This is a genomic window from Aeromonas simiae (assembly GCF_000820125.1).
GTDB classification, from domain to species: domain Bacteria; phylum Pseudomonadota; class Gammaproteobacteria; order Enterobacterales; family Aeromonadaceae; genus Aeromonas; species Aeromonas simiae.
This window is the reverse complement of record NZ_CDBY01000087.1, coordinates 1-46,979: the sequence shown is the minus strand read 5'-3', so window position 1 is coordinate 46,979 and position 46,979 is coordinate 1. Positions and strand designations below refer to the sequence as shown.

Here is a 46,979-nt window from a genome sequence, read left to right as displayed (position 1 = left end):
CCCCCACCCCCATCTCCCGCTCGGCGGTGGAGATCCACCCCGAGAGCGAGTGGGAGCTGTTCATCTATCAGCTTGGTGCGGACAAGTGGTGCATCGGCTCACCCCTGCGCGATCTGCACATGCCCAAAGGCACCCGCATCAGTGCCCTGTTTCGTGGTGAAACCTTGCTGCACCCCTCCGGCAGTACCGTGCTGGAAGCGGGCGACATCCTCTGTGTGATTGCCCATGAGGTGGATCTACCGGCCCTCGGTGAGCTGTTTAGCCAGGCGCCGGAAGAGCAGTCACCGCAGCGCTTCTTCGGTGACTTCCAACTCGATGGTGCGGTGCGCCTGTCCGCGCTCGCCCCCATCTACGGCCTGACGCTGGATGGGGTGGACGATCAGAGCCTGGGGGACTACCTGAGCCAGGAGCTTGGCGATAAGCTGGTGGTCGGTGACCAACTCGACTGGCAGGGGATCCGCTGGACCGTGGCCGACATGGAAGATCATGAGGTACGCCGGGTGGGTGTCCGCCTGCTGGGTGAACTTGAGGAAGAGTAAACGGAGGCCATATGCCCTACGGCACACTGCTTGCGGGGGGGCTCACCCCTGATCCGGCCCTCGGGCTCATAGAGGGATTTTTCGGCAAGGGCTGGAGCTTTGCGGAGCGCCGCCGCTACGCCCAGTGGCTGCCCCGCCATGGCTATGGCTTTTACCTCTACGCCCCCAAAGAAGATGGCTGCCTGCGCAAACACTGGGCCGAACCATGGCCAGAGGCCACCTTGCAAGCGCTCAAGCTGCTGGCCGCCGAATGCCGGGCTAACGGGCTTGCCTTCGGGGTGGGCTTGAGCCCGATGGGCGCCCATCACGACTATGCCGGCAAGCGGGCCGCGCTCGAGGCCAAGGTGCGCCTCATCGACGCCGAACTCGCCCCCGATCTGCTGGCGGTGCTGTTTGATGACATGAAGGGGGACACCCCGGATCTGGCTGCCCGCCAGCTCACCATCGCCCACGACATCGCCGCGTGGAGCCAGGCGCCGCGGCTACTGTTCTGCCCCAGTTACTACTCGACCGATCCCATTCTCGAGAAGGTGTTCGGCCCCATGCCGACCGGTTACCTGACCGAACTAGGCCGGCAGCTCGACCCGCGTTTTGCCATCTTCTGGACCGGCCCTAAGGTGCTCTCCAAGCGCTACCCGAGCGATCACCTGGCTCAGGTCAGCGACTGGCTCGGGCGCAAGCCGTTTTTGTGGGACAACTACCCGGTCAACGATGGCAGCAAGTCGAGCCACTTCCTCCATCTGGATGCGTTTCGTGAACGCCCCGCCCGTCTGGCCCAAGAGCTAAGCGGTCATGCGGTCAACCCGATGAAACAGGCTGCCCTGTCGACCATTCCACTGGCCTCGCTGCCGCTGAGCTACCGCCTCGGCGATCGCTATAACCCGGAGCAAGCCTTTCACGCCTCGGTACAGGCCGCCTGTGGCCCCCAGCTTGGCCCGTGCATCGAAGAAGATCTGCCGCTGATGCAGGAGGTGGGGCTGGCCCAGCTCACCGCCCAGCAGCAGGATTATCTCTCCCGCCGCTACCGCCCCTTCCGCGGCCAGCCCTGCGCCGACGAGATCCTCGGCTGGCTGGCTGGGGATTACGCCTTCGATCCGGACTGCCTCACCGACTGAGCCATCCCCTCATGCGAGAGCGGGGCCTGCTGGCCCCGCTTTTTTTCTTCCTGTTCACCCCAGCGCCAGCCAGACGCCGACCCCCATCATCAGCGAGCCGGCGATGCGGTTCATCAGCCGCACGTTGCCACTTTTGGCGAGAAAGTGGCGCAGGGTGCGTCCGCCGCTGGCGTAGAGCACCAGACAGCTGAACTCGATGATCAGAATGAGGCCGACCAAGGCGGCGATCTGCGGCCCCATCGGACGGCTGGTGCTGATGAAGGGGGGCAGCAGCGAGATCATGAAGGCCCATCCCTTGGGATTGGCGATGGCGGTGATAAACCCCTGCATGGCCAGGGTCAGCGCGCCGCTTTGGGTCGCGCCCTCCCCCACCTCGCTGATGGCCATCTTGCCGCGCGAGCGCCACATCTGGATCCCGAGCCAGATGAGGTAGGCGCCCCCTACATACTTAAACAGGCTGAACAGGCCGGGATAGTTGAGCATCACGGCCGCCACCCCGACCACCGAGAGCACCGAAACCAGACCGACGCCGATCAGCTCGCCCCACATCATGTGCAGGGTGCGGCGCACACCGATGCTCATCCCCAGCGTCATGGAGAGGGTCATGCACATGCCGGGCGTGACCGAGACAAAGAAGAAGGTGGGGATAAACAGGGCCAGGATGGCGGGATCGATATAGGCGGACACGTAATACTCCTTTTAACGGGTCAGAGAGAGATAATGCCCTGCTAACCGAGGCGGCAGCAAGCCGTAAAGGGGGAGGAAAAGATGACTTTTTCCTGTCGTAGCAGGCTGTTTTAAACAGTTTTTTTCACGCTCTCATCAAGCTCGGGTATGGGCGGGCGCACCAATTTTGGATAAGGTATGGTCACCTCGTGTGCCAAAGAAGACCCCCATGAACGCCAAATTCGAGAAACCCGCCTTTATTCTGCTCGGCGCCATCGCGCTGGCTTCCGCCCTCTGGCTCGATTTCTACCTGCCGGAGAAACAGATCACCACCATCACCGGTGTCGAGGTCAAGCGTACCGACAAGGACGGCCCCATCAGCAAGAACAACCCGGCTGACGGCCCCACCACGGACGTCTACTACATCTACACCGAGAAGTCGGGTGAGAAGGTGCGGGTGTTCCGCAACGAGGATACCGGCTGGGGCTGGCCCTTCTACTTCAAGTTCAACGCCGCCGACGTGCAGGCCAAGGCCAAATCGATGGAGTTCGACAAGCGCCAGGCGCTCATCACCTCCTACGGCTGGCGCATCAACATGCTCTCCATGTTCCCCAACGTCACCAAGGTGCAGGATGCCGCCGAAGATACCTCGACCTGGAGCTTCTTCCGCTGGTTCTGGTTCGGTGTCTGGGCGCTGGTGATGGGGCGTGCCGCCCTGTGGCTGTGGCGCGCGTTCGCCAAGGCGGAGTGAGCCATGAGCGAGCCCATCAGTAAGACCCGCACCAGCTTCTTTCGCCGCCTCTATGTGGCGCACCTCATCAGCCAGGGCACCGACAGTGTGCCCTCCCTGATGGAGGCGACCGGCATGCCGCGACGCACCGCCCAGGATACCCTGAACGCCTTGGCCGAACTCGATATCGAGTGCCTCTTCGAGCAGGCCGAAGGGGGGCGCAACAATCAGGGGCACTACGTCATCCGCAGCTGGGGCCCCATCAATGCCCAGTGGGTGGCCGACGAGGCCGAGCGGCTGGCCAGGGAGCTGGGCTACCGCTGATCCCGGCACGCCTCGCAGCCACAAAAACGCTGCAGGGCGTCGGCCAGCATCTGGCGGGAGATGGGCTTGTGCAGCAGCCCCTGCATCCCCGCCGCAACGCAGCGCTCATCCAGCCCGGGCGTCATGTCGGCGGTGAGCGCCAGCATGCAGTCGGGGCGCCCCGGGCCGGCCACCAGCTGACGGGCGGCCGAGATGCCATCCATACCGGACATGTGCACATCCATCAGCACCAGCTGATAGTGGCGCGACTGGCATGCCAGCAGCGCCTCCTCCCCCGAGCAGGCCAGATCGGCCTTCCATCCCATCCGCTCGAGCATCAGCGCCGCCACGGTGCGATTCACGCCGTTATCATCCACCACCAGCACCCGCCGCTGCTGGCCATGGCGCAAGGCCACCACCCGAGCAACTTCCTGCAACAGCCGCCGCTTGTCGACCGGCTTGGCCAGATAACCGTCCATGCCGGCGGCGCGATAGCGCTCGTCCGCCTGCCCGAGGGCATCCGCCGTCACCGCTATGATGGGAACATCGGCCCACGGCGCGGCGGCCTGACGGATCCGGGTGGTCGCCGCCACCCCGTCCAGCACCGGCATCTGGGCATCCATCAGCACCAGATCGAACGGCTGCTGCGCCAGCAGCACCAACGCCTCTTCCCCCTGCCTCGCCTCCTCGACCTGATGGCCGGCACTGCGCAGCATGGCCGCCATCACCTTGCGATTGGTGGCATTGTCATCGACCACCAGCAGTTGCAGCGCCGCGTGCTCCGCCTCCGGTGGCGGCTCACTCACCACCGGCTGCGCCACGGCCACCGGCCAGCTCAGGGTAAAGCAGCTGCCCTGCCCCGGTTCGCTCTCGACCTGGATCTCGCCGCCCATCAGGTGGGCCAGACTGCGGGAGATCTCGAGCCCCAGCCCCGAGCCGCCATATTCACGGGTGATGGAGATGTCAGCCTGGGCGAAGCGCTGGAACAGCATCCCGATCTGCTCGGCGCCGATGCCAATGCCGGTATCGCGCACCGCAATGACGATACGCGCCCGCGCCGCCTCCAGCGGCTCGCTCGACACCGTGAGCTGCACGCTCCCCTGCGGGGTGAACTTGATGGCATTGGAGAGCAGGTTGAGCAGGATCTGGCGCAGCCGCAGGCTGTCGGCTTGGATCCAGGCCGGCGTGTCCGACGCGATGACATAATCGAGCCGCAGCGCCTTCTTCTCACCGCTCGGGCGCAGTAACTCGAACAGATCGTGCACCAGACTGGGAAGGTGGCAGGGGGCCAGATCGAGACGGATCTTCCCCTCCTCCAGCTTGGAGACGTCGAGGATGTCGTTGAGCAGCCCGAGCAGGTGCTCGGCCGACTCGCGGGCCGTCGCCAGGTAGCGGCGCTGGCGCTCACCGAGCGGTTCGTCATCGAGCAGCGAGAGCATGCCGAGCACCCCGTTCATGGGGGTGCGGATCTCGTGGCTCATGTTGGCCAGGAAGCTGCTTTTCGCCCGATTGCCCGCCTCGGCGGCGTGGTTGGCCGCGATCAGGCTCTCGTTGAGCTGGCGCAGCTCTTCATGCTGCTCACCGGTGCGGCGCTGCTGACGCCACGCCAGGATGGCAAACAGCATCACCAAGGCAAATTGCAGCGAGGCGATGAGGGTGGTGGTGATGATCTGGCGGCGCACCGCCTCGCGCCGCGCCATGTCGAACTGGGCGGTGCGGCGATTGACCTCCAGCATCAAGGGCTGCAACCGGTCGAGCACGCTCGGCAGGGCGGTTTGCATGGTCTTGATCGCCTCGGCATCGAGCGGCGCCTGCGGCTGGGGGCCGAGCCAGACATCGGCCATCGCCACATAGCCGCGCACCACGTCGACCACCTCGCCAAACAGGGGCGCATCGCTGAGCAGACGGCGATCGCGCCCGGTAAAGGCGAGATCGACCCGGCTGGCGAAGATGTCATAGCGCAGTTGCAGCCGCTCGGACGCCCCCGGATGCCACAGCAGCAGGCTGTTTTGAAAACGCAGCGCCTCGTTGTAGAGCTGGGAGTAGTTCCACATGATGCTGTCGTCGCCCTGATTGGCGTTGGTCTGCAAATCGATAAACTGGCGATACTGCACCGAGCCGATCCCGAGCAGGGCGCTCACCAACACCAGCACTATGATGACCAAAAAGCGCCGGCTGGGGCTCATGACCCAGGTCAGCATGGGTTACTCCACCCGGATCCGGTCGATCTGCCACGCCGACCAGCCGTAATAGAGCTTGGTCTGAAGCGCCGGGTTCTGATCGAACGGGAAGACAATGAAGAAGGGCCCCTTCTCGCGCACCGTCAGGGGGTGGCCATCCTTGCTGTGTGCCAGAATCGCCCCTTGGGTGATGAGCACCTCGATGGGAATGGTGACCAAGTAGTCATTGAGGGCATGCACCACCAACTGCGTCCCCTGCGCCTTGACCAGCGCCAGCAGATCGGCAAGGCGAGGGCCGCGAAAGACGTGGGCGTCGTCATACCAGGGGGTGCGGGTACGGATGTCGTGTTGTGGCAACGCCATCAGCATGGGCAGATCCAGTTCGGCCAACGCGCCATGGTTGCGCGCGTGCAGCGCCCCCTCTAGCGTCAGCACCACCTCACCGCGTGGCGCCGGCAATCCCCAGGCCAACGCGCTCCAGCAGCAGAGACAAAACCACACGATGCGCATCCTGTGACCTCCTTACAACGATCTGCGCCCTCTTGGCGTTGCATATTGCACACCTTGGCAGCCCGGTGCAAACCGAAACAACACTTTGTTTGCAACTGACTAACAAAAACAGCGCCGCCCCAGCGACGAAGGCAAGGCACGCTCAGCCACCCCGCCCCCCTACTGCGCCGCTTTTCCCATGAGAATGCCCATCTTAGCGGGTGGCGGGCCGCATCGGGCTGGCGGCCGAGCAGACGCCAACACGGCGCCCATTTGCCGGTCTGCCGCTTTGCTGGCACACTCAAAACAGGTCTCTCTCGTCGTGAGCATCATGTCCACAGCCTCCTCTGCCGACCCCGTCCTGCGCCTGCTGTTGGTGGACGAACAGCGTTCGTTCCACATCATGATGAAGGCTATGCTGCTCAATGTGGGGATCAACCGCATCTCTTATGCCTATTCCGCCGAAGAGGCGCGCCGCCTGTGTCAGAAAGAGAGCTTCGATATCTACCTCATCGACTACGATCTCGGCGCCGGCGAGAACGGCCGCCAGCTGCTTGAGAGCCTGCGCGAGCGACGCCTCATCCCGCCACGCGCCGTGGTGATGATCGTCAGCGGCGACGCCAGCCGAGCCATGGTGCTGAGCGCCATCGAGTCCGAGCCCGATGAATACCTGATGAAGCCCTTCTCCCAGGAGCAGTTCAAGCAACGGCTCAAGCGTGCCGTGACGCGCCGCCGGGCACTGCAACCCCTGTTCGAGGCCCTCTCGCGCCAGGATGACACGGCCCTGCTGGCCGCCTGCGAGCGCGCGGCGCAAGAGCACCCGCGCTACAGCAACTTCTGCCGCTGCCTGCAAGCTGACACCCTGATGCGGCGCGGCGAGCCCCAGGAGGCGCGCAGCCTGCTGCGCCAACTGCTCGCCGCCCAGGACAACAGTTGGGCGCGCCTTGCGCTCGGCAAGGCATGCCACCAGTTGGGGTTGCACGAGGAGGCGGTGAGCCACCTGCACGCCTGTCTGCGCCTTACCCCCCTGATGGTCGATGCCTATCGCGCCCTGGCCGAGAGTTACCAAGCCCAGGGCAAGACCGAGGAGGCGCAGGCCCAGCTCAAGCAGGCGGTCTCTCTCTCGCCCCAGTCGGTTCTGCTGTCACGCCAGCTGGCCGAGGTGAGCCTACAGCGCGGCGACTATGCCTGCGCCAAGGATGTGCTGCTAAACCTCATCGACATGACGCGCAACTCGATTCACCGCACCCCCCACTATCTGGGGGCCTACATCCAGACCCTGACGCTGTACGCCCTCAACAGCAACGACAGCTATCACATCGCCAACTTGCAAAAGCAGGTGAATAGCGCCCTCTCACGCCTGCGCGACGGCCTGATCAGCGCCGATTTCAACTACCCGGCCTTCGAGCAGCTGTGTCAGGCGCGGGTCCAGATCGCCTGTGGCGAGCTGCTCAAGGGTAAGAAGATGCTCTATCGCGCCAACCAGAACTGGCTCGATAAGCCCGAGAGCATGCCCCCCGCCCTGCTCGGAGAGACAGTGCTCGGCCTCTATCAGCTCGGTGAGTTCGAGTATGCCGAGAGCCTGCAGGCGCTGCTGTCAGAGGACGAAGATCACCTGCTTACCACCTGCATCAGCGCCACCCGCACTGACAAGACGGTGCAGGAGCGGCGCCAGCGCTACCAGCAGCTCAACGAGCTCGGCATCAAGGCCTATCAGGCCGGCGAGCTGGAGCAGGCGCTCGGCCACTTTCGCGAGGCGCTGCGGCGCACCCCGGCCAACACCGGCTCGGCCCTCAACAAGATCCAGGTGCTGCTGCAACTGCTGGCCAAGGAGCGCAAAAACAGCGAATACCTCGACGAGTGCCGCACCACCCTGAGCCTGCTTGAGGGGATCCCGCTCAACCCGGCCCAGCAGGAGCGCTTTCGCAAGCTGCGCCAGGAGTTCGCCCAATACCAGTAAGGGGGCCTATCCTCTAGGCGGTTTTCCCGCGCGAGGTCTTCCCCATGTCCCACTGCCACTACCTGGTGAGCGACGGCCGCCAGTGCCGCGAGCCCGCCGGCCCCAATGGCCTGTGCCACTGGCACGATCCCAAAAGCGACAAGCAGAGCGAAGAGACGGCGCACGCCCTGGAGCAGTTTGTGCGCCGCGGCGGCCTGTGCCACGGCCTGCAACTGGCCCGCGCCAATCTCAAGGGGCTCAACCTGGTCAACCAGGGATCGCCGGATGGGTTCTTGCTGGAAAAATGCGACCTCTACCGGGCCAACTTGCAAGGCGCCCACCTCTACCGGCTACGCATGCGCGGTGGCAGCCTGATGAAGGCCGATCTCACCGACACCAACCTGCACTGCGCCCACATGCACGACGTCAACCTGCTCGGGATCCGCTGGGGCAACACCCGCATCGACAGCCTCGACACCGGCCCCAGAGTGCTGCAAGAGAGCCGTGGCCGGCGTGAGCGGGATCGCCGGCGCGCCGACATCCTGTTCAAGGAGGCCGAAGAGATCTACCGGGATCTGCGCAAGGCGGCCGAACACCAGGGGATCTTCACCCTCTCCGGACGCTACATCCAGCAAGAGCTCACCATGCGCCGGTTGCAGATGCCGTTCTGGTCGCTGCGCCGTTTTCTCTCCTGGATTGTCGATCTGTTCTGCGGCTACGGAGAGGACCCGCTGCGGGTCGTGCTCTTCTCCCTCATCATGATCGCCTGCAGCGCCGTCTTCTATTTCTTCTTCGGCCTGAGCTTTGCAGGCGAGCACCTGATCTACCGGCCTGACGCTTCGCTGCACGACAACCTCATCTTCCTGCTCGAGTGTCTCTACTACAGCGTGGTCACCTTCACCACCCTGGGGTATGGGGATTTCACCCCGGTCGGGATCTCACGGCTGTTTGCGGCGCTGGAGGCCTTCACCGGCAGTTTCACCCTGGCCCTGTTTGTGGTGGTGTTCGTCAAGAAGATGACCCGCTGATGCCTTGCATCGGCGGCCGATTCCTAGTCCAATACCCGAAAACAACGACATGAGCATCCGGACAATGAAGATCGTCTCTTTCAATATCAATGGCCTGCGTGCCCGCCTTCACCAGTTGCAAGCCATCATCGACAAGCATCAGCCGGACGTCATCGGCCTGCAGGAGATCAAGGTGCACGACGAGGCCTTCCCGCGCGAAGAGGTGGAGGCGATGGGCTACCATGTCGCCTTCCACGGCCAGAAGGCCCACTACGGGGTCGCCATCTTGAGCAAGCAGGCGCCGCTCTCGGTGGAAAAAGGCTTTCCCGGTGATGACGAAGAGGCCCAGCGCCGCATGATCATGGCCAGCTTCCAGCGCGCCGACGGCGCCATCATCAAGGTGATGAACGGCTACTTCCCGCAAGGGGAGAACCAGGCCCATGAGACCAAGTTCCCGGCCAAAACCAAGTTCTATGCCGATCTGCAAGCCTACCTCGAGACCCACCATAACCCGGGCGAGCAGCTGGTGATCATCGGCGACATGAACATCTCCCCCACCGATCGCGACATCGGCATCGGCGAGGCCAACCGCAAGCGCTGGCTGAAAGAGGGCAAATGCTCCTTCCTGCCCATCGAGCGTGAATGGCTGGCCCGCCTGCTCGGCTGGGGACTGACCGACACCTTCCGCGCCGCCCACCCCGACGAGAGTGAGCGCTTCTCCTGGTTCGACTACCGCTCGCGCGGCTTTGACGACAACCGGGGCCTGCGCATCGATCTGATCCTCGCCTCCGACGCGTTGAAGGACGCGGTGACCGAGGTAGGGATCGACTACGAGCTGCGCGGCATCGAAAAACCCTCCGATCACGCGCCGATCTGGGCCACCTTCGCCTGAGCCCCCTGACATATCGGCTCATCTTGCCGCTCTCTTCGGGCCTTATTGAGCCGATATGTCCATCCTCTCCCTTCACGACGCCCTATACTGGCCGCACATCGTCACCGGAAGGAGAAGACCATGAAACCAACCCTGCTCACCCTCTCTCTGCTCGCCACCCTGCCCGTCTCGGCCCTAGAGCTCACCAGCCCCGACCTCAGCGAAGGCAGCCCCATGGCCGACACCTTCGTCTACAACGGCTTTGGCTGTCGTGGCGACAACCGCTCCCCCGCCCTGCACTGGCGTGATTTACCGGCCGGCACTCAGCGCCTTGCCATCACCGCCTATGATCCGGACGCCCCCACCGGCAGTGGCTAGTGGCACTGGATCGTGGTCAATCTGCCCGTCAGCGAAAGCGGCCTGGCTCGCGGCGCCTCGGGGCAGCTCAAGGCCGGTCTCGAGACCCGCACCGATTACGGCGTCACAGGCTATGGCGGCCCCTGCCCGCCCAAGGGACACGGCATGCACCGCTACCGCTTCACCCTCTGGGCCCTGCCCGGCCCGCTCTCGGTGAAGGCCGATACGCCGGCCGCCATGATTGGTTTTCAGCTCAACCAGAGCGCCCTGGCCAGCGCCAGCCTGACCGCCACCTACACGAGCCGCTAACGATGACACCACCCGCCCGGCTGACCCGCTACCAGGCCCGCTTGCCGCAGGGGCTGCGCAATGTCTTCCTGCCGGCCGCCACCCTGATCCGCATCGACAAGGGGGAAAAACGCCTCTGGTGGCAAGAGCAAGCGCTGGTGCTGACGGGCGATCACTGGCTGGCGGTGCCCGCCGGCAGCCGCCTCACCTTTCTCAATCAGCCGGGCGGTGACGGCTTTGCCTCTCGGGCGTTGAGCCTGCACCTGCCCCCTCCACAGGCGTGGTGCTCTGATGGCCCCACGCCCGCGGCTCGCCCCTGCCTCACGACCACCCCGGCCCTCACCTGGTGTTTCGAGCGGGTCGCCGAGATGAGCGAGGTTTCCCTGTGCCAAGAGAGCGCCGAGGCGCAGGTCACCTCCCCCTATGCCGAGCTGCGCGCCATGGGGGCGCTCTCCCTGCTCTTTCCCGGTAGCGCCATGGCGCTCTCACAGCGACTGGCCGATCTGATGGCTCAGGAGCCCGGCGCCGAGCACACCCTGGCGGCCCTGGCCCCCCATCTGGCCATGAGCCGAGCCACCCTGACCCGCCACTTGGCCGCCGAAGGGGTGACCTTTGCCGAGCTGTTGGCCCGGGTACGCATGAGCCATGCCCTGACGCTGCTACAACAACAGCTGCCTCCCCGCGAGGTGGCGCTCGCCTGCGGCTACCGCTCGGTGCGCCGCTTCGCCGAGCGCTTTCGCGGCCACTTCGGGCTGACGCCGCAGGAGTACCTCCACACCTGCCCGCAATAACAAAGGGACCCGTAGGTCCCTTCTCGTGTCACCACCGCTTTTTGCGGCTGCCAGCCTTAGCCAAGCCGCCTCTCGCGCGCCAGCGCCTCGATCACGACCCGGGCCGCGGCCGAGCAGCGCGCCAGATCATCCACCCCGAGCCAGGCCAGCTCGGCAATCTCGGCGGCCGGTTGCAAGGTGCCGTCATAATCGGCCTCATAACAGGTGAGGCGCACCACCACCCCATCGGCCTTGCCATCGGCCTGAGCCTCAAAGCAGCCTGCGGGGCGGAGGGTGCCATCCACCAGGCTCACGGTTAACTCCTCTTGCACCTCGCGGCGCAGCGCCGCCTCGTCACTCTCGCCCGGCTCGCGCTTGCCGCCGGGAAGGTAGTAGAGGTGCTTGCCGTGGGAGCGGGCACACAGCACTCGCCCCTTTTCAATACGCAACCAGGCCAGTTTGTCGATCAACACCTTGTTCTCCTTCTCTCAGGGGGTCGCCATCATGCCGGCGACGACTTCAGGCAGCTCCGATTGAAAATCCATGCAACAAAGCAGGTTTTTTTGATCGCAACAGCCCCTGTTCAACTTTGCGCAATACCATAATTCATCCTGCCCTGAAGGGCAGGATGACAACGATAACAATCAGCAGACCAGGGTGAGGACTGCCATTCAAAGGGGAGCGACATGATCCGTTCTACAACGAGAGAGTTCAACTATCTGACCAGGGGAACCCTCGCCGCCGTGCTTGGTGGTCTGCTTGGCGCCTGTGGCGGGGAGAAGGGCGATGCCGCCCAGAGCCTGCCGCCAATGCCCGTGGTGGTGGAAACCGCCCAGGCCGGCGACGTGCCGCTGACCACCGAGATGGTCGGCGAGACCGCCGGCTATCGCGAGATCGAGGTGCGTTCACGGGTGGGCGGCATCTTGCTCAAGCGCACCTATGTGGAGGGGCAACCGGTCAGCGCAGGGCAGGAGCTGTTTCTCATCGATCCCGAACCCTACAAGGTGGCGCTGGAGCAGGCCAAAGGGGTATTGGCCCAGGAGATGGCCCGCCTCAACAAGGCCCGTGCCGACCGGGATCGCATCATCCCCCTGTTCAAAAAGCAGGTGGTGAGCCGCAAGGATTATGACGACGCCATTGCCAACTACGAGGCCGCCGTGGCCAGCCACCAGTCGGCCCAGGCCAAGGTGAAAGAGGCCGAGCTCAACTTGAGCTACACCGAGGTGACCGCCCCCATCGACGGCATGGCCAGCAAGAGCTCCCAATCCGAGGGGAGCCTCATCTCCACCAGCGGTGACAGCAGCCTGCTCACCACCATCACCCAGTACAACCCCCTCTACGTCAACTTCTCCTACTCAGAGCAAGACCGCCTCAACTTTGAAAAATCGGTCAAAAGCGGCCGGCTAGAGGCGATGGATGCCACCAACTGGCGCACCCATATTCGCCTTGCCGACGGCTCCCTCTATCCGGAGGCGGGCAAGCTCAACTTCTCCGATAACCGGGTCGATCCCCAGACCGGCACCATCCGCGCCCGCGCCATCTTCGACAATAAAGACGGCAGCCTGCTGCCGGGCCAGTTCGTGCGCATGACCATCGATCTCGGGATGCGCAAAAACGCCATCCTGGTGCCCCAGCGCGCCGTGGTGCAATCCCAGGCCGATCGCATGGTGATGGTGGTGGATGCCGACAACAAGGTGGTGCCGCGCCCAGTCAAGCTCGGCGCTGTGATCGACAAGGGGGTGCTGATCGACAGCGGGCTGAAGCCGGGCGATCGCTACATCGTCGAGGGGCTGATGAAGGCCCGCCCCGGCGCCGTGGTCAAGCCGGTCAGCGCCGAGCAGATGCAGGCCATCAGTGCCCAGGTGGTCAAGGGCGCAGCTGGTCAATAAGGAGCCGCCATGTTTTCCAAGTTCTTCATCGAGCGCCCCATCTTCGCCAGCGTGATTTCGATCATCATCGTGCTGGGCGGTTTTGCGGCCATGCGCTCGCTCCCCATCGAGCAGTATCCCCAGATCACCCCGCCCGTGGTGTCGGTGACCGCCTTCTATCCCGGCGCGACCCCAGAGGTGATCTCCCAGACCGTGGCGGCGCCGCTCGAGCAGCAGATCAACGGCGTGGAGCGGATGCTCTACATGCAGTCGGGGTCGGCCTCCAACGGTCAGATGAACCTCAACGTCTACTTCGAGATAGGCACAGATCCGGATCAGGCCACCATCAACGTCAACAACCGTGTCTCGGCCGCCATGGCCCAGCTGCCGGAAGAGGTGAAAATGCAGGGGGTGACGGTCAAGAAGAAATCGACCGCCATCTTGCAGGTGGTGACCCTGCAATCGCCCGGCGGATCGTTTGATACCACCTATCTGTCGAACTACGCCCTGCTCAACATCATCGACGAGCTCAAGCGCATCCCCGGCATCGGGGATACCAACCTGTTCGGCGGTACCGACTACGCCATGCGCGTCTGGCTGCGGCCGGATCGGCTGGCCCAGCTGCAACTCACCCCAAGCGACGTGATTGGCGCCATCCGCGAGCAGAACACCCAGTTTGCGGCGGGCAAGATCGGCGCCCAGCCCACCTCGGCCCCGGTGGACTTTACCTATACGGTGCAGACCAAGGGGCGCCTCGAGGAGGTCAAAGAGTTCGAAAACATCATAGTGCGCGCCATGCATGACGGCGCCAAGATCCGGGTACGCGACGTGGCGCGGGTCGAACTCGGTGGCAAAGACTATGACGTCATCGCCAGGGCCAACGGCAAGCCTGCCATCGGGATCGCCACCTACCTGCAACCAGGGGCCAACGCCGTGGCGGTGGCCGAGGCGGTGCACGCCACCATGGAGCGCCTCAAGGAGCGCTTCCCGCAAGACATCGAGTACCAGATCCCCTACGACACCACCGAGTTTGTGAAGATCTCCATCGAGGAGGTGGTGCACACCCTGTTCGAGGCGATCGTGCTGGTGTTCATCGTGGTCTACCTCTTCTTGCAGAACTTGCGGGCCACCCTGATCCCCTGCATCGCGGTGCCGGTGTCCCTCATCGGCACCTTCGCCGGCATGTTGATGCTGGGCTTCTCCATCAACCTGCTGACCCTGTTTGGCATGGTGCTCGCCATCGGTATCGTGGTCGATGACGCCATCGTGGTGCTGGAGAACGTCGAGCGGATCATGAGCGAGAAGAAGTGCTCGCCCAAGGAGGCCGCCATTCTCGCCATGCAGGAGGTCTCCGGCCCCGTGGTGGCCATCGTGCTGGTGCTGTGCGCCGTGTTCCTGCCGGTCGCCTTCATGGGCGGCATGACAGGGGTGATGTACAAGCAGTTCGCCATCACGGTCGCCGTGTCGGTGGCCATCTCGGGCCTGGTGGCCCTGACCCTGTCACCGGCCCTGTGCGCCGTGCTGCTGAAAGAGGGCCATCAGCAACCGGCCCGCTTCTTCGTCTGGTTCAACCATCTCTTCGATCGGCTCACCCGCCGCTACGTGCGCGGGGTGGCCTTCCTCAACCGCCGGGTCGCGGTGGCGTTTGCCATCATCGCCGTCATCGTCCTCTCCATCTACGGCCTGCTGCTGAAGGTGCCGGGGGAGCTGGTGCCGAACGAAGATCAGGGCTACCTCATCTCGGCGGTGATGCTGCCCGATGCGGCCGCCCTCACCCGCACCCAGGCGGTGGCGGATCAGTTCGACAAGATGGTGATGGCCAACCCCAACGTGCAGGACGTCATCACCTTCTCGGGCTTTGACATCCTCTCGAGCGCCGTCATCAGCAACAGCGGCCTCACCTTCATCACCCTCAAGGACTGGAAGCAGCGCCAGCAGCAGGGGGCCGACTCCTTCTCCCTGGCCAAAACCCTGCAAGGCTACAGCCTGATGGGGCTGGCCGATGGCTTTGTCGCCTCCTTCAACCCGCCCCCCATCCAGGGGATGTCGACCACCGGCGGCCTCGAGGGCTATCTGCAAAACCGTGGCAACGGCGATGCTCACGCCTTTGCCGGCGAGGTGCAGCGCCTGCTCGACGCCACCAAGCAGCGCCCCGAGCTGGCCAGCGTCACCAGCACCTACCGCGCCAACGTGCCGCAGGTCTATCTCGATCTCGACCGGGAGAAGGCCAAGGCGCTGGGGCTGCCCATCAGCGCGGTGTTCGACACCATGCAGGCCACCTTCGGCCAGGTCTACGTCAACGACTTCAACCAGTTCGGCCGCACCTACCGGGTGCAGCTGCAATCCGAAGCCGACTACCGGGCCAGAAAGAGCGACATCCGCAACATCTACGTGCGCTCCAATAGCGGTGAGATGATCCCACTGAGCAGTCTGGTGACGGTGCGTGATGCCAGCGGCCCCGAGCTGGTCGAGCGTTTCAACATCTTCCCGGCGGCCAAGATCATGGCCCAACCGGCAGCGGGCTACAGCTCGGGTCAGGCAATTGCCGCCCTCGAGGCGATCGCCGCCGAAACCCTCGGCAACGACGCCAAGCTCGAATGGACCGGCGCCGCCTATCAGGAGAAGGCCGCCGCCGGCAGCGCAGGCACCGCATTTGGCTTTGGCATCGTGATGATCTTCCTCATCCTGGCCGCCCAGTACGAACGCTGGACCCTGCCGTTTGCGGTGATCACCGCCGTGCCGTTCGCCCTGTTTGGCGCCCTGCTCGCCACCTGGGCGGTGGGGCTTAGCAACAACGTCTACTTCCAGATAGGACTGGTGACCCTGGTGGGGCTTGCGGCCAAGAACGCCATCCTCATCGTGGAGTTCGCGGTAATGAAGCACGAAGAGGGGATGAGCCTCATCGAGTCAGCCCTGGAGGCAGCGCGCCTGCGTTTTCGCCCCATCGTCATGACCTCGCTGGCGTTCATCCTCGGCTGTGTGCCACTGGTCACCTCAAGCGGTGCGGGCGCGGCGAGCCGCCATGCCCTCGGCTGGCCGGTCATCGGCGGCATGCTGGCGGCGACCTTCATCGCCATCTTCTTCATTCCGCTCTTCTTTCGCCTCATCATGCGCGGCTCGGAGCAGCGGAAAAAAGCGCAGCAGCGCCACCAGGCGTGAGAGTAAAACGGCGGCCCAAGGGTCGCCGTTTTTTTTCCCTCTTGCTACCTGAGCCAAACTCATCGCCCATCAACAAGAGGGGCGCCCGAAGGCGCCCCTGTTTTCACTGCTGTTTCGGCTCCTCGGCCACCGGCGGCCCGAGGGTGTGCTTGACCTCTTCATACCAGAGATCGTGGTGCTCCTTGGCCCAGGTCTCGTCCACCTCGCCGGTCACCATCCCCTCCAGCGCCCCTTCCAGCTGGAACAGGCCCATGTAGATATGGAAGATGAAACCGCAGATGAGGATGAGAGCCCCGACGATGTGGATGAAGCTGGCCCACTCCATCTGGCGGCGCAGTTGGCCGAAGATGGGGAAGTCCAGAAACAGCCCGGTCGCCACGACGATGCCACCAAACCAGATCAGCAGCCAGAAGATCGCCTTCTCACCGCCGTTGGAGAAGCCCGCCGAGGGGTGGCTCCCCTTGTGCTTGCCCAGCATGCCGCCCGCCTTCAGGAACCACTGCACATCCACCATGTTGACGATGTTGTGGCGGAACCACTTGATGAGCACGCCGAGCAGGCAGAGGAAGAACAGCGGCCCCACGTAGTTGTGGAACACCTTGGCAAACCAGATCCAGTGCTTCCACACCTCGACGCTCACCACCGGCTTGATGAAGTACTTGCCGTAGATGATGGCCAGCCCTGACCCCGCCAGGGTCAGGAACATGGTGGCCGTGGTCCAGTGCAGCGCCCTGTCCACCCGGCTCCAGCGCTTGAGCTTGCGCCCGGTGCGCGGTTTGGAGAGCTTGGTCTGCCCCACCAGCAGGTAGAAGATCCCGCACATGCCCAGTGAGCCAAAGATCGCCATGGCCCCCAGTGGAGAGACCCACTTGGTCTTGACCTCGAACCACACCTGGCCCGGCACCGAGATCAGCACCTCATGCTCGGGCGAACGGGAGGTGGTGGTCCCCGCCTCCCCGCCCTTCACCGCCCGCCAGTAGTCGGCGCCGGCAAAACCGACCGCCTCCTGCTTGGCATCGGCAAAGACAGGCGCACTCACCAGCAACAAGGCGGTCAGCAGCGCCTTCAGCCAGCTTTTCATTGCGCCTCTCCCTGCTTGCCAAGCCGCAGCTGCTTGCCCTTGCCCGCTTCGTGGAACAGCTCGTCCTCACCGGCCCAGCCGGCATGGGGCGCACCGCGCCAAGCCACCCGCTCACGGTAGATGTCGGAGATCATGGCCGCGTCGCCGGCCAGCAGCGCCTTGGTGGAGCACAGCTCGGCACACATGGGCAGCTTGCCTTCGGCAATGCGGTTGGCGCCGTACTTCTTGCGCTCCGCCTCGCTGTGATCTTCCTCCGGGCCGCCGGCGCAGAAGGTGCACTTGTCCATCTTGCCACGCTCGCCAAACGCCCCGTGCTTGGGAAACTGGGGGGCGCCAAACGGGCAGGCAAACAGGCAGTAGCCACAACCGATGCAGAGATCCTTGTTGTGCAGCACGATGCCGTCGTCGGTCTGGTAGAAGCAGTCGGCCGGACAGACCGCCATGCAGGGGGCGTCGGTGCAGTGCATGCACGCCACCGAGATGGAGGTCTCGCCGGGCTTGCCGTCGTTGAGGGTCACCACCCGGCGGCGCTGGATGCCCCACTCGAGGGCATCGTCGTTTTCGTTCTTGCAGGCGGTCACGCAGCCGTTGCACTCGATGCAGCGCTTGGTGTCACACAGAAATTTCATCTTGGCCATGGTTTCAGGCTCCTACTTTGCGAAAACGGCACAGGGTGACCTTGGTCTCCTGCATCTGGGTCACCGGGTCATAGCCGTAGGTGGTCACAATGTTGACCGACTCGCCCAGCACATAAGGGTCAGCCCCTTCCGGGTACTTGGATCGCAGATCCTGCCCCGAGAAGTGCCCACCGAAGTGGAACGGCATGAAGGCAAGCCCAGGTTTGACCCGCGGGGTCACCAGCGCTTTCACCTTGACCCGTCCCCCTTCCGGCCCCTCGACCCAGACGTCCTGCCCATCCTTGACCCCGACGTCGTTGGCATCGGCCGGGTTCATCTCGACAAACATCTCCTGCTGCAACTCGGCCAGCCAGGGGTTGGAGCGGGTCTCGTCACCGCCCCCCTCGTACTCGACCAGACGGCCGGAGGTGAGGACGATGGGGAACTCCTTGCTGACATCTTTTGCCTGCACCGAGGCGTACTGGGTCGGCAGGCGCCACAGGCTCTTGGCATCGGGCCAGGTGGCGTAATCTGCCAGCAAGTCGCGGCGCGGGGTGTAGAGCGGCTCGCGGTGCTTGGGCACCTGATCCGGGAAGGTCCACACCACGCAGCGCGCCTTGGCGTTGCCATAGGGCACGAAGCCGTGCTTGATGGCCACCCGCTGGATGCCGCCGGAGAGATCGGTCTTCCAGTTGCGCCCCTCGGCCTCCTGCTTCTCGGCCTCGGTCAGCTCATCCCACCAGCCCAGCTGTTTGAGCAGATCGGCGGTGATCTCGGGATAGCCGTCCTGCACCTCACTGCCCTTGGGCCAGGAGTCTTCGGCCAGCAGGGAGACCCCCTGATACTCGATACCGAAACGGGCGCGGAATCCGCCGCCCCCCTCCGCCACCGACAGCGTGGTGTCATAGAGGATGTGGCTGCCCGGGTGCTTCATCTCGGGGGTGCCCCAGCAGGGCCAGGGCAGACCGTACACCTCGCCGCTGACCGCGCCCCCTTCGGCCTTGAGGCTGGTCTTGTTGAAGGTGTGCCAGTTCTGCTGGTGCGCCTTGAGGCGCTCCGGGCTCTGGCCGGTATAACCCACGCTCCACATGCCGCGGTTGTATTCGCGCACCACGTCCTCGAGCAGCGGCTGGTTGTTCTCCACCTTGATGTGTTTGAACAGCTGGTCGGCAAAGCCGAGCTTCTTGCTCAGCAGGTACATGATCTCGTGGTCGACCTTGGACTCAAACAGGGGCTCGACCACCTTGTCGCGCCACTGCATGGAGCGGTTGGTGGCCGTCACCGAGCCATAGGTTTCGAACTGGGTGGTGGCCGGCAGCAGATAGACGCCATCGGTGCGATCGTTCATCACCGCCGCGACGGTCGGATACGGATCGACAATCACCATCATGTCGAGCTTTTGCATCGCCTTCTTCATCTCGGGGCCGCGGGTCTGGGAGTTGACCGCATGGCCCCAGTAGAACATGGCGCGAATGTTGGAGCCCTGCTCGATGAGATCGGCGTTCTCCAGCACCCCGTCCACCCAGCGCGACACCGGAATACCGTTGTTTTGCATCGGCAGCTTGCCGTTGTAGGCCTTGTTGTCAAAGCGCGCCTTGAGCCACTCGTAGTCGACGTCCCATACCCGGGCCCAGTGCTTCCAGGAGCCCTCTTCCAGGCCGTAGTAGCCAGGCAGCGAGTCGGAGGTGACGCCAAAGTCGGTAGCCCCCTGCACGTTGTCGTGGCCACGGAAGATGTTGGTGCCGCCGCCGCTCTTGCCCACGTTGCCAAGCGCCAGCTCGAGGATGCAGTAGGCGCGGGTGTTGTTGTTGCCGGTGGTGTGCTGGGTTCCCCCCATGCACCAGACCACACAGCCGGGGCGGTTGTCGGCGAGCAGCTTGGCCGCGCCGTAGACCTCCTGCTCACTCAGACCGGTCACCCGCTCCACTTCGGCCGGGGTCCAGCGCGCCACCTCCTTTTGCACCTCGTCCATGCCAAAGACGCGGGTGCGGATGAACTCTTTATCTTCCCAGCCGTTCTGGAAGATGTGCCACAGCAGGCCCCAGATGAAGGCCACGTCGGTGCCCGGACGCAGGGAGAGGTACATGTCCGCCTTGGCGGCGGTGCGGGTGCGGCGCGGGTCAACCACCAAAATCTTGCAGCGGTTGCGCTCTTTGGCCAGCAGGATGTGCTGCATGGCGACCGGGTGCGCCTCGGCCGGGTTGGAGCCGATGAACATGATCGACTTGCTGTTGTGCATGTCGTTGAGGCTGTTGGTCATGGCGCCATAGCCCCAGGTGTTGGCGACACCGGCGACCGTGGTGGAGTGGCAGATCCGCGCCTGGTGATCCACGTTGTTGGTGCCCCACAAGGAGGCCATCTTACGAAACAGGTAGGCCTGCTCGTTGGAGTGCTTGGCCGAGCCGAGCCAGTAGACGCTGTCGGGGCCGGACTCCTTGCGAAGACGCAGCACCTCATTGCCCACCTCTTCGATGGCCTGCTCCCAGCTCAGGCGCTGCCACTTGCCCCCCACCAGCTTCATCGGGTACTTGAGACGGCGCTCGCCGTGGCCATGCTCACGCAGTGCCGCCCCCTTGGCGCAGTGACCACCGAGGTTGAAGGGGTGATCGAAGGCCGGCTCCTGGCCGGTCCACACCCCGTTTTGCACCTCGGCATAGACGCCGCAACCCACCGAGCAGTGGGAACAGATGGTGCGCTTCACCTCGACCGGCGCGTCGAAGGGCACCGTCTTGGCCTCGGCGCGGCGCATCATGCCTGGCGCCATCCAGCCGGCGGCGAGCGCGCCGCCCGCCACCAGCCCTGAGTTGATCATGAAGGAGCGGCGGGTCAGCCCCTGGGCCTGTTTCCCCTGGGCCGTGTCATTACGTTTGGTCAGTTTCATCGTGCGCTCCTCACTCTGTGCCACGCAGGGAACGGTAGTAGGCCTTGACGTGATCGCTCTCGCGATAGCCATTACCGTGTTCCTTGTTCGCATCATCCTGGGCAGCCACTGCCTGCCCGGCCACGCCGACCACGGCGCCAGCCACCACGGCCATGCCCGCCCCCTTCAACAGGTGGCGGCGGGAGGGGTTCTCCAGCTTCTCATCGCTCATCATGGACTCTCCGTTGTTGTTCTCGTTCATCTCAGGAGGCCGCCACCCTAGGCACGCCAAACGGCAGCCGCAGGGCCAGCTCCTGCTGGAAAAAATCGTCGGCCAGCGCACCGGCCGCCCGGTAGAAGACGGCGCTCTTGGCCGCCTGTTGATCACGGCAGCACGCCTGCACCCAGGGGGCCAGGTGCCGCTCAAAAAATTCGTTGCGAGCCGGATGCTCCTCGGCGCACAGGATCGCCATCACCTCGCACAGGGCGGCCAGGTGATCCTCGGGCTCGCACACCCCCTCCTGACGCTCGAAGCCGAGCCGCAGCAGATCGCGGCGCAGCACCGCCAGCGGCAGCTCCATCAGGGAGCCGGTCAGGTACCAGGAGGCAAACGGCACGATTTCACCGCGCCCAAGGCCGATGAAGAGATCCTGATACTCCTCGGCCAGCTCCTGCTCGCTGCGGCTGCTCGCCGCCAGCTGCACCAGCCCCAACCCGCGGGCCAGCGGCCCCGGCTCGGCTTCAATGGCGCGCAGCCAGGCCAGCGCCTCGCCGGCGGGGGCAGCGCGCCACCAACTGGCCAGCAGGGCATACATTTCACTTCGCATCGTTTCGTTCATCGCAGCCCCTTACACCTTGACCTGGTCGAGTGGATTGGCCACCAGGGGCTCGAACACGTCGCGCACCCGGCAGTCTTCACACATCAATAGCCGCTCGGCAGCCGCCCCTTGGAAATGGCTGTGCCCGGCCAGCTTCTCGCGAATGCGCCGCACCAGCGAGGCAGGGGCAAACGGCTTGCCGCAGCGGATGCAGCAGGCGGCCTCTTCGGCCTTAAGCAGACGATCGGCACGGCGCGCCTCGGCCACGGGTTGCAAGCCGGGAGCCAGGGTGATGACCCGCTCCGGACAGGCCTGCTCGCACATGCCGCACTGCACGCAATCTTGCTCGGTAAAGCGCAGCTCCGGCACGGCGCCGCCCTGGCTGGCATGCAGCGCCCGAGTCGGGCAGACCGCCACACAGCCCATGCAGAGGGTACACCCCTGCTCATTATTGAGGCGCACGGCGCCATAGGGGGCGCCCGCCGGCACCGCCAACTCCGCCGTGGCACCGCCATGGGTGGCATGCAGGGCATCGAAAGCCGCAAACAGCCGCTCGCGCTTACTCCCCTTGGGGGTCTCCGGCAGCGCAACCGGGCGCTCGGCCAGGGTTTCCGGCAGCGCCGTCCCCGGCTGCCACACGCTGATGGCCTCTTGGGCCACTCCGGCCCCCTCCAGCAAGGGGGCGGCCAGGGCCAGCTCGCGCTCGAGCGCCTGGCGCGTGGTCGCGCCGCACTCGGGGTGCAGGGCGATGCTCACCCGGCTCGCACCGGCGGCCAGGGCGCCCAACCAGCTCTCAATCCCGACCGAGGCGCTCTCTTCAACCGGCAGCAGCAACCAGTGGCCCGGCAACGCCTCGGCATCGAAGGCGGCGCATTCGGCTTCGCCGGCGATCAGCAGATGGGGATGGCTTCCCCCCGCCTCGCGATAACGGGCCAGCAGGCGCCACAGGTAATCCTCCTGGGTCGCGGCGCTCGGCTGCTGATAGCTGATGGCGCCGGTCGGGCAGGCGCTGGCACAGCTACCAAGCCCCTGGCAGAGGAAGGGATCGATACGAATTTCGCCCTGATCGGCGCGCAGGGCATCGGTCGGGCAGAGATCGAGGCAGCGCCGGCACCCCGGTACACCACGGGCGGTGAAGGCGCATGCCTCGTTGTCGAGCTTGAAGTAGCGCGGCTTGTCAAACACCCCCATCAGCTCGGCCAGCGCCGCGATGGCGCAGTCCAACTCGTCATCCTCACTCAGATGGCGATAACCGAAGGGGGGGCGCTCCAGCGCCAGCAGCGCGGTCTGACCCAGATCGAGCACCAGATCAAAGCGCCCCTCCGGGCCGTAGCAGACCCGCTCCAGCGCCACCGCTTCCCCCTCGGGCCCACGCACCGTCAGGCCGTATTGGCCGAGATAGCCGTGCAGCTTGGGGGTGCGAGCTAAGAGGGTCTCCAGATGGGCGGTCGCCCCGAAGACAGCGTCGAGATCGCTGGCATCCGGGTGGCGCGGCTGCTCGCTCACCGCCAGGGTGAGGCGCAGCGCAGGATGGGTCAGGGCGCGGACGGCGGCCCGGCGAACCCGATCCTCGGGGCCGATCAGCAGCAGCCGGCCATGGCTGTGGTAGGTGACGGTGACCGGCAACAGGTTGTCGGCCCGTCCGGTCAGGCGCAGGGCCTGGTCCCGCGCGTACAGGTTCTTGTTATCGACGCTCACAGTGTTTCCTCATGCAGCCGGACTACTTCGGACCGGTTGCTTATTGGGGGCTTGCAATAGCAATAAGCCGGCCAAGGTAGTGGGAAGAAAAATCCAAGAGAGGGAGTCAGGATCCATTTTCATCTTCATCGCTCTCATCGATAGCGACATTTTGTCCCACCACTGAAACCAAAATGTCCCCATTCTCGGCAGGGTCATGCGCCACGAGCTCTGCTTTCTCGCTCTGCTCCTCTTCCACGGGCTCGACCAGCCAGCCGCGCAGCCCGGCCACCAGCTCGGCACTGAGCAGCTCGGGGGCGGCGAAGTCCTGAGTGTAGTCGTCAAGCCCGTCGGGCTTGTGTTGGCGAAACAGGGCGCGCAGCGTCTCTTTGTCGGGCAAGGAGGTGTCGGGCAAGGAGGTGTCGGGCAAGGAGGGCACGGCCGGCTCCGTATGATCAGGCGGCGCGTCGATGTCACTGACCCGCGCCGCCATCCCGCCATCAGGCGAGACCGGCTCCGCAGGGGCCGCCGGCTCGGGCTCAGGGGCGATCGGATGGAGCTTGCGCTGTGACCAGCGGCGCAGAAACTCGCTCATGGCTGCGCCCCTTCCAGCGGATCGCCGCGCAGCGGGCAAGCATCCGGGCCGACGGTCTCACGGGCCCGCCCCTTGCCCTTCTTGCCCTTACCACGGCGCTCGATCAGCTCGCCATGGCGGCCGATAAAGGCCTCGCACCAGGCTTGCAGCGCCTCGGGCAGCGGGCAGGAGAGCACGGTGCGATCGCCGTCCATGTAGGCCGCGGCCACGCTCTGGCTCAGGGTGAGCAGGTCGGCACGCAGGCTTTCGCCGGCACCGCTCGCCACCAGAAACAGGCGCGGCGCATCCGAACTCAGGTTGAAGCGGTAATCGCTGCGCTCATCGCGATAAAGGGTCAACGGTAAGGCGTTGGGAAGGTCTGGCTCGGCGGGCAGCACCGCAGTCAGCTCGGGGGTCAGGCTCTGCCAGCGACCGACCCGGCTCTCGCGCAGCGATAGTTGGGGCAGCAGCCAGCGCTGATCCGAATGAGAGGTTGTTTCGCTCATGACGGCTCCAGTTTGGGATGGAGAAAGCCATACCATTGCAAGAGCGGGGCCAATACACAACGTGGAGGGGAACATGGAATGGAACTTGCTCCTGTCGTGGCTTTGCCATCAGGAGCCTGCAGACCATGACCCTCCCCCCCTTTATCAAACGCAGCAATCCGGTCGAGCTCACCATGACCGTCGAGGTGATGGACGAGCAGGGGCAGCGCAACACCCAGCAGATCGCATGCGAGCGGCCGCTCACCGTCTACCTCAACTGGAAGGAGGTGGTGACCCTGATGACCCTGGGGGCCCGCCCCGAGGCGCTGGTGCTGGGTTATCTCAAGAATCAGGGGTTTATCCGGGATCTGGCCGCCATCGACTCGCTGATCGTCGACTGGGAGAGCGAGGCGGCGGCCCTCATCACCCGCGAAGAGACCGGCGATATCGACCAGGCGCTGGAGAAAAAAACGGTCACCTCGGGCTGTGGTCAGGGCACCATGTATGGCAGCGTGATGAAGCAGCTTGAGGGGGTGCGCCTCGTTCAGGGCCAGGTGCGCCAGAGCACTCTCTATGCCCTGCTCAAGGCGCTGTCGGCCTACAACGACACCTACAAGCAGGCCGGCGCCGTGCACGGCTGCGCCCTGTGCCGGGGCGCGCAGATCCTCTCGTTTGTCGAGGACGTGGGGCGCCACAACGCGGTCGACACCCTGGCCGGCGAGCTGTGGCTCAGCGGTGACAGCGGCAGCGATAAAATCTTCTACACCACGGGCCGGCTCACATCCGAGATGGTGATCAAGGTGGCGCAGATGGGCATCCCTGTGCTGCTGTCGCGCTCCGGCGTCACCCAGATGGGGCTCGATCTCGCGCGCCAGCTCGGCATCACCATGATTGCCCGCGCCAAGGGGCGCCACTTCCAGGTCTTCAGCGGCCACGACAACCTGCTGCTCGATGAGAAGCCGCCGGTGCTGGAGAGTGCTCGCCGTGACTGAGTTCATGAACGTGCGCCAGGTGGCGGAGTATCTCGATCTCAACGAGAAGAAGGTCTACCAGCTCGCCAACGAGGCGCGCATCCCGGCCACCAAGGCGACCGGCAAGTGGCTGTTTCCCAAATCCCTGCTCGATCGCTGGCTGCTCGGCAGCTGCCACGACGGGGTGATGAACGATCGGCTGATCCTGGCCGGCTCCGACGACATGCTGCTACACCACGGGGTGCAGCGGCTGGCCGAGCGGCTCGGCACCGCGGCGCTGGTCGGCTACACCCCGTGCGGCACCCGCCAGGGGCTGGCGATGCTGGCGCGCGGCCACGTGGATCTGTGCGCCATCCACTGGGGCAGGGCCGAGGAGTCGCACCTGCGCCACCCGGCCCTGATCCAGCAATACCAGGGGCACCGTCAGTGGGTTCTGGTGCACGGCTTTCGCCGCATGCAGGGGCTGCTCCTGCGCCAGGGGCTCGGCGATCTAAAGGCGCCGCAGACCCTGCCGCTGCGCTGGGTGATGCGCCAGGAGGGGGCCGGCAGCCAGCGGGCCCTACAGGAGTGGCTGCTCACCGAGGGGCGTTCGCTGGAGGGGTTGCACTGCGCGGTTCAAGCCGGCAGCGAGCGGGATCTGGCGGCGACGCTGTGCCGTGGCGAGGCGGACGTGGGGCCGGGGGCCCTCTCCACCGCCACCGAGTTCGGACTGGGGTTTGTTCCCCTCTCCCAGGAGAGCGTCGATCTGGTGATGCCGCAGGGGGTCTTCTTTCGCACCCTGTTGCAGCACCTGATGGAGTGGTTGCAGGGGAGTGAGGGGCGCGAGCTGGCGGCGCGGCTTGGCGGCTATGATCTGGCCCAGTGCGGCAAGCCGCTGTGGAGTGGTCAGAGCTAGGGCGCCGCCTCCTCCCCGCCCAGCCCCAGCCGCCACGCATCGGCATGGCCCTGCGCCTCCCCCGGCTCGTGGCTGGCTCGGCTTTGCAGGCGCACCGTAAAGCAGCTCCCCTGCCCCGGCACCGACTCGACCGAAAGCTCACCCCCCCAGCGGCTGACGATACGGTGCGAGAGCGCCAGCCCCAGCCCAGTGCCATTGGCGCGAGTGGTGAAAAAAGGCTCGAAGATGCGCTGTAACAGCGCTGGCTCGATGCCGCAGCCATCGTCCTGCACCCGGATCTCGGCTCCGCGCAGCGCCCCCTGCTCACGCCAGTCGCGGGTACTCACCACGATCCGGCCCCCCTCGCCGCGCTGCTCACGACGGCGGGCGATGGCGTGGGCGGCATTGACCAGCAGGTTGACCATCACCTGCAACAGTTGCTGGCGATCGGCCTCGATAGGGGCACTGGCCGACAACTGGCATTCGAGGGCGATCGACTGCTGGCGCAGGGTCGCCCCGACCAGTGTCAGGCTCTCCTGCACGATGGGCCCCAGGTGCTGCCACACCGGAGGGGTCTCGTAGTCACCGGGGCGCGAATACTGCAACAGGCTGCGGGTGATGGCCCGGATGCGATCCACCTGAGTGAGCACCAGCTCAATCTCGTCGCTCACCGGGGCCGCCGCCTCCCCCAGCTCCAGCTTGAGCAGCTCCATGTTGCCGAGGATCACCGCCAGCGGATTGTTGATCTCGTGGGCCACCCCGGCGCACAGCTCGCCAAGGGCCGCCAGCTTCTCGCTGATGAGCAGCTGCTCTCGCGCCTCGGTCAGCATGCGGATGTGCTCCTCCAGCTCGGCGGTCTTCTGGTGCAGGCTCAGGGTGCGGGCCGCCACCTTGCCCTCCAGCGCCTCGGCGGCGCCGGCTATCTCGCGGTTGCGCTCGGCCAGCAGATCGAGCATGGCGTCAAACTGACGGCCCAACTGGGCCAGCTCATGCGCCGGATCGAGCCCGAGCGGACCGATGCGCGCCTCCTGCTGGCGCCGGGTGGCGCGCACCACCCGGTGGATCTGCTCGATGGGAGAGAAGAGATCGCGCGCGCCGCGATAGACCAAGAGCCCCGAGATGAGCAGCAGCAGCGCCACCCCGCTACCCAGCTCGAGCAGATTGACCAGATAGGTGCGCACGAAGGGCCACTCGGGGAATCCCACATAGAGCATGCCGATGGCGTGGCCGTGCAGATCGCGCAGCGGCTCGTAACCGGAGACCGCCCAGGCGTCGTGCACCCAGGCCCGATCGACCCAGCTCACCCCCTGCTCAAGCACCTGCCGGCGCACCGGGGCCGACACCTGGGTGGCCAGCGCCCGTCCACCGCCCCGTGCGCTGTCGGCCGGCACATTGGTGCTGACCCGCAGATCGCCGAGAAAGAAGGTGACGGCGCCACTCTCCCCCTCCGGTAGGGTGCCGGGCACAAACACCTGATCGCGCAACCGATCGACCAGCTCACCGTCGCGGTTGATGAGCGCTCCCCCCTCGAGGATCCCCAACAGCCGACCATTCGGCCCCAGCACAGGCACCCAAGAGAGGCTCATCAGGCCGCGCCGCTCTTCCCCCACGCGGGCCTGCTCGACCAGCGCCGGGTTGAACGCAGCCAGCTGCTCGGGCGACCAGATGGCAAACTGGGTCACCGGCGCCCCCAATCGCAGGCGATCGCGCGCCGCCTTCGGCAGGGCATCGAGAGCCACATCGCGGCGCAGGCGCACCCCATCGAGCGGCCAGCGCTGGGCCGGCTCGTCCAGCCAGCCATCGAGGCTCTCTGGCGCCTGGCGCAGCCGCTGCTGGAAGGCCCAACTGTCGCGCAGGTGGGCCAGCAGATCGCTCTGGTGCTCTTGCTCGACCCGCAGCGCCTGGTGCGCCACCCCGAGATCGGCGCGCACCCGCGACAGCAGGTTCTGCCAGCTGTAATTAAGGGTCCAGTAGAGGGTCAACCCCAGCATGCCGAGTAGGGTGACCAGGATCGGCACAGAGGTGAGGGTGAGCAGGCGCCAGCGCACCCGGGTGCGCCAGCGGCGCAGCAGCGAGGGGGTCACGCCTGCTCCCACTCCTTGAACTTGCGCTCCAAAGTCTTGCGCGCCACCCCGAGAGTGCGGGCCGCCGCCGACTTGTTGCCGTCACAGCGCGCGACCACTTGCTCGATGTGGGCCCGCGCCACGCGCGCCAGATCCCACTCATCGGGGTAGCCGCTCTGAGCGGCCTGAACGCCCACCTCGGCTTGCCACTCCAGCGCGGGCGGTTTGCCAAGCAGCAGGCTGCGCTCGATGAGGTTGCGCAGCTCACGCACGTTGCCGGGCCACTCGTGAGCCTGCATCGCCGCCACATCCTCGTGGGTCCAGCGCAGCGGCGCCATCCCCATCTCAGTGGTGAGCCGCTCGGTAAAGTGGTGCACCAGCGCCGGAATATCCTCGGGCCGCTCACGCAGGGGCGCCACCTTGAGGGTGACCACGTTGAGGCGGTAGAAGAGGTCGGCCCGAAAACGCCCAGCCTCCACCTCCTCTTTGAGGTTACGGTTGGTGGCCGCCACGATGCGCACGTCCACTGGCAGCTCGCGCTCGGCCCCCACCGGGCGGATGGCCTTCTGCTCCAGGGCGCGCAGCAACGAGGACTGCATGGCCAGCGGCATCTCGCCGATCTCGTCGAGAAACAGGGTGCCCTGCTGGGCGACCCGAAACAGCCCCTCGCGCCCCTTGCGGGCACCGGTGAAGGCCCCCTGCACATGGCCAAACAGCTCGCTTTCGAGCAGCTCGGGGGCAATGGCCCCGCAGTTGACCGGCACGAAGGCTCCGGAGCGGCCGGAGAGCTGGTGTAGCGCGCGGGCCACCAGCTCCTTGCCGGTGCCCGACTCCCCCTCGACCAGCACCGCCGCCGGCGAAGGCGCCACTCTGGCGATCATGCACTTGAGATCGGCGGTAGTGGCCGAGTCACCGATGAGCTGCACAGGGAAGTGCTTGCTCACCTCCTGGCGCAGCAGCCAGTTCTCCCGCTCCAGGTGGCGGCGGGCGATCACCCGATCCACCGCCTGCACCATCTGCTCGAGGTTGAACGGCTTGAGGATGAAGTCGCTGGCGCCGAGGCGCAGGGCACGCAGGGCCGACTCCATGTCGCCGTAGCCGGTCATGAAGATGAGATCGGAGCGGCGCTCGCTCGGTTGTAAGGATTCGTGCCACTCGATGCCAGAGCGCCCCGGCAGGCGGATGTCGGCGATGATAAGGTCGAAATGGAGCCGACTGCGCAGTGCCTCGGCCTCCTCGACGCTGGCGGCGGTCTCGACCTGAGCAAAGCGCTTGGCCAGCGCCTTGCCCAGGAAGCTGCGCATCCCCGGCTCGTCATCGACGATGAGCAGTGAAAGGGCAGACCAGGTGGTCATGGGTAGCGTCATGGGTATCGCTCCGACTGGGTAAGAGGGCTCCGACAGAGGTGGGACATTTTGTCTCGTTTGCCGCCATAAACCAAGCCCGGGGCGTAAGAAGGCACCTACCACGCCCTTTGAAAGCAGGTAACTGTTTGTTTTAAAATGTAAAAAGTAAATATCATCAAGCTGGCACCGCCCTTGCTTAATAGAGCATCCTCGGGAGCCCGGGACTGTCCCGGCTCCAGCTCATCATGGAGAATTCGATGAAACGCCTCGCCGCCCTGCTACTCGGCGGTCTGCTGCTCTCCCAGCAGGCCCTGGCCGAACCGGCCAACCCGATCATCCGCCTTGCCACCACCACCAGCACCGAGCAATCCGGCCTGCTCGGCTGGCTGCTGCCCCAGTTCACCAAGGAGACCGGCTACCGGGTGCAGGTGCTGGCGGCCGGCACCGGTCAGAGCCTCAAGATGGGTGAGAACGGCGACGTGGATCTGGTGATGACCCATGCCCCCAGCTCGGAGCAGACGTTTGTCGAGGCCGGTTTTGGCATCGAGCCGCGCCACCTGATGTACAACGACTTCGTGCTGGTCGGCCCGGCGGGCGATCCTGCCGGGATCAAGCCGCTCAAGGATGCCGCCAAGGCCCTCAAGGCCCTGGCCGATAAGGAGGCCATCTTTGTCTCGCGCGGTGACGAGTCGGGGACCCACGTCAAGGAGAAGGCGCTGTGGCAAGCCGCCGGCATCACGCCTGCCTTCAAGGGCTACAAGTCCATCGGTCAGGGGATGGGCCCGACCCTGACCATGACCTCGGAGCTGGGTGGCTACACCCTGACCGACCGCGGCACTTGGCTCGCCTATGAGGGCAAGCTCAAGCTGGCTCTGCTGCTGGAGGGCGACAAGCGCCTGTTCAACCCCTATCGGGTGATCCTGGTCAACCCGAAGCGCTGGCCCAAGCTCAACACCGAAGGCGCCCGCGTCCTCTCTGACTGGCTGGTATCCCAGCATGGCCAGCAGCTCATCAACAGCTTCACCGTCAACGGCAAGCCGCTGTTCGTCGCGGATGCCGACAAGCCGGCATGAGCAGTCTGCTCGACACCAGCACGCAGGCCCTGCGCCTGCTGCTGACCGCCGACCCCGAGCTGTGGCAAATCGTCGGGGTCTCCTTTACGGTGTCGGGGTTGGCGCTGGCCCTGTGCTGGCTGCCGGCCCTGCTGCTCGGCTTTGGCCTCGCCTACCTCAATTTGCCGGCGCGCTGGCTCTGGCTGACGGCGCTGCACACCCTGCAATCGATCCCGAGCGTGGTGATCGGCCTGCTGCTCTATATGCTGCTGTCGCGTTCCGGCCCGCTCGGTGATTGGCAGTGGCTGTTTACCCAGCAGGGGATGATAGCGGGCCAGGTGCTGATCGGCTTTCCGGTCATCGCCTCCATGTCTCACGCCACCTTCCAGCACAGCGACCGGCGCGCCTTCGAAACCGCGCTAACCCTCTCCGGCTCGCGCCTGCGCGCCTTTCGCCAGCTCTGCCACGAGTGCCGCTTCGGCCTGCTGGCCGCCGGCATCACGGCGTTTAGCCGGGTGATCACCGAGGTGGGGTGCGCCACCCTGGTGGGGGGCAACATCCTCTACTTCACCCGTAACATCACCACCGCCATCGCCCTGGAGACCCAGAAGGGGGCCTTCACCCAGGGGATTGCCCTTGGCATGGTGCTGCTTGCCCTCGCCCTCGCCCTCAACCTGCTGCTCTCCCTGTTGCAGGGGCGCGCCTTTCTGAGAACCTGACATGCTGACCCTCCATGCCCGCAACCTGCACATGCAATTTGGCGAGCGGCCGCTTTTTTACATTCCCGAGCTGATCATCGCCCCCGGCGATGCCATCTGGCTGCGCGGTGCCAACGGGGTGGGCAAGACCACCCTGCTCAAGATCCTGGCCGGCTTGCAGCGCCCAAGCGGCGGCGAGCTGAGCAACCGCCCCTCCCTGCTGCTCGCGCTGGCGCGGCGTTTCGGTCTGCGCCAGCCGGGGCCGGGGCGGGTCATCTATCTGCACCAGAGCCCCTACCTGTTTGACGGCACGGTGCGCGACAACCTAGCGTGGGGGCTGAAACAGCGCCACCACCGGCGCCTCATCGACGCGCTGCGCCGCGCCGATCTCGAGCACCTGGCCGGAGAGCACGTCTCCTTGCTCTCCGGCGGTGAGCGCCAGCGTCTGGCCCTGGCCCGCGCCTGGGTATTGCAGCCGGCCTACCTGCTGCTCGACGAGCCCACCGCCAATCTCGACAGCCACTCCATTGCCCTGATGGCCGATCTGGCGCAGGATCTCGGTGAACAGGGCTGTGCCCGGGTGGTCACCAGCCACCAAGAGAACCTGCTGACCGCCCGCTGCCAACGCCACTGGCTGTTGCAGCACAGCCAGTTAGTGGAGAATGGCCCACTGACTCTGTATCGCATGCCAACACGAGAAGACCATGTCCAACACGCCTGATCCCCTCTCTGCCGTCATCCTGGCCGGTGGCCGCGCCACCCGCATGGGTGGCCAGGACAAGGGGTGGGTTCCCCTTGCCGGCAAGCCGCTGATCCAGCACGTGCTGGAGCGCCTGGCCCCCCAGGTCGATGAACTCGTCATCAATGCCAACCGCTCGCTCGAGCAGTACAGCCAACTGGCCCCCGTGGTAAGCGACCGCCTGCCGGACTACCCCGGCCCACTGGCCGGCATGTTGGCCGGCCTGGAGCGGGCCCGCCACGACTGGGTGCTGTTTGTCCCCTGTGACACCCCCTTCCTGCCGACCGATCTCGCCGCCCGCCTGTGCCAGGCACGCACTCCCGGGTGCGACGTGGTGGTGGCCCACGACGGCCACTGGCTGCAACCCGTGGTGGCGCTGGTGCGGCGCGCCCTCGCCCCGGATCTGGCCCAGGCGCTGGCCGAGGGGGAGCGCAAGATTGACTACTGGTTTGCCCGCCACCACATGGTGCAGGCCGACTTCTCCGACTGCCCGCACGCCTTTGACAACCTCAACCGCCCGGAGGATATCGCCCAGCATGAAGCCAGCTAATCCCGATCTGCCCATCATCGGCTTCGCCGCCTGGAGCGGCACCGGCAAGACCACCTTGCTCGAGCAGCTCATTCCCGAGCTCAACCGGCGCGGCCTGCGTCTGGCGGTGCTCAAGCACGCCCACCATGACTTCGACATCGACCAGCCGGGCAAGGACAGCTGGCGCCTGCGCAAAGCCGGGGCCGAGCAGGTGCTGATCGCCTCGGCGCGGCGCCATGCCCACCTCACCGAGACCCCGCACGGGGAGCCGGCGCTGGCCGAGCTGCTGGCCAAACTCGATCGCACCACGCTCGATCTCATCCTGGTTGAGGGGTTCAAACAGGACCCCATTCCCAAGATTGCCCTGCACCGCGCCGCCCTCGGCAAGCCGCTGCCCGAGGTGCGCCAGCAGGATCTGCTGGCGGTGGCGAGCGACGTGCCACTCGAGCTGGCGGTGCCGCTGCTGCCACTCAATGAGATCCCGGCCATCGCCGATTTCATCGAACACCATATCAAGGCGGCGGCCGCCCCGGCAAAGGAGAGCTGCGACACCTTAAGCCCGGCGTTGCTCTCGGTGGCGCAGGCACGCGCACAGATCCTCACCGCCCTTTCCCCCCAGCAGCGCCATCTCGAGCGTCCGCTCGGCGTGTGCGCCGGTTTGGTGCTGGCCGAGGATCTGATCAGCCCGTGCAACGTACCGCCCCACACCAACTCGGCGATGGACGGCTACGGCATCGATGGCAGTGTGTTGACGCACGCAAGCTGGCAGGTGGTGGGCGAGGTGCTGGCCGGCCACCCCAGCGCGCAGCGCGTAGCCACCGGTGAGGCGGTGCGGATCATGACGGGCGCCCCCCTCCCCCCCGGCGTGGATACGGTGGTGATGCGCGAGCAGACGGTGGAGGAGCAGGGACGGGTGCGCTTCACCGCCCCCCTCCAGCGCGGGCAAAACGTACGCCAAGCGGGTGAGGATCTCGCCATGGGGGCAGTGGCCATCGCACGGGGCACCCGGCTGGAGGCCGCCGAGCTGGGGCTCGCCGCCTCCCTCGGCTGCGCTAGCTTGCGGGTGCTGGCGCCGCTCAGGGTCGCCCTGTTTAGCTCTGGCGATGAAGTGCAGGCTCCGGGCGAGGCACTGCGCCCCGGCGCCATCTACGACAGCAACCGCTTCACCCTGCGCGCCCTGGCCGAGCGCGCCGGGGTCGAGGTGGTCGATCTTGGCATCCTGCCCGACCATCAGGCGGCCATCACGCAAGCGCTGGCCCAGGCCGCGGCCGAGTGCGATCTGGTGTTGAGCTCGGGAGGGGTGTCGGTGGGCAATGCCGACTATATCCGCGCCGCCCTCGAGCAGCTGGGCAGCATCGCCTTCTGGCGCATCCAGATGCGCCCCGGCCGGCCGCTCGCCTTCGGCCAGATTGCCGGCACCCCCTTCTTCGGCCTGCCCGGCAACCCGGTCGCCGCCGTGGTCTGCTTCTTGCAATTCGTGCTGCCCGCCCTGCACGCCATGCAAGGAAGGTCATGGCAGCCGTGGCGCCTGCGCGCCCAGGCCAGCGAGGGGATGAAGAGCCGCCCCGGCCGCACCGAGTTTTTGCGCGGCGTCTTCACTCAAGACAGCAATGGCCGCCTCACGGTGCGCACCACAGGGCCGCAGGGATCGGGGATCTTAAGCTCGGTCGCCCAGGCCAACTGCCTCATCGAGATCTTGCCGGCTCAGGGTGCAGTACAACCCGGTGAATGGGTCTGGGTTCACCCGCTGCAAGGCTTGCTCGGCTAAACCGGAACCGACTGTGCAGGCGCTGGCTTTGTGTCACAATGGTCAGGTGCGGGCCTCAAGGAGGAGGACGGATGATTCGAGGAATAGGATGGCTGTTACTCGGCTCTCTGGCATGGCCGGGGCTGGCTGAACCATTGCGGATAGGGGTCAGTCTGGCCATCCCTCCCTATGTTATCCGCGAGCAGGACAGGGGGATTGAACTCGATCTGCTGCGAGAAGCCTTTGCCGGCACCCCCTATCAGCCCGAGTTCAATTACCTCTCCCTGCGCCAGACGTTCGAGCAAATGGAGCAGGGGCACCTCGACGGCATCATCAACGTCCGCCCCGGCATGCTCAAGCGTGGTTACCTCTCCCAGCCGGCCATCACCTTCCACAACTATGTGTTCACCCTCACCCCACTGCGTATCGAGCGGCTGGAGCAGCTGGCCAACCTCAATGTGGTGGCCTTCCAGCGTGCCAACGATATCCTCGGCAGCGCCTTTGCCAACGCCATCCGGCGCAGCCGTAGCTATCAGGAGCTGGCCCGTCAGGAGTTGCAGGTAAAGCAGCTGTTTGAGGGGCGCGCCCAGGCCATCGTGCTGGAGGAGCGGATATTTCTCCACTATCTGGGGGTGCTGGCCGCCAGTGAGGGGGCTCCCTATGATCCCAGCCGGGTAATACGCAACGATCTCTTCCCCGCCACCGTCTATCACTTCGCCTTCGACCGGGCCGAGCTGCGCGATCGCTTCGATCAGGAGCTCGCCGCCATGCGGGCGGATGGGCGTTACGAGCGGATCTTCTCCCACTATCAGCAACAGAAATAAGAGCAGGGCAGCTGCAGAAATAAGAGCAGGGCAGCTGCAGAAATGAGAACAGGGCCCGTGGGCCCTGTCGCGTATCCTAGTGATCGGAGATCAGAAATAGAGGCGGGTGAGCGATTCGATCACGCAGCCGGGGCGGCGGATCCCTTCGATCTCAACCTTGATCTCTTTGAGCAGCTCAATGCCCCCCTTGATGGGGCTCACCTTGGCCAGCTTGGTGCGGGCTCGTATGCGGCTATCCACCTTGATGGGATAGGGAAAGCGCACCGAGTCGAGGCCAAAATTCACCACCATGCGGGCGGTGGGGAACTCGGGATTGTGCTCATCGACCGAGCCGGTCAGGCGCGGCAGCAGCGCCAGAGTCAGGAAACCGTGGGCGATGGTGCTCTTGAACGGGGACTCTTCGGCCGCCCGCTCCGGGTTGGTGTGGATCCACTGGTGATCCCCGGTCGCCTGGGCAAAGCCATTGATCATCGCCTGATCTACCAACAGCCACTCGCCGATGTGGGTCTCTTCCCCCACTTGGCTCAGCAGGGTCTCGAATACGGCGGCGGCCTCGCCTTCCAGCTCGATGGCTGGGTCCAAGGAGGGCTGCGCCACACCGTTAACGACCTGGGGCTCAGGCTGCAACGTCGTGATGGCACCATCCATCACCCGGCCAAACAGGGGGTGATGCTGTGCTTTTTGCTGAAATTCGCGCCAGTAGTCGCGAATCGCAGGAGAGAGCCAATCCTTAAGCTCAAACGGATGTTGCGCCAGGATCTCCTTCTTGCGCTTCAGAAAATCGACAACCTTCATCAACCTTTCCCTTCCGTCTGGGTGTATACCAAGAGGTCAAACCAGTCCCTATTTTAGAAAAGTCATCGCTGATATTGCAAAAAAATTTCGGCGTACAACTGTACCAACAGGCGAAGTGCCTACTCACATTGACTGCAAAACCACCCCTCATGACGGTTTGTTTGCAAAGCGCCAAGCGAGAATGCGGGTGATCTTGTTGCCCTGATGCATGGGGATTTCCCGTACCTCGCTTACCCCGATTTGGCCCAGCGCCTTACGGGCCGGCGCCAGGTTTTCTCCCTTGGAGACCAGCGTGGTGAACCAGCGGCACTGATCGGCAAAACGCGCACTCTCGGCAATCATGCGGCGCAGGAAGGCCAGCTCCCCCCCTTCGCACCAGAGTTCATTATGTTTACCCCCGAAATTGAGCCGCGAGCCCTGCGTCACCCGGTGACGCTCCCCCCTTGAGCGGGCCAGATTGCGCAGCTTGCGCTCGCTACCGGCGCCCGCCTCCTGGGCCGAGGCATGAAAGGGCGGATTGCAGAGGGTGGCCGCAAACTGCTCGCCGGGATGGATGATCCCATCGAAGATGCACTTGGGATCGGGCTGATGACGACACTCAATACTTCGCTCCAGCCCATTGCTGCGCACGATAAGCGCAGCACTCTTGAGCGAGGCGGTCTCGATGTCGCTGGCCACGAAACGCCAGCCGTACTCCTGATGCCCGAGCAGTGGATAGATACAGTTGGCCCCCGTGCCGATATCGAGCAGGCGCACCGCTTTCCCATGGGGCGCGGCTTGCTCCTCACCCAGCAGATCGGCCAGGTGGTGGAGGTAATCCACCCGTCCCGGAATCGGGGGGCAGAGGTAGCCGGGGGGAATATCCCAGAAACGCAACCGGTAGCAGGCCAGCAGCAGGGCACGGTTGAGCGCCTTGACGGCAAGCGGATCGGCAAAGTCGATGGTGGCCCGCCCGTGGGGGCCGACGCTGACGAAGCCGGCCAGCTCAGGGCTTGCCTTGATCAGGGCGGGGAAATCGTAGCCATTGCGATGGCGATTGCGCGGGTGCAATCCGGGGGCAGATGAACGGGACATGATGGCATGGAACGAGAAAAGGGGCGCCTACTATAGTCGCCCCTTCCCATAAAAACCAAGGGCTCCCGAAGGAGCCCTGCTGTCTTTCTGGAGAAACAGTCCGTACTGCGAGCCGTTTTTCAAGAAGGACGGATTAGATGCTGATACGACGAGCCTGCCAGAACTTGGTGCGCCAGTATTGGTTATCCAACTTCGAGCGGGTGACCCCTTTACGGGCCGAGGCGTGGATGAACTCACCGTTGCCCACATAGATACCGACATGGTTCAGACGCGGATTGATGCGAAAGAACACCAGATCCCCCTCAACCAGTTCGTTCTTGGCTACGCGAACCCCTTCGTGAACCTGGGAGCGGGTAGAGCGGGGCAGCTCGATACCCAGCGCATCACGGAACACTTCACGAGCAAAGGCAGAGCAATCAACACCACGCTGGGTCGTTCCGCCCATCCGGTACGGGACGCCGCGCCACTCTTTATAAACCGTCAGGATCTCTTCCACACTGGGGGCGCTGGACTCCGGCTCGACCACCGGCTCAACCATGGAGACTTCGATCTTACTCGCCAAATCCGGATCGGGCGCCGAGGCACAACCCACCATTCCCAGTGCCACCAGCAGTAGCATTAGATGTCGCAATCCCTTATCTCCCTAATGTAAACAGCTAGTTAAGGTATGCACCCGAAAGGGGCTTTTAAAGACACAAGGCTCGAATATAAAGGAGAAATGTGTCAGATCAAGAAATAAAACCCATCAAGGTCACATTTTTTCGCAAAAACTTCTTATTTTTCATGCTAAATGTGATCTTGCCCAAACAATATACAATCGCGTCGCCAGCTATGCGTCTGCGCATAAATGTGGTTTATTGGCATTCTCATAACAAAAGAGAGCAGAAAATGGCATATCACGTGGCGCTTTTCCTGGTTGCCCCACTGAATAAAGAAGAGCGTGCCAATCAGGCTCAACTGGCTTCACTTTCCCCTGCGGAGCAGGCGACTGCCGCCCAGTTTTTGCAAGAAGAGCGCCGCCAGCAGTGGGTGATGGGCAGAGCGCTGCTACGCCGTGAAGTGCGCCGGCGCTATCCGGATCATCCGTTGGAGATACACACCGATGAACACGGCAAACCCTGGCTCGAAGGAATCCACTTCAACATGAGTCACAGCGCAGACTGGCTGGTGCTGGCCCTGTGCCAGGAGGGCGCGGTGGGCATCGATCTGGAGCTCGGGCGGCGACGGCGTGATCTCCAGCGCTTGGCCCGTCGCTTCTTCGCCCCCGAAGAAGTGCAGTGGCTGGCCGAGCAACCGGCCGAACAGCGAGATCACCTCTTCTATCGCTTCTGGGCGCGCAAGGAAGCCGTGCTCAAAGCCAACGGCGGTGGCCTCTCGGCCGGACTGGAGCGGGTGAGTTTCGATCCCAGACGGGCCTGGCAGCTGGAAAACCACCTCGATGAAAAATCCTACGTCATCAGTGACAGTCCCTGCGACAGCGGCTGGCTGGCACTCGCCACCGAGGCTGATCACCGGATCGCCCTGCACTGGCTGGATACACGCCTTGAAAATATCGCCCCCCTCCCCCATGTAGGGATCAGTCTGTAAGCGAGAGCCATTCCATGATCGTCGACATTACTCCCCAGAATTTTCACACCGCCCTGCTCGATGCCTCTATGCAAAAGCCGGTGGTGCTCTACTTCCATGCCCCCCAGATGCCCGAATGCCAAGCCATGACCCCTCTGGTTGAGTCGCTGGTTGGCCCGAATAATCCGGCCGTCACCCTGGCCAAGGTCGACATCAATGATCCCCAGTTACAGTCACTAGCCAGCCAGCTGGCGCTGCGAGCCTTGCCGGCATTGGTCAAATTCCATCAGGGGCGCCCGGACGAAGCGAGCTTCCTCGAGGGGCCGCAAGATGATGCCACCCTGCGCGACTACTTCTCCGCGTTTGCACCGCGCGAAGAAGAGACACTGCTGGAGCAAGCCAAGCAACATCTTGAAGAGGGGAAGGCCGGCGAGGCGCAGGCCCTGCTGACCAAGGCGCGGCAGCTGGCTCCCGAGCGCCATGATATCGTCCTGTGGCTGGCACAGGCCGAGCTGGATCTCAACCACCTGGATCAGGCCGAGGCGCTGCTTGGCACCATCCCGATGGTTGCTCAAGAGAGCCATTACCACACCCTCTGCTCACGTCTGGATCTGGCGCGGCAGGCCTCCGACAGCCCTGAGCTGCGAGCACTGGAGGAGCGCCATAGCGCCCAGCCGGAAGATTTTGCCACCAGTCAGGAGCTGGCCGTGCTTTATCATCAGGCCGGCCGTCAGGAAGAGGCGCTCGATCTGCTGTTTGGCATACTGAGCCGTGATCTCGCCTTCGGCGACGTGAAGAAAATCTATCTGGATATCCTGACCACCATGGGCAGCACACCCACCGCATCGGCCTGGCGACGCAAGCTCTATAGCCTGCTCTACTGAGCATCGTTGGGTATTGTGCAGATAGGGGCCGGTCTTGCGATCGGTCTTTTTTATTAGCTAATCAATGAGATAACTAAGAAGGGAAAAACGAGGGAAGTGGGGGGAGAGGTTTTCTGCAGACGAAAAAAAATGGCGCAGTTTCCCGCGCCATTTTTTCACATGTATTACTTCTTGTAGGAAGTAGCCATGTTGTCCAGGCGCTGGTTAGCACGAGCAGCTTCAGCCTTGGCATCAGCTACGTCGGCAGCGATCTTGGACTGATCAGCGCGAACGGCGCTAACGTCTTGAGCCAGTTGATCAACCTTGTTAGACAGATTCTGAACAGAGGTTTCCAGCTCGGTGTTAGCACAACCGCCCAGCAGAGCAGACAGACCAACTACACCTACCAACAACATTTTTTTCATTTTATAGCTCCCTTTAACTCGCCAGACGTTTAGCAAGCGGCGTTATTATGGCACAAAAAAAAAAGAGTTTGCATAGGCCTCGTCATAGATAAATGCATTAAATCACTCATTTTTTTTCGAACGCCTAAAAAAGCATCACTCGAAACGAAATGTTGGCGAAATAACGGACAAGGCCAGGTCAGAGCGTAACCAATAACAGATGATATGACAATCCGTTAGGCGCTCTCTCCTCTCAGTGCCAAACGATACTGCACCAGATCCTCGATGGTCAAGACAGGCATGCCATGCTGGTGAGCGAATTCAACCAGATCGGGAAGACGCGCCATGCTGCCATCCGCCTTGGTCAGTTCACACAACACGCCAAAGGGTTTGAGGCCGGCCAGCGTCATCAGATCGACCGTTGCCTCGGTATGACCGCGCCGGGTCAACACCCCACCTTGGCGGGCGCGCAGCGGGAAGACATGGCCGGGGCGATGGAGATCGGACGGCACGGCGCCGTCGGCGATGGCGGCACGGATGGTGGTGATGCGATCGGCCGCCGAGACACCGGTCGTGACCCCCTGCGCCGCCTCAATGGTGACGGTAAAAGCGGTCTGGAACTGGCTCGAGTTGGCATCGACCATCATCGGCAGCTCCAGTTGGCGTACCCGCTCGTCGGTCAGGCAGAGGCAGACAATCCCGGAGCACTCGCGGATCATCAACGCCATCTGAGCCGTGGTCATGGATTCGGCCGCGAAGATGAGATCCCCTTCATTCTCCCTGTCTTCATCGTCGGCCACGAGCACGCCGCGGCCATGGCGCAACGCGTCCAGCGCGGCTTCAACACGTTGCAGGGGGGAGCCAAAGGGGGTAAGCAAAGACTGATTCATGGTAATACTCCACTGTATATTGAACAGAGACCAGAATCAGGGCACGGAAAGGCAGACAGAAGCGCGCATGCGCCAAAGCACCGCCGAAAGGCGATGCCAAGAACCACGCACTGTTATCCTCTTTCATCCGGACTATAACCGTCGGCTCCGGCCTCTCACCGGATCTGCTGACCCCGACCGATGTCGGGCGCTCGCGGGCTCCCTGCCGTAGCAGGATACCGCCGGTGGGGAATTGCACCCCGCCCTGAGAATAAGCGCCCCCAGACTAGAGAAAAGCCGTTCTGGTTTCCAGTCCCACAGCAGAAAATATTGCCATCCTGTGCGAGCGCTCACGCGAACATGGCTTCCCCTGCCGCTTCGTGGCATAGTGCGGAAAAACGGCGCCTTGTGCTGCCATCACAACAACTTCATGACAGACAAAATGGAAAAGAAAATTCTGCTGACCGACTGCCCCGACGCCAAGGGGTTGATCGCCAAAATCACCAACATCTGCTACAAGCACCAGCTCAACATCATCAAGAACGACGAGTTCGTGGATCACGAACAGGGCCGCTTCTTTATGCGCACCGAACTGGAAGGCCGTTTCAACGACGAAACCCTGCTGGCCGATCTCGATGACACCCTGCCCCAGGGGGCCGAGCGCCGTCTGGTCAAGGCGGAAAACAAGCGCATCGTCATCCTGGTCACCAAGGAGGCGCACTGCCTCGGCGATATCCTGATGAAGCGCTACGCCGGTGCGCTCAACCTCGAGATCGCCGCCGTCATCGGCAACTACGACACCCTGGCCGAGCTGACCGGCAAGTTCGACATTCCTTTCCACACCGTCTCCCACGATGGAGTGGATCGCGCCGAGCATGAGCGTCAGGTGCGCGCCATCATCGACAGCTATGCCCCGGATTATGTGGTGCTGGCCAAGTACATGCGGGTACTCACCCCCGACTTCGTCAAAGCCTACCCACGCAAGATCATCAACATCCACCACTCCTTCCTGCCCGCCTTCATCGGCGCCCGCCCCTACCTGCAGGCGTTTAACCGCGGCGTGAAGATCATCGGCGCCACCGCCCACTTCGTCACCGACGATCTGGATGAGGGCCCGATCATCGAGCAGGACGTGACCCACGTGGATCACACCTTCACCGCCGATGACATGGCCAAGGCCGGTCGCGACGTAGAAAAATCCGTGCTCTCACGGGCTCTCGGCCTAGTGCTGGCCGAGCGGGTGTTCGTACACGGCAACAAGACGGTGGTCTTTAAGTAAGTCGGCACACAGAAACAAAAGAGGCTCCCATCGGGAGCCTCTTTTCATTGTGACCACACCGCCATCACAGGGGCAGGCTGTTGACCGTCAGGCGGCCATTGGCGAGGTTGATGTCCGCCTTGAGCTGGTTGCCCTCGGCCTTGAGGTATCCCATGGCCGTAAGCCCTTGCAGCAAGGGCGCCGCCTGGGGCAGCGCATTGCCGAGCTTGCCCGAGAGGATGGCGTCAAACTGACCGGTCAGGGCGCGCAGACCATCGACACCGTTGGTCAGCTTGTCGAGGGTGGTGGAAGAGAGCACCAGATTGCCCTTGAGCGAGACCGGCTCGGCATTGACCTTGGCCGAGAAGTTGCTCAGCGACAGCGTGGCGCCACGGGCCAGCAACAGGTTGAGCGCCTGCTCCAGCTTCTGCTGATCCATATCGACGCCGCTGTTGGCCTGCTGCAACATTCGATACCCTTCCAGATCCATCCCCTTGATATCGACCACCATCTCCCCCTCGGTGAGGGCGACAGCTTCCCCATCCATGGCCAGCTTGAGACTCTGCAATCGGGTCTCGTAACGGCTGGCCAGGGTTTCAGCATCGTCCCCCTCCACATGGGAGCGAGTACTGAGCCCTTGCAAGGCGACATTCAGTTCATCACCGATGCGCACCGAAAGACCGGCCACGTCCCCTTCGCTCGCGGGCACCATCAACACGCCACCAATTTCATCGAGCTCGGCCTGCCCTGTCACGTGGGCCAGGTTGATCTCGGTCTGTTGATCCGGCTGGCTGAAGGTCATTCCCTGCCAATCCAGGTTCAGCTTGCCACTGCCATTCAGATCGCCGTCATAGCCGAGCACCAGCGGTAGCATCTTGAGGTTCTCCCCCTGCTTGGCCACGTTGGCCTCGGGCAGGGTCAGGGTGCTCACATTACGGCGGCTCCACAGGCTGTTGCGGCTCTCCAGCACCGGCTCCCACCCCTGCAACCCCAGCTCGACCAAGCCGGCGGCGAGATCGCCACGAGACTTATCCAGCACGATTTGGGTCGCACTGTAGAGCGGCAGGATCCGGGTCTGGGTAGACAGATAGAGCTCGAACGGATGCTCAGGGGTCAACTCGGGATAGTGGGAGGAGATAAACTCGGGCGTCAGCACCATCTTGATGGCGCCTTCACGGGAGAGGAAACTGGTTTTACCCGGCGTCCATTCGAGCTGGATCCCACTCAGTTGCTGCGCCTTGGCCAGCTCGGCCGGCACCTGCTTATCGAAAGCCTGACCCGTAAACCAGCAGGCGGCCACCGCGCCCCCCACCAGCAGGACGGCCGCTGCGCCCCCCATGACCCCTTTCTTCATCCCGTAACACCTTGTGCATAATTAAAAAAAGTGCAGGCACTCTAAGTGCTGGGCCGCACGAAGACAAGCGAGCAGGTCACAGTAAGGGACTAAACAGGTAGCAGAAGTTCTCCGTCATGCGCCGATACCAAGGGCGCTGACGCCAGCGGGCCAGCGACATGGGGCTGGCCGCCTGAATGTACCCCGCCACCAACGTCTGCATCTGGGCCACAAAGACCGGGCTGTCGACCAGCAAGGTCACCTCAAAGTTGAGCCACAGACTGCGCCGATCCAGATTGACCGTCCCCACCAGGGCAAAATCGTCGTCCACCAGCACGCTCTTGGTGTGCAGCAACCCCGCATCATAGCGGTAGATCTCGACCCCGGAGGCGAGCAGCTCTTCTAAAAAGGCATTGCCTGCATGGTGCGCCAGCCGCGAGTCGTTGCGATGGGGCAGCACCAGCTGCACCTGCACCCCTCGCTCGGATGCCGAGCGCAGAGCCGCCACCAGCGGGTCATCCGGCACGAAATAGGGGGTGGTCAGGATCAACCGCTGGCGGGATTGATAGATGGCCTGCAGCAGGATTTGCTGGATGGCATCGCCCCCCTCGAACGGGCCGGAGGGGATGAGCTGGGCACGATAGTTGATAAGTGGCCAAGCCTCGGGCTGATGCTGCAAGCTGTCGAGCAACCGCTCGCCTGTCTCCATCTCCCAGTCCCAGACAAACAGGGACCACATCAGGGGCACCATGGGCCCTTGCACCCGCAGCATAATGTCGACCCATTGGCCCACACCGGCATCCTGTTTGAAAAAGCGCGGGTCGACCATGTTCATCGAGCCGGTGTAGCCCACCTTGTCATCGATCACCACCAGCTTGCGATGCATGCGCAGATCCTGACGCTGGAACGGAATACGCCACGCCCCGACCGGCAGCACCTCGATCAGCTGAACCCCGGCAGAGCGCAGCCGCTGCGGCCAGCCGGAGCGAAAGAAGTGTTTGCTCCCCACCGAGTCGAGTAACACGCGACAGTCCACGCCGCGCTGCGACACCTCGATGAGGGCTTCGCCAACCTCGTCGGCCCACCCTCCCGGCTGCCAGATGTAGAACTCGAGATAGCAAGATTGGGTCGCCGCCCGGATATCGCTGGCGATCTCGCCCAAGATGGCCTCGGGCTGCTCCAGCAGCGTCATACGGTTACCGGAGAGCATCGGCATCGCCAGCCGCCCCTGGATGAGATCATGCAGCGGCGCGGCCTTGTCACTCACCGGGCAGCGATACTGGGGAAAAGCCCTCGCCATCTGGCGGATCCAGGCCGCATAAGGGGTATACATGGTCTTGGCCTGTTCACCGCGACGCCGGCCGAGGCGAATTTCACCAAACAGGATATAGAAACCGACCCCGGCAAAGGGGATGGCATAGATGAGGGCCAGCCAGGCCAATGAGACACCGATAGGGCGCCGTTTGAAAATAACCCGCAAAGAGACGCCGACCACGATCAAGGTGTGGAACAGCAGCAGTAACAGCCCGAGAAAATGGCTGAAGAGATCGCTGAGATCTTTTTCCAGTCCGTTAAACACGTCAGCTCCTTAGCAAAACGGTGACAGCCGTTTCATCCGTTGCAAACGGACGCTGTGATATGCTTGGCGGCCCGATTCTATCAGGTTGTTCCCATGATACTGCAATCCCTGCTGCTCACTGCGGCCCTGCTCAGCCCGGGCCAGAGTGAGATCACCGAATCCCAGATCAATGCCCTGCTGGCCCGCCAGGAGGGGATCCAGCGCGACGTCCAGATGCCCGGCCTGTTCCAGGGACAACTCGCCCTGACCGAAGGCACGGTGCAAATCGGTCGCCAGCAAGCCAACACGGTGCGCATCGAGAGCCGCGGCACCGCCCGTATGGCGATGGGTGACAAGCCCCCGGTCGATGCCACACTGCGCGTCACCTTCGACGGCAAACCGCGCTACGAGCCGGGCAGCCACGCCATCTATCTCGATGATGCCAAGCTGGTCGACTATCGCATCGAGCCCCAGTCGGTGCAGCAGCAATATGGTCTGGTGGTCAATCTGATGCTACAGAGCCTGCAACAGCGCATGAAGGGCAAACCCGTTTATCGCATCACGGGCAAGGGGGCAGAACAAACCTGGTGGCGCGAGCACCTGACCGGGGTGGAAGTGCAACCGGGCAAGCTCAAACTGCTGACGCGCTAACCGACCAGCGCCGCCGAACGCACCAGGGGCTCGATACAATAACCGAGCTCCTGCTGCTGATGCAGGCGCGAGCGCAGCGGCTCGGGGAGTTGGTGCAGCTCTCCGGGGCGAAAACCGACCTTCATGTAGAAATCGCGCTCAAACGGCAGCACCTGGCAGATGATGGGGCGCCCATCGAGCAGGCCGCAGGCAAAGCTGAGCAACTGCTGGCCAATCCCCTGTTGCTGGTAGTGAGGCAGCAACTGCATGCCACAGAGATGGTAATAGCGCTCCTCGGCCCGCACCCGCAGTGCGCCGACAAGCCAATTGGCATCCTTGGCAATGAAGATCCGCTCCCCGATCTCGGGCTCGTAGCGGGAGAACGCCGTCTCGTAAAAGTCACGGATCAGGGTCAGATCCGCGTCATAGTACTCTTCAAACGTTAATGTCGACATGATGGTGCCGATCGTGGGGCCTCGTTGGGCGAAAGATGTATCTGCGCCGACCAGATTAACGTGCTCGCCGCCCGCTGTCAGCCGACTTGATACCTCAAATGGGGTTAGCCCTTCATTTTCAACTCATGGTTGATAGTGATTGTATTAACACCATGATTATCGAATAGAAATCGGGGTGTAGAGTAGCGTCATCCCCTCCCTTTATCCCGAGGCATGCATGAGCACTCCCGCCCCCGTCTGGTTTATCTCCCACGGCGCCCCCGATCTGGTGATCCGCCGCCAGCACGCCACCACCTTCTTAGAAGGGCTCACCCTGCCCGATGACCTCAAGGGACTGGTGGTGCTCTCCGCCCATTGGTTCAGCCAGGAGTTGCAGATCAACCTGCAACCTGGGCCTGAATTGATGTACGACTTTTACGGTTTTCCCGATGCGCTCTATGAGATCCGCTGGCCCGGTCATACGCCCGCCTGGCTCGGCGAGCGGCTGCTCGCGCTGTTTGCCGCCGAGGCCATGCCGCTGCAAGGGGTGGCCCGCCCGTTTGACCACGGCGTCTGGTCCCCCCTTTCGTTGATCGACCCCGACGCGACCACGCCGCTGGTGCAGATCTCGATCCCGGCCAGCTGGAGCCCGGCCCAACTGTGGCAGCTTGGGGCATTGCTGGCCCCGCTGCGCAGCGAGGGGATCGCCATCCTGGCCTCGGGGGCCATCACCCACAACCTGCGCGCCCTCGAGTGGGATGGGGGGCGCACCGCCCCCTGGGCCAGCGACTTCGTCGCCTGGCTGGAATCGGCCATGGCGGCGCAGGATAAGAGCGCCCTGATAGACTATCGCGCCCGCGCCCCCCATGCGGCCATGGCCCACCCCCATGACGACCACCTGCGCCCGCTCTTTATCGCCCTCGGCGCCGCCATGGCCGATTCCAGCCAGGCGACGAAGT

The 46,979-nt window shown here is 64.0% G+C and carries 45 protein-coding genes, 1 pseudogene and 1 riboswitch; of the genes and pseudogenes, 24 read left to right on the top strand and 22 right to left on the bottom strand.

The genetic code is table 11. The features are described 5' to 3' along the window. Positions 1-539, top strand: a 539-nt coding sequence (locus tag BN1134_RS17790; protein WP_042048833.1) for a transporter associated domain-containing protein, incomplete at its 5' end; no start/stop codon positions are given. Between the two features lie 11 nt (positions 540-550). Further along, positions 551-1,654, top strand: coding sequence for a beta-N-acetylglucosaminidase domain-containing protein (locus tag BN1134_RS17785; protein WP_042048831.1), 1,104 nt, complete (start codon positions 551-553; stop codon positions 1,652-1,654). 54 nt (positions 1,655-1,708) lie between these two features. Here the strand turns inward: BN1134_RS17785 and BN1134_RS17780 are convergent, their stop codons facing one another. Beyond that, positions 1,709-2,341 carry a LysE family translocator gene (locus BN1134_RS17780; protein ID WP_042048829.1) on the bottom strand — a complete coding sequence of 211 codons (633 nt, stop codon included), beginning with the start codon at positions 2,339-2,341 and terminating at the stop codon, positions 1,709-1,711. Between the two features lie 208 nt (positions 2,342-2,549). Here BN1134_RS17780 and BN1134_RS17775 point away from each other — a divergent pair, with 208 nt between their 5' ends. Together BN1134_RS17775 and BN1134_RS17770 are read left to right on the top strand one after the other, a co-directional pair. Next, on the top strand, positions 2,550-3,071 hold the full coding sequence (locus BN1134_RS17775) for a DUF1523 family protein (RefSeq protein WP_042048828.1): 522 nt from the start codon (positions 2,550-2,552) through the stop codon (positions 3,069-3,071). Positions 3,072-3,074: 3 nt separating this feature from the next. After that, complete coding sequence (locus BN1134_RS17770) at positions 3,075-3,374, top strand: winged helix-turn-helix domain-containing protein (protein WP_042048827.1); 300 nt, start codon at positions 3,075-3,077, stop codon at positions 3,372-3,374. On the opposite strand, the gene BN1134_RS17765 is transcribed toward BN1134_RS17770, so the two are convergent. Both BN1134_RS17765 and BN1134_RS17760 read right to left on the bottom strand, forming a co-directional pair. Next, positions 3,365-5,554, bottom strand: a complete 2,190-nt coding sequence (locus tag BN1134_RS17765) for a response regulator (RefSeq protein ID WP_042048826.1) — start codon at positions 5,552-5,554, stop codon at positions 3,365-3,367. The genes BN1134_RS17770 and BN1134_RS17765 overlap by 10 nt on opposite strands. Positions 5,555-5,557: 3 nt before the next feature. Continuing rightward, positions 5,558-6,043 carry a putative pterin-binding protein gene (locus tag BN1134_RS17760; RefSeq protein ID WP_042048825.1) on the bottom strand — a complete coding sequence of 162 codons (486 nt, stop codon included), beginning with the start codon at positions 6,041-6,043 and terminating at the stop codon, positions 5,558-5,560. A gap of 310 nt (positions 6,044-6,353) precedes the next feature. Here BN1134_RS17760 and BN1134_RS17755 point away from each other — a divergent pair, with 310 nt between their 5' ends. The 5 genes and pseudogenes from BN1134_RS17755 to BN1134_RS17735 all read left to right on the top strand — a co-directional run bounded on the left by BN1134_RS17755 (position 6,354) and on the right by BN1134_RS17735 (position 11,275). Further along, entirely contained in the window at positions 6,354-7,982 is a 1,629-nt protein-coding gene (locus BN1134_RS17755; RefSeq protein WP_042048824.1) for a response regulator, read from the top strand. Between the two features lie 44 nt (positions 7,983-8,026). After that, a complete protein-coding gene (locus BN1134_RS17750; protein ID WP_042048822.1) occupies positions 8,027-8,989 on the top strand; it encodes an ion channel in 963 nt (320 codons plus the stop codon). A 64-nt stretch (positions 8,990-9,053) separates the two neighbouring features. Beyond that, positions 9,054-9,860 carry an exodeoxyribonuclease III gene (gene xthA, locus BN1134_RS17745; protein WP_042048821.1) on the top strand — a complete coding sequence of 269 codons (807 nt, stop codon included), beginning with the start codon at positions 9,054-9,056 and terminating at the stop codon, positions 9,858-9,860. Positions 9,861-9,980: 120 nt separating this feature from the next. Continuing rightward, a pseudogene (locus BN1134_RS17740) lies at positions 9,981-10,505 on the top strand (YbhB/YbcL family Raf kinase inhibitor-like protein). A 2-nt stretch (positions 10,506-10,507) separates the two neighbouring features. Further along, positions 10,508-11,275: a helix-turn-helix transcriptional regulator gene (locus BN1134_RS17735; RefSeq protein WP_042048820.1), complete on the top strand. Its 768-nt coding sequence runs from the start codon at positions 10,508-10,510 to the stop codon at positions 11,273-11,275. A gap of 56 nt (positions 11,276-11,331) precedes the next feature. Here the strand turns inward: BN1134_RS17735 and BN1134_RS17730 are convergent, their stop codons facing one another. Further along, a complete protein-coding gene (locus BN1134_RS17730) occupies positions 11,332-11,724 on the bottom strand; it encodes an NUDIX hydrolase (protein WP_042048843.1) in 393 nt (130 codons plus the stop codon). A gap of 216 nt (positions 11,725-11,940) precedes the next feature. Here BN1134_RS17730 and BN1134_RS17725 point away from each other — a divergent pair, with 216 nt between their 5' ends. Next, positions 11,941-13,143, top strand: coding sequence for an efflux RND transporter periplasmic adaptor subunit (locus BN1134_RS17725; RefSeq protein WP_042048819.1), 1,203 nt, complete (start codon positions 11,941-11,943; stop codon positions 13,141-13,143). A gap of 9 nt (positions 13,144-13,152) precedes the next feature. After that, the gene (locus BN1134_RS17720) at positions 13,153-16,281 is read left to right on the top strand and encodes an efflux RND transporter permease subunit (RefSeq protein ID WP_042048818.1); all 3,129 of its coding nucleotides are present in this window, start codon (positions 13,153-13,155) and stop codon (positions 16,279-16,281) included. A 103-nt stretch (positions 16,282-16,384) separates the two neighbouring features. Here the strand turns inward: BN1134_RS17720 and BN1134_RS17715 are convergent, their stop codons facing one another. From BN1134_RS17715 to BN1134_RS17680, 8 genes are all read right to left on the bottom strand, one after another. Next, positions 16,385-17,362, bottom strand: a complete 978-nt coding sequence (locus BN1134_RS17715; RefSeq protein WP_042048816.1) for a formate dehydrogenase subunit gamma — start codon at positions 17,360-17,362, stop codon at positions 16,385-16,387. After that, the gene (gene fdh3B / locus BN1134_RS17710) at positions 17,359-18,000 is read right to left on the bottom strand and encodes a formate dehydrogenase FDH3 subunit beta (RefSeq protein ID WP_042048815.1); all 642 of its coding nucleotides are present in this window, start codon (positions 17,998-18,000) and stop codon (positions 17,359-17,361) included. Before fdh3B ends, BN1134_RS17715 begins: the two co-directional genes overlap by 4 nt. A gap of 4 nt (positions 18,001-18,004) precedes the next feature. Beyond that, the gene (locus tag BN1134_RS17705; protein ID WP_042048814.1) at positions 18,005-20,860 is read right to left on the bottom strand and encodes a formate dehydrogenase subunit alpha; all 2,856 of its coding nucleotides are present in this window, start codon (positions 20,858-20,860) and stop codon (positions 18,005-18,007) included. Between the two features lie 10 nt (positions 20,861-20,870). Next, positions 20,871-21,101: a twin-arginine translocation signal domain-containing protein gene (locus BN1134_RS17700; RefSeq protein ID WP_198133213.1), complete on the bottom strand. Its 231-nt coding sequence runs from the start codon at positions 21,099-21,101 to the stop codon at positions 20,871-20,873. A 1-nt stretch (position 21,102) separates the two neighbouring features. Continuing rightward, on the bottom strand, positions 21,103-21,678 hold the full coding sequence (locus tag BN1134_RS17695; RefSeq protein ID WP_042048813.1) for a TorD/DmsD family molecular chaperone: 576 nt from the start codon (positions 21,676-21,678) through the stop codon (positions 21,103-21,105). Positions 21,679-21,687: 9 nt separating this feature from the next. Then, positions 21,688-23,355, bottom strand: a complete 1,668-nt coding sequence (locus BN1134_RS17690; RefSeq protein ID WP_042048811.1) for a 4Fe-4S binding protein — start codon at positions 23,353-23,355, stop codon at positions 21,688-21,690. A 106-nt stretch (positions 23,356-23,461) separates the two neighbouring features. Then, a complete protein-coding gene (locus BN1134_RS17685; protein ID WP_042048810.1) occupies positions 23,462-23,929 on the bottom strand; it encodes a DUF3306 domain-containing protein in 468 nt (155 codons plus the stop codon). Then, a complete protein-coding gene (locus BN1134_RS17680) occupies positions 23,926-24,414 on the bottom strand; it encodes a DUF3305 domain-containing protein (protein WP_042048809.1) in 489 nt (162 codons plus the stop codon). The genes BN1134_RS17685 and BN1134_RS17680 overlap by 4 nt, the downstream gene beginning before the upstream one ends. 125 nt (positions 24,415-24,539) lie before the next feature. Here BN1134_RS17680 and BN1134_RS17675 point away from each other — a divergent pair, with 125 nt between their 5' ends. Together BN1134_RS17675 and BN1134_RS17670 are read left to right on the top strand one after the other, a co-directional pair. Then, positions 24,540-25,385 (top strand): formate dehydrogenase accessory sulfurtransferase FdhD, encoded by an 846-nt coding sequence (locus BN1134_RS17675; RefSeq protein WP_042048807.1) that lies wholly within the window; start codon positions 24,540-24,542, stop codon positions 25,383-25,385. Between the two features lie 4 nt (positions 25,386-25,389). After that, positions 25,390-26,259: a helix-turn-helix transcriptional regulator gene (locus BN1134_RS17670; RefSeq protein ID WP_042048838.1), complete on the top strand. Its 870-nt coding sequence runs from the start codon at positions 25,390-25,392 to the stop codon at positions 26,257-26,259. On the opposite strand, the gene BN1134_RS17665 is transcribed toward BN1134_RS17670, so the two are convergent. After that, positions 26,256-28,322 (bottom strand): sensor histidine kinase, encoded by a 2,067-nt coding sequence (locus BN1134_RS17665; RefSeq protein WP_042048806.1) that lies wholly within the window; start codon positions 28,320-28,322, stop codon positions 26,256-26,258. The two genes, BN1134_RS17670 and BN1134_RS17665, sit on opposite strands and share 4 nt — an antisense overlap. Continuing rightward, on the bottom strand, positions 28,319-29,668 hold the full coding sequence (locus tag BN1134_RS17660) for a sigma-54-dependent transcriptional regulator (RefSeq protein ID WP_042048805.1): 1,350 nt from the start codon (positions 29,666-29,668) through the stop codon (positions 28,319-28,321). Before BN1134_RS17660 ends, BN1134_RS17665 begins: the two co-directional genes overlap by 4 nt. Before the next feature lie 236 nt (positions 29,669-29,904). On the opposite strand from BN1134_RS17660, the gene BN1134_RS17655 reads away from it, so the two are divergent. The 6 genes from BN1134_RS17655 (at position 29,905) to BN1134_RS17630 (ending at position 35,236) form a co-directional block, all read left to right on the top strand. Beyond that, positions 29,905-30,720 (top strand): ABC transporter substrate-binding protein, encoded by an 816-nt coding sequence (locus BN1134_RS17655; RefSeq protein WP_042048804.1) that lies wholly within the window; start codon positions 29,905-29,907, stop codon positions 30,718-30,720. Beyond that, positions 30,717-31,418 (top strand): ABC transporter permease, encoded by a 702-nt coding sequence (locus BN1134_RS17650; RefSeq protein WP_042048803.1) that lies wholly within the window; start codon positions 30,717-30,719, stop codon positions 31,416-31,418. The genes BN1134_RS17655 and BN1134_RS17650 overlap by 4 nt, the downstream gene beginning before the upstream one ends. A gap of 1 nt (position 31,419) precedes the next feature. Then, complete coding sequence (locus tag BN1134_RS17645; protein WP_156991859.1) at positions 31,420-32,118, top strand: ABC transporter ATP-binding protein; 699 nt, start codon at positions 31,420-31,422, stop codon at positions 32,116-32,118. Beyond that, a complete protein-coding gene (mobA, locus tag BN1134_RS17640) occupies positions 32,102-32,686 on the top strand; it encodes a molybdenum cofactor guanylyltransferase MobA (RefSeq protein WP_042048800.1) in 585 nt (194 codons plus the stop codon). Before BN1134_RS17645 ends, mobA begins: the two co-directional genes overlap by 17 nt. Next, entirely contained in the window at positions 32,673-34,433 is a 1,761-nt protein-coding gene (locus BN1134_RS17635; RefSeq protein WP_042048798.1) for a bifunctional molybdopterin-guanine dinucleotide biosynthesis adaptor protein MobB/molybdopterin molybdotransferase MoeA, read from the top strand. The genes mobA and BN1134_RS17635 overlap by 14 nt, the downstream gene beginning before the upstream one ends. Before the next feature lie 71 nt (positions 34,434-34,504). Then, positions 34,505-35,236 carry a substrate-binding periplasmic protein gene (locus tag BN1134_RS17630; RefSeq protein ID WP_042048797.1) on the top strand — a complete coding sequence of 244 codons (732 nt, stop codon included), beginning with the start codon at positions 34,505-34,507 and terminating at the stop codon, positions 35,234-35,236. Between the two features lie 90 nt (positions 35,237-35,326). On the opposite strand, the gene BN1134_RS17625 is transcribed toward BN1134_RS17630, so the two are convergent. The 3 genes from BN1134_RS17625 to BN1134_RS17615 form a co-directional block, all read right to left on the bottom strand. After that, on the bottom strand, positions 35,327-36,031 hold the full coding sequence (locus tag BN1134_RS17625) for a MaoC family dehydratase (RefSeq protein WP_042048796.1): 705 nt from the start codon (positions 36,029-36,031) through the stop codon (positions 35,327-35,329). A 147-nt stretch (positions 36,032-36,178) separates the two neighbouring features. After that, complete coding sequence (gene rlmF / locus BN1134_RS17620; RefSeq protein ID WP_084214861.1) at positions 36,179-37,105, bottom strand: 23S rRNA (adenine(1618)-N(6))-methyltransferase RlmF; 927 nt, start codon at positions 37,103-37,105, stop codon at positions 36,179-36,181. Positions 37,106-37,238: 133 nt separating this feature from the next. Continuing rightward, the gene (locus BN1134_RS17615; protein WP_042048794.1) at positions 37,239-37,724 is read right to left on the bottom strand and encodes a C40 family peptidase; all 486 of its coding nucleotides are present in this window, start codon (positions 37,722-37,724) and stop codon (positions 37,239-37,241) included. 269 nt (positions 37,725-37,993) lie between these two features. On the opposite strand from BN1134_RS17615, the gene BN1134_RS17610 reads away from it, so the two are divergent. Both BN1134_RS17610 and BN1134_RS17605 read left to right on the top strand, forming a co-directional pair. Further along, complete coding sequence (locus BN1134_RS17610) at positions 37,994-38,692, top strand: 4'-phosphopantetheinyl transferase family protein (RefSeq protein ID WP_052449532.1); 699 nt, start codon at positions 37,994-37,996, stop codon at positions 38,690-38,692. Between the two features lie 14 nt (positions 38,693-38,706). Beyond that, entirely contained in the window at positions 38,707-39,555 is an 849-nt protein-coding gene (locus BN1134_RS17605) for a tetratricopeptide repeat protein (protein ID WP_042048793.1), read from the top strand. A gap of 164 nt (positions 39,556-39,719) precedes the next feature. Here the strand turns inward: BN1134_RS17605 and BN1134_RS17600 are convergent, their stop codons facing one another. Together BN1134_RS17600 and ribB are read right to left on the bottom strand one after the other, a co-directional pair. After that, a complete protein-coding gene (locus BN1134_RS17600; RefSeq protein ID WP_005363258.1) occupies positions 39,720-39,959 on the bottom strand; it encodes an Lpp/OprI family alanine-zipper lipoprotein in 240 nt (79 codons plus the stop codon). A gap of 215 nt (positions 39,960-40,174) precedes the next feature. Continuing rightward, on the bottom strand, positions 40,175-40,828 hold the full coding sequence (ribB, locus tag BN1134_RS17595) for a 3,4-dihydroxy-2-butanone-4-phosphate synthase (protein WP_042048792.1): 654 nt from the start codon (positions 40,826-40,828) through the stop codon (positions 40,175-40,177). A 111-nt stretch (positions 40,829-40,939) separates the two neighbouring features. Then, positions 40,940-41,084: riboswitch (FMN riboswitch) on the bottom strand. A gap of 165 nt (positions 41,085-41,249) precedes the next feature. Here ribB and purU point away from each other — a divergent pair. Beyond that, positions 41,250-42,086 carry a formyltetrahydrofolate deformylase gene (purU, locus tag BN1134_RS17590; RefSeq protein WP_042048791.1) on the top strand — a complete coding sequence of 279 codons (837 nt, stop codon included), beginning with the start codon at positions 41,250-41,252 and terminating at the stop codon, positions 42,084-42,086. Between the two features lie 64 nt (positions 42,087-42,150). On the opposite strand, the gene BN1134_RS17585 is transcribed toward purU, so the two are convergent. Both BN1134_RS17585 and cls read right to left on the bottom strand, forming a co-directional pair. Beyond that, a complete protein-coding gene (locus BN1134_RS17585) occupies positions 42,151-43,419 on the bottom strand; it encodes a DUF945 family protein (protein WP_042048790.1) in 1,269 nt (422 codons plus the stop codon). 76 nt (positions 43,420-43,495) lie between these two features. Next, the gene (gene cls / locus BN1134_RS17580) at positions 43,496-44,977 is read right to left on the bottom strand and encodes a cardiolipin synthase (protein WP_042048789.1); all 1,482 of its coding nucleotides are present in this window, start codon (positions 44,975-44,977) and stop codon (positions 43,496-43,498) included. 93 nt (positions 44,978-45,070) lie between these two features. Here cls and BN1134_RS17575 point away from each other — a divergent pair, with 93 nt between their 5' ends. Then, positions 45,071-45,607 carry a YceB family lipoprotein gene (locus BN1134_RS17575; protein ID WP_042048788.1) on the top strand — a complete coding sequence of 179 codons (537 nt, stop codon included), beginning with the start codon at positions 45,071-45,073 and terminating at the stop codon, positions 45,605-45,607. On the opposite strand, the gene BN1134_RS17570 is transcribed toward BN1134_RS17575, so the two are convergent. After that, entirely contained in the window at positions 45,604-46,041 is a 438-nt protein-coding gene (locus BN1134_RS17570) for a GNAT family N-acetyltransferase (protein ID WP_042048787.1), read from the bottom strand. The genes BN1134_RS17575 and BN1134_RS17570 overlap by 4 nt on opposite strands. Before the next feature lie 217 nt (positions 46,042-46,258). On the opposite strand from BN1134_RS17570, the gene BN1134_RS17565 reads away from it, so the two are divergent. Next, a partial coding sequence (locus tag BN1134_RS17565) for a DODA-type extradiol aromatic ring-opening family dioxygenase (protein WP_042048786.1) occupies positions 46,259-46,979 on the top strand: 721 nt, incomplete at its 3' end.

Bases quoted from the DNA above. Each gene is read 5' to 3' on its own strand.
- BN1134_RS17635 (WP_042048798.1), top strand. From the start codon at position 32,673: ATGAAGCCAGCTAATCCCGATCTGCCCATCATCGGCTTCGCCGCCTGG.
- BN1134_RS17775 (WP_042048828.1), top strand. From the start codon at position 2,550: ATGAACGCCAAATTCGAGAAACCCGCCTTTATTCTGCTCGGCGCCATC.
- BN1134_RS17645 (WP_156991859.1), top strand. From the start codon at position 31,420: ATGCTGACCCTCCATGCCCGCAACCTGCACATGCAATTTGGCGAGCGG.
- BN1134_RS17625 (WP_042048796.1), bottom strand. From the start codon at position 36,031: ATGAAGGTTGTCGATTTTCTGAAGCGCAAGAAGGAGATCCTGGCGCAA.
- BN1134_RS17685 (WP_042048810.1), bottom strand. From the start codon at position 23,929: ATGAGCGAGTTTCTGCGCCGCTGGTCACAGCGCAAGCTCCATCCGATC.
- purU (WP_042048791.1), top strand. From the start codon at position 41,250: ATGGAAAAGAAAATTCTGCTGACCGACTGCCCCGACGCCAAGGGGTTG.
- BN1134_RS17785 (WP_042048831.1), top strand. From the start codon at position 551: ATGCCCTACGGCACACTGCTTGCGGGGGGGCTCACCCCTGATCCGGCC.
- BN1134_RS17615 (WP_042048794.1), bottom strand. From the start codon at position 37,724: ATGCTACTGCTGGTGGCACTGGGAATGGTGGGTTGTGCCTCGGCGCCC.
- rlmF (WP_084214861.1), bottom strand. From the start codon at position 37,105: ATGTCCCGTTCATCTGCCCCCGGATTGCACCCGCGCAATCGCCATCGC.
- BN1134_RS17650 (WP_042048803.1), top strand. From the start codon at position 30,717: ATGAGCAGTCTGCTCGACACCAGCACGCAGGCCCTGCGCCTGCTGCTG.
- BN1134_RS17770 (WP_042048827.1), top strand. From the start codon at position 3,075: ATGAGCGAGCCCATCAGTAAGACCCGCACCAGCTTCTTTCGCCGCCTC.
- BN1134_RS17605 (WP_042048793.1), top strand. From the start codon at position 38,707: ATGATCGTCGACATTACTCCCCAGAATTTTCACACCGCCCTGCTCGAT.
- BN1134_RS17755 (WP_042048824.1), top strand. From the start codon at position 6,354: ATGTCCACAGCCTCCTCTGCCGACCCCGTCCTGCGCCTGCTGTTGGTG.
- BN1134_RS17660 (WP_042048805.1), bottom strand. From the start codon at position 29,668: ATGACGCTACCCATGACCACCTGGTCTGCCCTTTCACTGCTCATCGTC.
- mobA (WP_042048800.1), top strand. From the start codon at position 32,102: ATGTCCAACACGCCTGATCCCCTCTCTGCCGTCATCCTGGCCGGTGGC.
- BN1134_RS17735 (WP_042048820.1), top strand. From the start codon at position 10,508: ATGACACCACCCGCCCGGCTGACCCGCTACCAGGCCCGCTTGCCGCAG.
- BN1134_RS17570 (WP_042048787.1), bottom strand. From the start codon at position 46,041: ATGTCGACATTAACGTTTGAAGAGTACTATGACGCGGATCTGACCCTG.
- BN1134_RS17680 (WP_042048809.1), bottom strand. From the start codon at position 24,414: ATGAGCGAAACAACCTCTCATTCGGATCAGCGCTGGCTGCTGCCCCAA.
- fdh3B (WP_042048815.1), bottom strand. From the start codon at position 18,000: ATGGCCAAGATGAAATTTCTGTGTGACACCAAGCGCTGCATCGAGTGC.
- BN1134_RS17585 (WP_042048790.1), bottom strand. From the start codon at position 43,419: ATGAAGAAAGGGGTCATGGGGGGCGCAGCGGCCGTCCTGCTGGTGGGG.
- BN1134_RS17705 (WP_042048814.1), bottom strand. From the start codon at position 20,860: ATGAAACTGACCAAACGTAATGACACGGCCCAGGGGAAACAGGCCCAG.
- BN1134_RS17700 (WP_198133213.1), bottom strand. From the start codon at position 21,101: ATGAACGAGAACAACAACGGAGAGTCCATGATGAGCGATGAGAAGCTG.
- BN1134_RS17575 (WP_042048788.1), top strand. From the start codon at position 45,071: ATGATACTGCAATCCCTGCTGCTCACTGCGGCCCTGCTCAGCCCGGGC.
- BN1134_RS17655 (WP_042048804.1), top strand. From the start codon at position 29,905: ATGAAACGCCTCGCCGCCCTGCTACTCGGCGGTCTGCTGCTCTCCCAG.
- BN1134_RS17675 (WP_042048807.1), top strand. From the start codon at position 24,540: ATGACCCTCCCCCCCTTTATCAAACGCAGCAATCCGGTCGAGCTCACC.
- BN1134_RS17695 (WP_042048813.1), bottom strand. From the start codon at position 21,678: ATGAACGAAACGATGCGAAGTGAAATGTATGCCCTGCTGGCCAGTTGG.
- BN1134_RS17725 (WP_042048819.1), top strand. From the start codon at position 11,941: ATGATCCGTTCTACAACGAGAGAGTTCAACTATCTGACCAGGGGAACC.
- BN1134_RS17670 (WP_042048838.1), top strand. From the start codon at position 25,390: ATGAACGTGCGCCAGGTGGCGGAGTATCTCGATCTCAACGAGAAGAAG.
- ribB (WP_042048792.1), bottom strand. From the start codon at position 40,828: ATGAATCAGTCTTTGCTTACCCCCTTTGGCTCCCCCCTGCAACGTGTT.
- BN1134_RS17600 (WP_005363258.1), bottom strand. From the start codon at position 39,959: ATGAAAAAAATGTTGTTGGTAGGTGTAGTTGGTCTGTCTGCTCTGCTG.
- BN1134_RS17750 (WP_042048822.1), top strand. From the start codon at position 8,027: ATGTCCCACTGCCACTACCTGGTGAGCGACGGCCGCCAGTGCCGCGAG.
- xthA (WP_042048821.1), top strand. From the start codon at position 9,054: ATGAAGATCGTCTCTTTCAATATCAATGGCCTGCGTGCCCGCCTTCAC.
- BN1134_RS17765 (WP_042048826.1), bottom strand. From the start codon at position 5,554: ATGCTGACCTGGGTCATGAGCCCCAGCCGGCGCTTTTTGGTCATCATA.
- BN1134_RS17720 (WP_042048818.1), top strand. From the start codon at position 13,153: ATGTTTTCCAAGTTCTTCATCGAGCGCCCCATCTTCGCCAGCGTGATT.
- BN1134_RS17760 (WP_042048825.1), bottom strand. From the start codon at position 6,043: ATGCGCATCGTGTGGTTTTGTCTCTGCTGCTGGAGCGCGTTGGCCTGG.
- BN1134_RS17715 (WP_042048816.1), bottom strand. From the start codon at position 17,362: ATGAAAAGCTGGCTGAAGGCGCTGCTGACCGCCTTGTTGCTGGTGAGT.
- BN1134_RS17610 (WP_052449532.1), top strand. From the start codon at position 37,994: ATGGCATATCACGTGGCGCTTTTCCTGGTTGCCCCACTGAATAAAGAA.
- BN1134_RS17630 (WP_042048797.1), top strand. From the start codon at position 34,505: ATGATTCGAGGAATAGGATGGCTGTTACTCGGCTCTCTGGCATGGCCG.